Origin of the sequence: Sphingomonas pokkalii (assembly GCF_003096275.1) — a bacterium.
In the GTDB taxonomy this organism is placed as follows: domain Bacteria; phylum Pseudomonadota; class Alphaproteobacteria; order Sphingomonadales; family Sphingomonadaceae; genus Sphingomonas; species Sphingomonas pokkalii.
The window spans coordinates 2,893,107-2,948,778 of the sequence record NZ_QENQ01000001.1 but is presented as its reverse complement, the minus strand read 5'-3'; the positions used below and the strand labels follow the sequence as shown (position 1 = coordinate 2,948,778).

Sequence of the window (55,672 nt, the reverse complement as noted above, 5' to 3'; positions counted from 1 at the left end):
TGCAACGTTTCTCAAGAGAAAGTTAGACAAACAATAAATCCTGGACAGGCCTCGCATAGAAGATATTCACGTCCGCCGCCTTGAGAGAACGCGACACGTACACGCTTTCAATCGTATTATCATCGCGCCCACTCAAGGTTGCCTGCGAGGATCGACCGGCATAGACCGAAAGATGATCCGCCATCACACTAGAAGGAAGTGGATCACCATAGGTCTTCTCACCATGCTGCCCATCATAAGAAAGTACATAGGGAACATTGCGAGTATCGAAATCATGGAGACCATCAATCAGCGCCGCGCGATCCAACCCTGACGCATAGCGCTTATCACGGCCATAAGTTGTACCCTGATAGGGAGGGTCCATATAAATCAAATCAGATGCCTTCGCATCTGCACAGCAATCATGAAAATCGCCCCTGAACAGCGTGACCCTCCCTTTCAATAGGCGACTTACGGCGTGAACAGTACGGGTCACACGATCTGGCCTCATGCCAGTGCGCCGCTTGTCAACCGACTGCGTGAAGTTTCCAGCCCTATTGAATCGAACCGCATTTTTGACGCAGCGAGCCACCAAGTACAGCAACAATACCGGGTCTTTACTTTCGTTGAATTCGGCGCGAACGATATTATAATGCTCAATGCCTATATCAAACTGAGCTTTCCACACCTCAGCATAGCTGCCCGAAAGCATCCCCGGATCGTTAATGATTAAATCCCAAAGATCGATCAGCGGGACATAAATATCCCCGATAACGAAACGATCAGCCAAATTGTGCGTGGCTGCATACAGCGTGATAGCTGCAGACCCAGCAAAGGGCTCATAAAGCGTATCCACCGCCCGAGGAAAAAGGCTGCATATCCTCGGAGCAAGCGACCGCTTGCTGCCTTGATAGGGGATTGGCTGAATAGGAAGTGGGGTAAGCTGCATGGCAGCAGCGTGCTACTTCAAGTCATCAATCAACGTCAATTCAAACCTCTCCATCCCTCTTTGGCCGGGAACGGGGCCGTGCATCAAGTCCCGGCGGACAGGTGGCGGATGCGGGGCGGGCTTCCTATCTCCCCCTCTGGAAAATCCTTCAGAACAAAGCTAGAACCCTCCCCCATGGCACTCACTACGATCTCCGTCCGCGGCGCGCGCGAGCACAACCTCAAGGGCGTCGACATCGACATTCCCCGCGACACGCTGACGGTGATCACCGGGCTGTCGGGCTCGGGCAAGTCGAGCCTCGCCTTCGACACCATCTATGCCGAGGGGCAGCGCCGCTATGTCGAGTCGCTCTCGGCCTATGCGCGCCAGTTCCTCGAGATGATGCAGAAGCCCAATGTCGAGCATATCGAGGGCCTCTCCCCCGCCATCTCGATCGAGCAGAAGACCACCAGCCGCAACCCGCGCTCGACGGTGGCGACGGTCACCGAGATCTATGATTACATGCGCCTGCTCTGGGCGCGGGTGGGCGTGCCCTACTCCCCCGCCACCGGCCTGCCGATCAGCGCGCAGACGGTGAGCCAGATGGTCGATCGCGTGCTGGCGCTGCCCGAGGGCACCCGCCTGCTGCTGCTCGCCCCCGTGGTGCGCGGCCGCAAGGGCGAGTATCGCAAGGAACTCGCCGAGTGGCAGAAGGCCGGCTTCAGCCGCGTCCGCATCGACGGCGAGATGTATCTGATCGAGGACGCGCCGGCGCTCGACAAGAAGTTCAAGCACGACATCGAAGTGGTGGTCGATCGCCTGGTGGTGCGCGACGATATCGGCACGCGCCTGGCCGAGAGCTTCGAGACCGCGCTCAAGCTGGCCGAGGGGCTGGCGTACGTGGACCTGGTGGATACCACGGTAAGCGCCCTCTCCCCTCCAGGGGAGAGGGGCGGGGAGAGGGGCAGTGTCCACGAAGCCCCGCAGCAGTTCACGCCCGAGTCCCCCTCTCCCGACCCTCTCCCCGGCGGGGAGAGGGCCAAGAAGGGGATGAAGAACACCGGCATCCCCGACAACCGCATCGTCTTCTCCGAGAAGTTCGCCTGCCCGGTCTCGGGCTTCACCATCCCCGAGATCGAACCGCGGCTGTTCTCGTTCAACGCCCCCCAGGGCGCCTGCCCGGCGTGCGACGGCCTCGGCGAGAAGCTCGAGTTCGACGCGGATCTCGTCGTCCCCAACCATGATCTCAGCATCAAGAAGGGCGCGGTGGTGCCCTGGGCCAAGTCCAACCCGCCCTCGCCCTATTACATGCAGGTGCTGGGCAGCCTCGCCCGCGAATTCGGCTTCAGCCTCGATACGCCGTGGAAGGACCTGCCCGGCGAGGTGCAGCTGATCATCCTCCACGGCACCGGCGGCAAGCCGGTCACCCTCACCTTCATCGACGGCCGCAAGAGCTACGACGTCAAGAAGCCGTTCGAGGGCGTGATCGGCAACCTCAACCGCCGCATGCTGCAGACCGAAAGCGCCTGGATGCGCGAGGAGCTGGGCAAGTACCAGGCCAGCCACCCCTGCGAGGTGTGCGGCGGCGCCCGCCTCAAGCCCGAGGCGCTGGCGGTGAAGGTCGCGGGGCAGGACATCGCCCATGCCACCCGCCTCTCGGTGGTCGACGCGCTCGCCTTCTTCCAGACGCTGCCCGAAACCTTCACGCCCCAGCAGCGCGAGATCGCCCGCGCGATCCTCAAGGAAATCGACGAGCGGCTCGGCTTCCTCAACAATGTCGGGCTCGACTATCTCAACCTCGATCGCACCTCGGGCACCTTGTCCGGCGGCGAGAGCCAGCGCATCCGTCTCGCCAGCCAGATCGGCAGCGGGCTGTCGGGCGTGCTCTACGTGCTCGACGAGCCCTCGATCGGCCTGCACCAGCGCGACAACGACATGCTGCTCGCCACCCTCAAGCGCCTGCGCGACCTCGGCAACACCGTGCTCGTCGTCGAGCATGACGAGGATGCGATCCGCACCGCCGACTATGTGATCGACATGGGCCCGGGCGCCGGCGTCCATGGCGGCGAGGTCGTCGCCCAGGGCACGCTCGACGAAGTGCTGGCCACCAAGGGCAGCGTCACCGCCGACTATCTCAACGGCACCCGCGAGGTCGCCGTGCCGGCCAAGCGCCGCAAGGGGTCGGCCAAGAAGATCACGGTGCACAACGCCACGGCGAACAACCTCAAGGGCGTCACCGCGAGCATCCCGCTCGGCACCTTCACCTGCATCACCGGCGTCTCCGGCTCGGGCAAGTCCAGCTTCACGCTCGACACGCTCTATGCCTCGGCCGCGCGCCAGCTCAACGGCGCGCGCGTGCTCGCCGGCAAGCACGACAAGATCACCGGGCTCGAGCATTGCGACAAGGTGATCGACATCGACCAGTCGCCGATCGGCCGCACCCCGCGCTCGAACCCGGCGACCTATACCGGCGCCTTCACCAACATCCGCGACTGGTTCGCCGGCCTCCCCGAGGCGCAGGCGCGCGGCTACAAGCCCGGCCGGTTCAGCTTCAACGTCAAGGGCGGCCGGTGCGAGGCGTGCCAGGGCGACGGCGTGCTCAAGATCGAGATGCACTTCCTCCCCGACGTCTATGTCACCTGCGACGTGTGCCACGGCGCACGCTACAATCGCGAGACGCTGGAGGTGAAGTTCAAGGGCAAGTCGATCGCCGACGTGCTCGACATGACGGTGGAAGACGCGGTCGAGTTCTTCAAGGCCGTGCCGCCGATCCGCGACCGCATGGCGATGCTCGCCGAAGTGGGCCTCGGCTATGTCAAGGTCGGCCAGCAGGCGACGACGCTGTCGGGCGGCGAGGCGCAGCGGGTGAAGCTCGCCAAGGAACTGGCGCGCCGCGCCACCGGGCAGACGCTGTACATCCTCGACGAACCCACCACGGGCCTGCACTTCGAGGATGTGCGCAAGCTCCTGGAAGTGCTCCACGCGCTGGTGGAACAGGGCAACACGGTGGTGGTGATCGAGCACAATCTCGACGTCATCAAGACCGCCGACTGGATCCTCGACCTGGGCCCCGAAGGCGGCGTGAAGGGCGGCGAGATCGTCGCCGAAGGCACGCCGGAGCAGGTGGCGAAGGTGGCGGGGAGTTATACGGGTAAGTATCTGGCGCCGTTGCTCAAGCCAAGGGGCAAGGCGGCGAAGGTGGCGGCGGAGTGACCATCTCCCTCTCCCCTCCGGGGAGAGGGCCGGGGAGAGGGGCATGACGGCCAGCGACGAACCACCCATCTATCGCCCGGAATTCATCGCCGCCCTCCGCCTGTTCGCGCGGGTCAGCGAAGCGATGCACCAGCGCGGTCTCCCCCGCCCCGTGCTCGTGGGCGGGGCGGCGGCGGAATTCTGGTCCGCCAGCGCAGTCAGCACGGGCGATTTCGATCTCTGCACCCCAGCCCAATCCGAGATGGAGACGGAGATGCAGCTGCTCGGCTTCGTCCGCCCCAGCGGCGCCGGCCGCTTCCTCAAAGGCTGGATACACCCCGAACTGAAGCTCGGCTTCGAGATCGTCGCCGACGTACCGCTGGACGGCAATGTCGACACCGCGCATATCCGGCTGGTCCAGCCGATCGGCGAAACGGCGCTGTTCCGGGTGATTTCGGTCGAGGACCTGATCGCCGACCGCATGGGCCAATTTGCCTCCGGCACCGCGCCCGACCGGCTGGAGCAGGCCAGAATCCTGCTGGAGCTTCACCCGGACGCCGATCTCGCCTATCTTGAGAGACGGATCAGAGAGGAAAGCAGCGGTGACTTCGGCGTCCACGACATCCCTTCCGGCGAATGAGCCCACTGCGCCGGTGATCGACATGGCCGAACTCGGCGCCCGCCTCGCCGCGCGGCGCGCCGCGCTGCACCTGCCGGAAATGCCGCGCAACGCCGGCGCGAACCGCACCGACGCCAAGTGCGCCTTGCTGAAGGCGATCGAGACCGCCGGGGGGAAGTGGTAAGCGCACCTGCGGCGTGAAGGGCGGCGAGATCGTCGCCGAAGGCACGCCGGAGCAGGTGGCGAAGGTGGCGGGGAGTTACACCGGGCGGTATCTGGCGCCGTTGCTCAAGCCGCGGAAGGCGAAGACGGGGACGGTGGCGGCGGAGTAGGAGGGCGCCAAGTACTGGCGACAACGATGCATGTAGCTAGGATTTCCGAATCTTCCTGCTATCCTGACTACATGCCGTTGATCGAGCTCTACAAGTCGTCCAAGCGGATTGCACTATTCCCAGGCTGGTCCGCGGCAGAGGGCGAAACGGGTTACTCTCGGTTCGCATGCCCACTTGAAATAAATGGCGTCATCGAAGCTGATTTCATGCTTCATGGAGGAGCATACAAATATCATCCAGACAGGCACGTCACATTTGAACTCCGCATCGGCAAACCCGGCATAAAGCGGAAGGTGCCAATAGCTCGAATAGATTGGCGGTCGCTTACAGGTGGGCACTCCAATAAGCGCGGGCCGAACGTGCCTTGGGCCGGAAAGCGCGTAGGCGACAGCCACGTGCACGGATTTGAAATAAATTGGGTTGAAGCTGAAGATAGAATGCGGACGGATTTATCGCAGGCAGAGCCCATGCCACCGGAAGTTCAATCTTTCGAAGCCCTTAGAACGTTTGCAGGGAATCTGTTTAGAATCAGCAACATAGATATTGTTGAACAACCTGACTGGGAGTATACATTGCTCTGATATGGCCATGATCGCGCCCGCCTATCCTCACCTTAATGATGCGGTTGAACGAGCCGTAGGGGAGATGCTGCGCGTGCAGCATTGGGGTACGCAAACCTTCGTGTCGACGCCGATTTTTTACCCTAGCGGATCACCCGTTACGGTGAGGGTCAGTCCGGCTGAAGGGGGGTTCCGGATCGATGATGGAGGCTTTGCATATCGTGAACTTGAGAGCGTTGGCTTCGAGAGGTCATTCGCTAGCGCGGCCGATAAAGCTCGTCAGAGCGAGTCACTTGACCGTGATCGTCGCTGCCTCTTCACCTACGCTGACGCGGAGCAGCTGTCTCGGGCGATAAGTGACGTTGCGCTGGCATCTTGGAACGTTGCAGACCGCGTTTTCAAGCGCATCGCTGATCAAGAAGAGCGTGACATCGAAGAATACCTGCGCGGCCGTCTTGTGTCCATTTTTGGCGCCTCGAACCTCGAAGATCGCCAAACCATATCTGGGTCCTCGACTAATCCTTGGGATGTATCCGCAATTATTCAGATAGACGGCCATGAAGTAGTTTTTCAGGCTGTTAGCGATCATGCAAATTCTGTTTATCGTACAAGTACAGCATTCCACGATCTTGCCGCGCTTCCTCACGCCCCTAAGCTTATTTCTGTAGTAAAAGATAAGGCCTCAATGGGCAGAAAACTTATTATGCTGAGCCAAGCTGGCCGCGTCATACAGAGCGATCAGGCCGATGTAGATTACCTAAAGGCTGCAGCATAGTTTTAGATTGCTCCAGAAACTTTGTAGACGGCAGGAGCGAGATGAGAACCAGATTGATGGCCTTGCCGCTGCCCTTGACGTTAGGGGTAAGACACCGCATTCACATCAAGTGACCCCGCGCATCACCATCGACCCACACGTCTGCGGCGGCCGGCCGATCGTTGCCGGTACCCGGATGCGCGTCAGTGACGTGCTGGATGCGCTGGCCGAGGGCGTCAGCGTCGAGGAACTGCTCGCGGACTTTCCCTACCTCGTCCGCGAAGACGTCCATGCCTGCCTCGCCTATGCCGCGCGTGCCGTTGATCACACGGTGGTGCGCGCCGCTTGATGCGGCTGCTGTGGCGAAGAGCTTCACCTCCCAACTACCGTCATCCCGGCGAAAGCCGGGATCCAGTCGCCTCTCGGGTGTAGCAGGAGCCGCGACGGAGCCCCCAATGGATCCCGACTTTCGTCGGGATGGCGGCAAGTGGCACGCGCCTCGACGAAGGCGAGCGGGTGATCGACGTACACTGATCCCTTCATCGAGCCCCCCCCCGTGCTCCTGCGAAAGCAGGAGCCCAGAGTCACAAGGGCTGTCCTACGCAACCCTGGGCTCCTGCTTTCGCAGGAGCACGGTGTAAGGCGATCAAAGCCGACGCTTCTTCGCGCCTCCCCTTCTTCGCGCCTCCGCGCCTCTGCGCGCAAAACCATTCTTCCTTCTCCCCGTTCGCGATATCCTCCCGCCATGCCCGAGGACGACTCCGACTTCCCGGATTCCGACTACGCACCGCCGGGGCCGATCCCTTCGCCGGAAGCCTATGACGCATGGTTCCGCGCCAAGATCGAGAAGGCGCTCGCCGACCCCCGGCCCAGCATCCCGCACGAGGTCGTCATGGCGCGGGTGCAGGCGATCCTCGACCAGCGCGAAAAGCCGCAGGACTGACGTCCCCATGCCCCACCTCCCCACCAACCCCGCCCATCTCGGCCGCGCCGCCAGCGCCAGCGTCGAGCCCGACTTCACCGGCCCTGACTGGTTCGAGGCCTATGCCGCCCGCCATGAAGCGGACGGGCAGGACGGCCGGCTGGTCTCGCAGTTCGCCTTTTCGGAAAGCTGGGACTCGTGGGAGATGCACCCGCACGGCGCGGAACTCGTGATCTGCACCCAGGGCGCCTGCACGCTCCACCAGGAACATGCCGACGGCAGTACCGAGACCGTGACGCTCGCCCCGGGCGATTACGTCATCAACGCGTCTTCCGGGGTCCCCGCAACGTAGCAATTTGCGGGGTGGGGGCACCTGGCACACCGCCGATGTCGCGCCGGGCGCAACCTGCACCGCGATCTTCCTCACCCCCGGCCTCGGCACCACCCACCGGCCGCGGTGACGCCTTCACCGATCCTCCCCCGCCAGGGGGAGGTGGCAGGCCGCAGGCCTGACGGAGGGGGAGGACACACGACGGTCCGAGAGGGTCTGGAATCCTCCCCCTCCGTCGCCTTCGGCGCCACCTCCCCCTGGCGGGGGAGGATTGGAGCCCACTGCCCCACAGAACAAACCGGCAACAAAACGCTTTCCTACAGCACCCGATCCGGCATATCTGGAGAGTCGCCTGCAACCAGGAGACGTCCGATGATCCCGCATCCCGACGAACTTTCCGTCCATCCCGACGGCGACGACCTGTTCTGCCTCGACACGATGATCGCGCCGCGCACCGATTTCGGCGGCGGCCTGCCTGCCCGGCGCGAGCGGCATGACGGCTGGACGCCGGCCAAGCAGCGCCAGTTCCTCCAGATGCTGGCGGAAGGGCACACCATCACCAACAGCTGCGCCGCGCTCGGCATGTCGACCAGTTCGGCCTATGCGCTGCGCCGCTCGGCGGCGGGGGCCGCGTTCGCGCTCGGCTGGCAGGCGGCGCTGCTGCTCGCGCGCGAGCATCTGGCGGACCGGCTGCTCGAACGCGCGATGCACGGCTCGGTCGACACGATCACCCGGCCCGACGGCACCACCGTCACCCGCCAGCGCCACGACAATAGGCTGGCGATGCACATGCTCAGCCGGCTCGACCGGCTGGCGGAGGAAGGCTGCGGCCCCGCCGACCATGCCGCCGCGCGGCTCGTCGCGGGCGAGTTCGAGCAGTTCCTGGCGCTGGTCGCGGGCGATGGCGGGGCGGCGCGCGCCGGGCTGTTCCTCGCGCGGCGGGCGGGCGGCGCGGGCGGCATGGGCACGGAAGCGGCGGACGAGCTGGCGGCGGTGCGCGCGCTGGCCCGCGCCGATGCCTGGCTGCGCACCGGCGCCGATGCATGCGAAGGGGTGGCGGTGGGCGATCTCGATCCGGCGCAGCGGGCGGGCTGGAGCGCCGAGCAATGGGCGCGCGCCGAGGCGGCCGGGCTGCTCGTCCTCGCGCCGCCGCCGAAGGAAAACGCGCAGGGGCGTGAACTTTGGCAACTTGGCAGGCGCGACAACCCGAACGGGGATCCGGTGTGGTGCGACAGCGACGTCGGCGAATGGCGCACCAGCTTCCCGCCGCCCGACGATTTCTACGGCGAGGAGTTCGGGGAATATGGCGAGCCGGACTATGCGCGCGAATTGTCGCCCGAGGAGCTGGAGGTGCTGGAGGCCCCGCTGCGCGCGGCGCGCGAGGCCCGGCGGGTCGCGGCGGCGCAGGAACGCGATGCGTTCTTCGCGGACGGGGTCGACGTGATCGAGGTCGACGCGCATGGCGTGCCGCTCTGGGGGGCGGTGGCGACGTCGGTGGAGCAGCTAGCGCCTATCGAGGCGGCGTCGTCAGAAGAGACGCGGTCCGAAGTGTCGGAAGCCCTATCCCCACCCCGATCGTCATCCCCGCGGAGGCGGGGATCCATTGGCGCAGGTGCTGAGGCTCGAGCGGAGACGGCAGGGAGAATGGATTCCCGCCTGCGCGGGAATGACGAAGGGGGTTTGGCACGCGCCGCGCCGCGCCCGGACTCCCCGCCCCCACCCGCTTCGTCGCATCCCGGGACGGTTGCGGTGGCCCCCGGCTTGACACCTCCGGCCGACGCGCCCATCTCGCCCCCGGCACGCACCAGGGGTGCGTCCAAACGCCAACGGATCCGAGAAGGAACCATGCCCAGTAACGATCAAAGTAGCCAGACCGCGCCTGCCAGGGCCGCCGCACGGATCTGATCGTTACCGGTCACTTCCTGCGCGCCGGCCCGGGCGGGCCGGTCGGCAGTGAGGTGTACCCATGAATGCAGCCATTCGTTTCCTGAACGACCTGCGCCGGATCGGCGGCGGCGGGGCGCGGGACCTCAACACGGTGTTCGAAGAACGCCTGACCTTCGGCGAGCGGCTCGCCGATCGGGTCGCGGCGGTCGGCGGCTCCTGGGGGTTCATCATCGGCTTCGGCCTGTTCCTCGCCGCCTGGGCGGTGCTGAACACGGTCGTGCTGGCCGCGCACGCCTTCGATCCGTTCCCGTTCATCTTCTTGAACTTGATGCTGTCGATGCTCGCGGCGCTCCAGGCCCCGATCATCATGATGAGCCAGAACCGGCAGGCGGCGAAGGACCGGCTCGAGGCGCGGCTCGACTATGAGACCAATCTGCGCGCCGAGGCGCAGATCGAGGAATTGCACGCGAAGATCGATTCGCTGCACGCGGATATCGCCCGGCTGGTCGAGGTCCGGGCGCCGCGCTGATCAGAAGGCGACGGCGGAGCGCGCTTCCTTCTCGGCCTCGTTGAGCGCCCGCTGGTTGGCGACGCGCTCGGCGCGGACGGCCATCGCTTCCCAGGCAGCCTGGGCCCGGAGGTGCCGTTCGCGGACATTGTCGAGATCGCAGCTGGCGGCGGCATTGCCGGCTTCGTCGGCGCGGGCGCGGAACAGTTCGATTTCGGTCATCGGCGGGGGGTCCTCGCTGGGGAAAGAGGGAGGGACATGCGAAAACGGCGGCCCCTAATGGAGCCGCCGTCTTGGGGTTCAGGTCAGTCGGCCGCCTGGAGGTTGACCGCCGCCATCTTGCCGCGGCGATCCTGCTCCAGTTCGTAGGTCACGCGCTGGTTCTGCTGCAGCGTGACCATGCCGGCGCGCTCCACGGCGGTGATGTGGACGAAAGCGTCGTTGCCGCCGGTATCCGGGGCGATGAAGCCATAGCCCTTGTCGGCGTTGAAGAACTTGACGGTGCCAGAAATGCTCATGGTGTTTTCCTTACATTGTCGGCGCGCCCCGTGTGGGCGGACCTCGCGCTTCAGGGGCAGGGATGGAAGGAAAACGGAGCCGCAAAGCACCAGAGACCAACGATTTGCGACTTCAGCTCACGCTATGTGGGCGCTTCAGGAGGGGAATGCAATGGCGGGGCGCAACACTGCGACGGGATGCCGGTCCGGCAAGGCGAGGCCCCGCCCCTGGTCGGAGCGGAGCCGGTGCCGGTCAGTCGGGCTTCTTGGCGACGGCAACGAGCGCCGGGCGCAGCAGCCGATCCTTGATCATGTAGCCGGACTGGATTTCCTGCACCACCGTGCCGGGTTCCTTGTCGGCCACGGGCATTTCCATCATCGCCTGGTGCTTGTTGGGGTCGAGCATCTCGCCCAGCGCCACCACCTTGGAAATGCCGTTGCGGCCGAACACCGCCTCCAGCTCGCGGCCGGTGGCCTCGAGGCCGGTGACAAGGCCCTTCAGCTTCTCGTCCTCGCGCAGCTCGGCGGGGATGGCCTGCAGCGCCCGGCCGAGATTGTCCGCAACGGACAGGATGTCGCGGGCGAAGCTGGTCGCGGCATAGGCACGCGCGTCCGCCACTTCCTTCTCGGTGCGGCGACGCAGATTCTGCATGTCGGCTTGGACGTAGAGATGCGCCTGCTTGGCCTCGGCCAGTTGCGCCTCCAGCTCGGCGACGCGATCCTGCTCGGCTACCTCCGGGGCAACCTGGGCAGGGTCTTCCCGCAGCGTTTCGCCCTGGGTCGGTTCGGTATTTTCGGTGTTCTCAGACATGGTTCCCTGTTTTCTTCAGGCCAGCAAACGGGCCAGTGTGGCCGCCGTAAAATCCACCATGGGCACGACGCGGGCATAGTTCAACCGCGTCGGCCCGATCACGCCGACGACGCCGACGACGCGGCCGTCCAGCGCCCGCACCGGCTTGGCGATCACCGACGAGCCGGAAAGCGCGAACAGCTTGTTCTCGGATCCGATGAAGATTCGCGCCGCCTCGCCTTCCCGGGCGCTGTCGAGCAGGCGGGCAATCTCCTCCTTGCCCTCCAGTTCGTCGAGCAGCTGGCGGACACGGTCGAGATCCTCGGCAGCGCCCGTATCGAGAAGCCGTGCCTGGCCGCGCACGATCAGCACCGGACGACGGCCACTGTCTTCGCTCCAGACCGCCAGGCCGCGCTCCACCAGGTCGGCGGCGGCAGCATCCAGCGCCGCCTGCTGGGTCCGCAGTTCGCGCTCGATTCGCACCCGCGCCTCGGCCAGCGTCAGCCCGGCAAGCGTGGCGCTCATATAATTGGCGGCGCGCTGCAGCGACATCGGGTCGACGCCGCCGGGCAGCTCGACCACCCGGTTTTCCACCGATCCGTCCTCGCCCACCAGCACAGCCAGCGCCCGGTCCTGGCTCAGCGGCACGAAGCCGAACTGGCGCAGCACCGTTTCCGCCTTGGGCACCAGCACCAGCCCGGCACAGGCCGAAAGCCCGGACAACGCCGCCGTGGTGCCGGCGATCGCATCCTCCACCGGGCCGCCCAGCCCCGCCCGCGATTCGATCGCTGCACGTTCCTCGGCGGAGGGTTCGCTCGCCTGCATCATGCCGTCGACGAACAGCCGCAGGCCGCTTTCGGTGGGCATCCGGCCGGCGCTGGTATGTGGCGCGGCGAGCAACCCCAGCTCTTCCAGGTCCTGCATCACGTTGCGGATCGAGGCGGGCGACAAATTGAGCGCGGAGATGCGCGAAATGGTGCGCGATCCCACCGGCGCACCGCTGTCGAGATAGGACTCGACCACGATGCGGAACACATCCCGGGCCCGGTCGGTCAGTTCGTGGATGGGCGGGGTGATCATGGCAGCTGCTATTTAGGCCGGGCCGGGCACCTGCTTCAAGGCCGCGCGCCGATCATGCTGGCAATCGGCAACAGGTCGGGCGCGGAACCCAGCGCATCGGCCATCGCCCGGTTCCGCGCGCGGTCGCAGCCGAAATAGAAGGAAAGCCCGCGATGCCCCGCCTTTCCGTCCCATTGCACCTCCACGCTCGGCATGTCGGTTGCCGCCTGGCCGCACCCTGGTTCGCCGGGGGCGTAGCGCAGCGTGCCGCTGCGCGGCCGATAGGGCGCCAGCCGGCGAAGGAATGCCTCATATTGCGCCGGAGTCACCCGAAAGTCGCGAACGCCGCTGAAGGCCGTAAAGCGCTGTCCCTCGAAGGTGGCGCTCCCATCGGGCCGCACGGTCACGGTATAGACCGGGCAGGCGCCGAAACACGGGCTGGTCGTATACCGGATCATCTCGCCCCGCACGATCGGCGCATCCGGCGGCGGCGGCACATTGCCGGAAGCGGGCACCGGCGCAGCGGGCGCCGGGCGCACGGGCGCGTGCGGCACCGGCCGTTGCGGCGCATCGGGCCCGGCGACCTGCGGAATGCATCCGCCGAGCGCAACCGCGCCCATCAATCCTGCAACCACCACGCGCATTCGTGTCTTTCTCCCAGGCATGTGCGACACTGGCGAAACGCGCCTGCCCGGTCTAGGTGCCCGTTTCGACCTTTCAGGAGAATGAAGCAGATGCGCCCATCCGGCCGCGCTCCCGACGAAATGCGGGAAATCACCATCACCCCGAACTTTACCCGCCACGCCGAAGGATCGGTGCTGATCGGCTTCGGCGACACCCGCGTGCTCGTTACCGCCAGCGTAGAAGAGCGCGTGCCGCCGTTCCTGCGCGGCAAGGGCGAAGGCTGGGTGACGGCCGAGTACGGCATGCTCCCCCGCGCCACCCATACCCGCGGCCAGCGCGAAGCGGCCAAGGGCAAGCAATCGGGCCGCACCCAGGAAATCCAGCGGCTGATCGGCCGTTCGCTCCGCGCCGTGACCGACATGAAGCTGCTCGGCGAGCGCCAGATCACGCTCGATTGCGACGTGCTCCAGGCCGATGGCGGCACCCGCACCGCCGCGATCTCCGGCGCCTGGGTGGCGCTGCGCCTCGCGGTCAACAAGCTGATGGCGGAGGGCGCGATCACCGTCGATCCGATCACCACCCAGGTCGCGGCGGTGAGCTGTGGCATCTACCAGGGCACGCCGGTGCTCGACCTCGACTATCCTGAGGATTCGTCGGCGGACGCGGACGCGAACTTCGTGCTGCTCGCCAACGGCAACATCGCCGAGGCACAGGCCACCGCCGAGGGCGCGACCTATGACGAGGAAGGCCTGCTCCGCCTGCTCCGTCTCGCCCGCATCGGCTGCGGTCGCATCTTCGACGCGCAGCTGAAGGCCGTCGCATGAGCGGCGAAGGGGATAGCCCCCAGGCGATCCGCAAGCTCACGCCGGGCAGGCTGGTGATCGCCAGCCACAATGCAGGCAAGGTGCGCGAGATCCGCGAACTGCTCGGTCCCTACGGGATCGAGCCGGTCTCGGCGGCTGAACTGGACCTGCCGGAGCCGGAAGAGACCGGCACCAGCTTCGTCGCCAATGCCGAACTGAAGGCGCTGCAGGCGGCGGACCTGTCCGGCCTGCCCGCGCTCGCCGACGATTCGGGGCTGTGCGTCGAGGCGCTGGGCCTCGCGCCCGGCATCTATTCGGCACGTTGGGGCGCGGCGGCGCCTGGCATGGACGGGCTCGAACCGGTCGCCCCGTTCGAAGGTCGCGATTTCGGCCTGGCGATGCAGCGCGTCGAGGACAAGCTGGCGGCGCTGCCGCCGGAGACCAGCCGGGCGGCCCATTTCGTGTGTGCGCTGGCGCTCGCCTGGCCGGACGGGCATGTCGAATGGTTCGAAGGGCGAGTCCATGGCGCGCTCACATGGCCACCGCGCGGAGACAAGGGATTCGGCTATGACCCGATGTTCGTGCCGGAAGGCCGCGACGAAACCTTCGGTGAAATGGATCCCGTCGAAAAACATGCGATGAGCCACCGCGCCGACGCATTCCGGCAATTGGTCGCCGCGGTCTTCTAACGATGCCATCACGTTGGACGATCCGCATATTCGCCGGCGCTAAGGTTTAAGCTATCGTAAGGACGACCATATGTTGATCCGGTAACGTTAGCTGCCTAAGCCACCGCGACGATGGAGGACAAATTGGGGGTGCATCGCACCACATTATTCGACGAAGTCGAAGCGCGGCTGACCGATATCAAGCGGCTATTCACGCAGCTTGCACAGCAAGCCGCGCCCGAACGCCCCGGCGCGGTTCTTCCGAAGCCCGATCGAATCGAAATGGCGCGGATGATGCTCTACAGCCGTGCGCTGCTCGAACAGGAAGTCGCCGCCGATCTGTTCGCCGATCCCGCGCTGAACATCCTGATGACGCTCTACGTCGCCGGGGGCGAGGGGCAGCCGGTGTCGACCTCCGCCGCCTGCTCGGCGGCGGCGGTGCCGACCACCACTGCGCTGCGCTGGATAAACGCGCTGGCGGCGCGCAGGATGATCGACAAGCGCAGCCTGCCGAGCGACCGGCGCTTCACCTATCTGGAACTGACGCCCCAGACCCAGGCGGCGCTGGATCGCTATTTCGATCTCATCCTGGATCGTGCGAGCAAGTCACCACAGACGTGAAGCCATATTTCTGGCGGAGCCGTTCCAGGGTCAGCGAAAGATGCGCGGCCTCGGCCTCTTCTCCCGCCAGGTCCAGCAACGCGATCGCGTCCACAAGGTGCCTGCACACCGTCTCGATCCCGCTGCCCCGTTCATTCATTGTTCAATCACTCGCGTACCCTTATGTCCACATTGGATTATTTGCAGGCGCGCGGACAAGTCAGGAATAATCCCGACACGGGACAGGGCTAAAACGTGTCGCAAGAATGAGACACGTTTGGCAATTGCATCAATAAGTTCAATTTGGATATGACGCCGGCTCGCTTTTCAAGGATTCTCCGGTGACACCGCTCTCTACGCTCATCGAGCGCGCTGAAGCGATTTACCTGACCCATGGTTCGGGCAGTGCCGCCTATTTGCTCGATCAGATCGAAGCGGCGATCCGCGATGGCACGCCGGCGCTGCGCATCCGCGAACTCGATCACATCCTGCAGCTGATCGAGTATCGCCAACGCACGCTCGCGCTCTACGGGCGGAGCTGACCCGGCGCCGGGGCAACCGCCTCGGGCCATCCTGTTCGGCGATCCTGGGAAGGTATCGCTCGCAGCGGCGGTGGTGGATAGGGATGGATTCGAACCACCGTAGGGCGAAGCCCGGCAGATTTACAGTCTGCTGCCTTTAACCACTCGGCCACCTATCCATGGAGACCGCCGCTTGCGAGCGAGGGCGGCCCAATGCCGCAGCAACGCGCCCCTGTCAACGCCTTGCGCAGCACGATTTGCGTGCATAGCGTCCTGCGCTGCATTTTCAGGGGGATTCATGCGCCGTTCTGCCATCACCATTGCCGCTGCGCTGCTCGCGTCCGCCCCGATTGCGGCGCAGACGGTGCCGCCCGCGGCGCCGGTCGATCGCATCATCGATCAGGGCACCAACCATTCGGAGGTAATGCGAATCGCGCAATATCTCACCGATGTGATCGGCGCGCGGCTCACCAATTCGCCCGGCATCCGCAAGGCCGAGGATTGGACCCAGGCGAAGTTCCGCGAATGGGGCCTCGCCAATGTTCACAAGGAAGGGTTCGAATTCGGCCGCGGCTGGTGGAACGAGCGGCTGTCGGTGCGGATGGTCACCCCCCGCCCGCTCCAGCTCGTCGCCGCGCCGCTCGCCTGGACGCCGGGCACCGACGGCCCGGTCCGCGGCGAAGTCGTGCTGGCGCCGATGAAGGACGCCGCCGCCTTCGATGCGCTGAAGGGCAAGCTGCGCGGCAAGATCGCGCTGATCACCGATCCCAAGCCGATCCAGGATCCCGTCGATCCCGCGTTCAAGCGGTGGAGCGACGAGGAACTCGTCAAGCGCAACTATTACGACCTCCCCAACGCCGAGGACGAGGACAATGCCGGCTATGCCGCCCGCATCGCCTTCGCGGCCAGGCGCGATGCGTTCCTGAAGCAGGAAGGCGCGCTCGGCTATGCCACCATGTCCAGCCGCAACAACAAGCTGGTGCATGGCCAGAATAGCCAGTTCCAGCTCGGCAAGTCAGGCACCGTGCCGGCCATCGAACTCGCCGCCGAGGATTATCGCCGCCTCGCCCGCCTCGCGAAGATGGGCGCCAAGCCGGTGCTGGAGATCGATTCGGTCAGCCATTTCGACGATTCGGACAGCAAGGCCTACAATATCCTCGCCGACATCCCCGGCACCGATGCCAAGGCAGGCTATGTCATGGCCGGCGCGCATCTCGACAGCTGGGCCATGGGCGACGGCGCGGCGGATAACGGCGCCGGCACCGCGATGGTGATGGAGGCAGCCCGCATCCTCAAGGCATCGGGCATCCGCACCAGACGCACGATCCGCTTCGCGCTGTGGGCGGGCGAGGAACAGGGCCTGCTCGGCTCGATGGCCTATGTGGAGAACCATGTCGCTCGCCGCCCGGTCGATCCCGGCGCGACAGGCATCGTCCGCTACCTGACGTGGAGCGATGCCTTCCCGATCACCCCCGGCCCCGATCACGCGAAGCTCGCCGCCTATTTCAATCTCGACAACGGCTCGGGCCGGATCCGCGGCATCTATGCGCAGGGCAACACGGCGGTGATGCCGATCTTCGAGCAATGGTTCGCCCCCTTCCGCGCGATGGGCGCCACCAGCGTCTCGGCGCGGCGCACCGACAGCACCGACCATGTGTTTTTCGACGCGGTCGGCATTCCGGCGTTCCAGTTCATCCAGGATCCGCTCGACTATGGCGCGCTGGTGCACCATACGAACGTCGACACGTTCGATCATCTGAAGGCCGACGATCTGCGCCAGGGCGCGATCATCCTCGCCGCGTTCCTGGTCAACGCCGCCAACAGCGATCAGCCGCTGCCGCGCGCGCCGCTTGCGACCGCGCCGACGGCGGCCGATCGATTCTATCCTTTTACCGGCTCGGAGGCCGCTCACTGATGAAACGTCGCGGACATCGCCCCAGCCAGGCACCGGCATCCCGGCCCCGCTTCTATGGCCGCCATGCGGTGCTGGCCGCCCTCGCCAACCCGGAACGCACCGTCCGCAAGATCTGGGGCACGCGCGAGGCGCTGTCGGCGCTCGATCTGCCGCCGGTGATCCCGATCACCTATGCCGATGCAGCCGATCTCGGCCGCCTCGTGCCCGCCGATGCACCGCACCAGGGCCTCGTCGCCGAAGTCGAGCCGCTCGAGGAAATCTGGCTGGGCGACCTGCTGGAACAGGGCGCCGAGGATCAGCGCCCGCTGCTCGTGCTCGATCAGGTGACCGATCCGCACAATGTCGGCGCGATCCTGCGCTCGGCGGCGGCGTTCGACGCACTCGGCATCGTGACGCAGGATCGCCACGCCCCCCCGGAGACCGGCACCCTCGCCCGCTCGGCGGCGGGCACGCTCGAAGTGGTGCCCTGGGTCCGCGTGGTGAACCTGTCGCGCGCGCTCGACGAGATTGCCGAAGCCGGCTTCTGGCGCGTCGGCCTGACCGGCCATGCCAAGGGCACGCTGAAGGATGTGGCGAACCAGGGCCGCATCGCGCTGGTGCTCGGCTCCGAAGGCGAAGGGATGCGCCAGAACACCGAAGCGCATTGCGACGAACTCGCCCGCCTGCCCATCTCGGCCAAGGTGGAAAGCCTCAACGTGTCCAACGCCGCAGCAGTGGCGCTCTACGCTGTCACGACGCGGGGCTAGCCCCAAGGGCCCCCTACACGCTTCCGAGGTAGCCGCCCCCCCTTCCCGCTCGCGGGGAGGGGGAGGGATACGGTCCGGTACAAAGGATCGCTGGCAATCGCGATATATATCCGCTATTCCGGATATATGGAAGAATCAGCTGCAATCGCGGCACTTGGTGCGCTCGCCCAGAGCACCCGCATCCATGTGTTCCGCCTCCTGGTGCGGCACGAACCGCATGGCATGGCCGCCGGCGAGATCGCCCGGCAGCTCGACGTGCCGCAAAACACCATGTCGGCGCACCTCGGCATCCTCGCCCGCGCCGGCCTTGTCCGCTCCGAACGCAAGAGCCGTTCGATCCTCTACCGCGCCGATCTGGAAGGCCTGCGCGCGCTGACGCTGTTCCTCGTCAAGGATTGCTGTGCGGGCAGCGCCGAATTGTGTGCGCCGCTCGTCGCGGAACTCACCCCCTGCTGCTGAAAGGGCACACCATGGCTGTCGATATCATCCTGTATCACAATCCCGAATGCGGCACGTCGCGCAATGCGCTCGCCATGATCCGCAACGCCGGCATCGAACCCCACATCGTCGAATATCTGAAGACCCCACCTTCGCGCGCGATGCTGGTAGCGCTGATCGGCCGTGCCGGCATCACCCCGCGCGAGCTGCTGCGCGAGAAGGGCACGCCCTATGCGGCGCTGGGCCTGGACGATATGGCGCTGTCGGATGACGCGCTGATCGACGCGATGATGGCGCACCCGATCCTCATCAACCGCCCCCTCGTCGTCTCACCGCTGGGGGTAAAGCTCTGCCGCCCCTCCGAAGCGGTGCTCGATCTGCTACCAGCCGGCCAGCGCGGCGCCTTCGCCAAGGAAGACGGCGAACAGGTGGTCGATGCAGCAGGCGAGCGGGTGCGCTGAAGCCGTGGCCAGCGTTGCATCCAAAATCGAATCCGCACCCGCGCGTCCCGGCATCGGCACCTTCGAACGCTATCTGACGCTGTGGGTCGCGCTTTGCATCGTCGCGGGCATCGGGCTCGGCCATCTGCTGCCCGGGATCTTCGCAACGATCGCCAAGGCAGAAGTCGCCCGCGTCAACCTGGTCGTCGCCGTGCTGATCTGGCTGATGATCATCCCCATGCTGCTCAAGATCGACTTCGGCGCACTCGGATCGGTCCGCGGGCACTGGAAAGGGGTTTGCGTCACCCTGTTCATCAATTGGGGGGTGAAGCCATTCTCGATGGCGGCGCTGGGTACGTTGTTCATCGGCTGGCTGTTCGCGCCGCTCCTGCCGGCCGGGGAAGGCCCTTCCTACATTGCCGGCCTGATCCTGCTCGCCGCCGCCCCCTGCACCGCCATGGTGTTCGTCTGGTCGAACCTGTGCGAGGGGGATCCCGGCTACACCCTGTCGCAGGTCGCCCTGAACGACGTGCTCATGGTGTTCCTCTTTGCGCCACTGGTCGGCCTACTGCTCGGCGTCGCTTCCATCACGGTGCCGTGGGATACGCTGCTGGCCTCGGTGCTGCTATACATCGTCGTGCCGGTGATCGCGGCGCAGCTCGTCCGTCGTGCCATGCTGATGGCCGGAGCGCAGGCCGCGCTCGATCGGCTGCAGGCGCGCCTCGGCCCGATCTCGCTCGTCTCGCTGCTGGCGACCCTGGTTCTGCTGTTCGGATTCCAGGGAGAAGCGATCCTCGCGCAGCCGCTGGTCATCGCGTTGCTGGCCGTGCCGATTCTCATCCAGGTCTATCTGAATGCCGGCCTGGCCTATTGGCTTTCGCGCCGCTTTGGCGTTGCCTGGTGCGTCGCGGCGCCCGCAGCACTGATCGGCGCCTCCAATTTCTTCGAGCTGGCGGTCGCTGCAGCGATCTCCCTGTTCGGGCTCACCTCCGGCGCGGCATTGGCAACGGTGGTGGGCGTACTGGTGGAAGTGCCGGTGATGCTCTCGGTCGTCGCGATCGTGAAAAAGTCGCGGGGCTGGTACGAACGCGGCGTCACGGCCTGATCCGGCGCGACCGCCGCCCAGTTTCGGTGCGCCATCGCCGGGCCGCCCCTTTCCTACGCACTTTTTGTTTCCTATATGTTCCGCACAACGCCGGAGGTATGATTGTAATTAATTTACATCATCACAAGACACGTCAAAATCAGTCACACACCTACACCCGATCGCAACGCCGCTTGAACTAGCGCACTCGCGGCAACTTCATAAACTTAACACACAAGGAATCGCTAAACAGTCAAGGAATTCACAATGCCCCAGCCGCTTGGTTTCGAGGATCTGGTCCCCGCCCCCGCCGGGCGGTTCGACGGCATCCAGCGCCCCTACACCGCCGCCGACGTCGCCAGGCTGCGCGGCTCGCTGCCGGTGGAGCATACGCTGGCCCGCCGCGGCGCGCTCAAGCTGTGGGAGCTGCTGCGCACCGAGGACTATGTCCATGCGCTGGGCGCGCTGTCGGGCAACCAGGCGATGCAGATGGTCCGCGCGGGTCTGAAGGCGATCTATCTGTCGGGCTGGCAGGTCGCGGCAGATGCCAACACCGCCGGGCAAATGTATCCCGATCAGTCGCTCTACCCGGCCAATGCCGGGCCGGAGCTGGCGCGGCGGATCAACGCGACGCTCCAGCGCGCCGATCAGATCGAGCATATGGAAGGCGGCGCGACGCGCGACTGGTTCGCCCCGATCGTGGCGGATGCCGAGGCCGGGTTCGGCGGGCCGCTCAACTGCTTCGAGATCATGAAGTCGTACATCGCGGCGGGGGCGGCGGGCGTGCATTACGAGGACCAGCTCGCCAGCGAGAAGAAGTGCGGCCATCTCGGCGGCAAGGTGCTGATCCCCACCCAGGCACATATCCGCAACTTGGATGCGGCGCGGCTGGCGGCGGATGTGTGCGGCGTACCCACGGTGATCTGCGCGCGCACCGATGCGGAATCGGCCAAGCTGATCACCTCGGACGTCGATGAACGCGACCACCAGTTCCTCACCGGCGAGCGGACGCCCGAGGGCTTCTTCCGCCTGAAGGAGGGGACGGGCGTCGACCATTGCATCCAGCGCGGCCTGGCCTTCGCGCCGCATGCCGACCTGCTGTGGTGGGAGACGTCGAAGCCCAATCTCGACGACGCCCGCCGCTTCGCCGAGGCGATCAAGAAGGCGCATCCGAACAAGATGTTGGCCTATAATTGCTCGCCCAGCTTCAACTGGGAGAAGAACCTGGACAAGGACGACATCGCCCGCTTCCAGCGCGAGATCGGGGCGATGGGGTACAAGTTCCAGTTCGTCACCCTCGCCGGCTTTCACAGCCTCAACTATGGCATGTACGCGCTGGCGCGCGGCTATCGGGATCGGGGCATGGCAGCCTATTCGGAGCTGCAGCAGGCCGAATTCGCGGCGGAGGCCGAGGGCTACACCGCGACGCGCCACCAGCGCGAGGTCGGCACCGGCTATTTCGACGCCATTGCCCAGACGGTGGCGGGGGGCGCCAGCTCCACCACCGCGCTCGCCGAGAGCACCGAAGCCGCCCAGTTCACCAGCGAAGCAGCGTAACAGGAGAGTATGTGATGTCGAACGAACCGCAGCGCAGCCGCGCCGTCTTTTCCACCGAGGATTTCCGCCTGCTCCGCGAGGCCGTCGGCGCCCATCTGCAGGCGGTGAAGGACAAGCCGGAATCGGTGAAATTCTCCAACCTCTACCACCGTTTGGGCCGCGTGGCCTGACGTCTTTCCTGGAGAGGAAAGGATGCCCGCCGGGTCGCGTGCCCGGCGGGCATTTCCCGTGTTCAGATCGCCTTGCTGCGCAGCCAGGCCGCGAAGGCGTCCTCTTCCAACTGGCCGGCGGCGAGGGCGAGCATGGTCTGGATGGCATCCATCTTGTCGAAGGCGATCTCGATGCGGTTCAGCTTCAGGAACAAGCGGGTCATCACCCAGGCGGTCCGCTTGTTGCCGTCCGCGAACGGATGATTGCGTGCGACGCCGAAGCCATAGGCCGCCGCCAGGGCAAATGGATCCTGCTCGCCATAGGCCGCCTTGTTCATCGGCCGCGCCATCGCCGATTCGAGCAACCCGGCATCTTTCACGCCGGAAAGGCCGCCATGTTCCGCCAACTGCCGCTCATGCACCGCAAGGGCGATGTCGGCGGTCAGGAAGCGGAACTGCGCCTCGCTCACCGGGCGAGGACCGCGAGAATATCGCGATCCTCACGCATGATCTCTTCCGCCGCCTGCATCGCCTCGGCGAAATCGACGTCCGCGGCGCGAAGCGTGACGCTGCCCTGCCCCTCCGTCAGGAAGAGGTCGTCCCCCAGCTCCACCCGAAGCCGGGCAAGGATTTCCTTGGGCAGGATGACACCGGCGGAGTTGCCGATCTTGATGATCTTGAGCGGCTTGGTCATACCGCCGTTATAACATCAGTTCGCACCGCCTTCAACGCCGCGCAGCTGCGCCAGCCGGGCAGCGTGCTCCGCCTTGCCGAAGGGGAAGCGGCGGTAGAAGAACGCCGCGATACCGCCGAGCAGGAGGTAGACGGCGCAGAAGATCAGCGTGAATCGGTCGATCACGCCCTCGGGCACCGTCCCCGGCTTGGCGCCGTCCGGAAAGCCGGAGAGGCTGAGGATCAGGCCGGTCGCGAAGATGCCGAGCCCACTCGAGCATTTCTGGACGAAGAAGAAGCCAGCAAAGAACACGCCCTCGGAACGCCGGCCGGTCTCGACTTCGCTGTGCTCGACCACATCGGCCAGCATCGAGGCACCGAGCATGGTCGAGGACACCGCGAAGGTCGCGTTGATGGTGAAGATGGTGAACAGCACCGGCAGCAGCAGCGGATCGCCGGGCACCGGGAACAGGCCGACCAGGCGGAGGACATAGGGCGCGACGAGCAGCAGCACCGCGCCGACCAGCGCGATGGTCGCAGCGGTCGGCTTGCCCAGCCAGCGGGCCATGCGCGGCGCAATCAGGAAGGCGAGGACGACGCCCAGGAACAGCGTTGCGCCGAGCAGCTGGAAAGCGAGGTTTCCGAAATGCCAGACATGGGCATAGAGATAGTTGGACATCGAGAAGCTGGTGCCCTGCGCGACGAAATAGGCGAGCGCCGCGGTCATCAGCACCAGAAAGGCCGGGTTGCGCAGCGTGGCGAACAGCTCGGCGATGCTCTGGCGGAGCGGCTGGGGTTCGATCTCCACCGGCGGCAGGTTCTTGATCTCGCGGTGGGTGCCCAAAGCCGAGCCGAGGATCGCCACCACCATCAGCGCCGCCCCGCCGATCGCGAAGCCAGGGTACCCCGCACGGTCGAACTGGCCGTGCGGCTGGCCGGCCCGCTCGGCAAGGAACCAGCCATAGGAGAGCATCAGCATCGCCATGCCCCCGCCCCAGCCGAACAGGAAGCGATAGGCCATGATCCGCGTCCGCTCCTCATAGTCGGAGGAGAGCTCGGGACTCAGCGCCTGCGACGGCACCTCGAAGGCGGAAACGGCGGTGCGCACCACCACGGCGGAGACGAACAGCCAGCCGAGCAGCGCATTCTGGCTCCATGTCGGCGGGTTCCACAGGAACAGCCAGCCCACCGCGATCGGCAGCCAAGCCGCGTACATCCAGGGATGGCGGCGACCCCATCGGCTCCGCGTCCGGTCCGAAAGCATGCCGATCGCCGGATCGACGAACGCGTCGAACAGCAACGCGCACATGATCACGAAACCGACCTGCGCGGCGGGCAGCCCTACCACCTGGTTGTAGAAGAGCAGCAGGAAGGTGACGAAGCAGAAGTCCTTCACGCCGTACGCCGCGGCGCCGAAGCCATAAGCGAGCATCGTCGGCGTCGCCACGCGCCGGCTCGGCGGCACGGGTGGGGTGTCGGCGGTGCGACCGGCCATCAATTCATTCTCCACTACGTCCCCCGCCCTCCCCGATACAGAGACGGGGACGCCCCGGCAAACGAAACACTTTGGAAGATCGGGTACGGCTTGCAGGCCGCCGTCCACACGCTATACCTGCCGGCAATTAGAACCGAGAGGATGGCCATGGCCCTCGAACCCGAGCTGTTCGACGCGCTGATCGACACGGTCCACCGCTTCGTCGCCGAGCGGCTCCGCCCGCTGGAGGCGGAGGTGGAAGCCGCCGATGCCATCCCCGACGCGATCGTCGAAGAGATGAAGGCGCTCGGGCTGTTCGGTTTGTCGATCGCCGAGGAGCATGGCGGACTGGGGCTCACCATGGCCGAGGAGGCCCGGGTGGCGATCGAGCTGGGGCGCACCACCCCGGCCTTTCGCTCGGCGTTCGGCACCAATGTCGGCATCGGCAGCCAGGGGCTGGTGATCGCCGGCACGCCCGAGCAGAAGGCCCATTGGCTGCCCAGGATCGCCCGGGGCGACATCATCACCAGCTTCGCGCTCACTGAGCCTGACGTCGGCTCGGACTCCGGATCGGTGAAGACACGGGCGGTGCGCGACGGCGACGTGTACCGCCTCAGCGGCACCAAGCGCTACATCACCAATGCCGACAAGGCGCAGCTGTTCACGGTGATGGCGCGCACCGGCGAGGAAGCCGGCGGCCGCGGCGTCTCCGCTTTCCTCGTACCGCGCGACCTGCCGGGCGTGTCGATCGGCGAGCCGGAGAAGAAGATGGGGCAGAAAGGGGCGCGGGTCGCCGATGTGATCTTCGACGACGTGCCGGTGCCGGTGGCGAACCGGCTGGGCGAAGAGGGCGAAGGCTTCCGTATCGCAATGCAGGTATTGGATCGCGGCAGGCTGCACATCGCTGCCGTCTGCGTCGGCATGGCGGAGCGGCTGATCGCCGATTGCGTCGCTTATGCCAGCGCCCGCAAGCAGTTCGGCAAGCCGATCGCCGAGCACCAGCTGATCCAGGCGATGCTGGCGGATTCGAAGACCGAGGCCCTCGCCGCCCGCGCGTTGGTGCTGGAGACGGCCGCCGCCAAGGATGCGGGCAGCAACACCACGATGGAAGCCGCGGCGGCGAAGTATTTCGCCAGCGAGATGGTCGGCCGGGTCGCCGACCGTGCGGTGCAGATCTTCGGCGGTGCCGGCTACATCGCCGATTACGGGATCGAACGGCTGTACCGGGACGTGCGGCTGTTCCGCATCTACGAAGGCACCAGCCAGATCCAGCAGCTGATCATCGCCCGCGAGACGCTGAAGCGCGGCGGATAACAAGGGCCGCTTCCACTGTGGAGGGCCGGGAGAGGGAGTTTGGCATGGACGTATCTTCGCTGTTTCGCCTGGATGGCCGCGTGGCGCTGGTTACCGGGGGCTCGCGCGGGATCGGACGGATGATTGCCGAGGGGTTCGTCGCCTCGGGCGCGAAGGTCTATGTGTCGTCGCGGCGGGCCGACGCCTGCGAGGCCACCGCCGCCGCGCTGGGGCCGAACGCCATGCCGCTGCCGCATGACGTCTCTACCGTCGAAGGCTGTCATGCGCTCGCCGCCGATCTGGCCGCACGCGAGCCCCGCCTCGATATCCTCGTCAACAATGCCGGCGCTGCCTGGGGTGAGCCGTTCGAGCGCTTCCCCGAAAAGGGCTGGGACAAGGTGATGGACCTGAACGTCAAGTCGCCCTTCTTCCTGACCCAGGCGCTGCACGGCCTGCTGAAGGCCGCCGCCTCGGCCGAGCAGCCGGCCAAGGTGATCAACATCACCTCGATCGACGGCCAGCGGCTCAATACGTGGGAGACCTACAGCTATCAGGCTTCCAAGGCGGCACTGATCCACCTCACCCGGCGGATGGCGGCACGGCTGGTGGGCGACCGGATTCATGTCACCTCGATCGCGCCCGGCGCCTTTCCCAGCGACATGAACAAGGCCGCGCGCGACCATGGCGGCACGGTGGCGCAGGCAATCCCCGCCAGACGCATCGGCGGCGCCGAGGACATGGCGGGCGCGGCGATCTTCCTCGCCAGCCGCGCCGGGGATTATCTGGTGGGAGAAACCGTCACAGTCGACGGGGGGCTCGTCAACGCATCGCTGGGCGCGAGCATCGACGGCTGACCCGTCGATGCTCGCTTGACCTCACCGGGCGATATCGCCCGCCGCCAGCACCGCCAGCGTTACCAGCTCGCTGGCGGTGGACGTCATCGGCGCGATCTGCACCGACTTCTCCATGCCGATCAGCATCGGGCCGATGGTGGAATCGCCACCCAGTTCGCGCAGCAGCTTGGCCGAGATGTTGGCCGATTGCAGACCGGGCATGATCAGGATGTTGGCCGGACCGGAGAGCCGCGCAAACGGATAATTGGCAAGCAGCTTCGGGTTCAGCGCCACGTCCGGGGCCATGTCGCCTTCATATTCGAAGGCCACGCCGCGCGCGTCGAGCACCTTCACGGCATCGCGGATATTGTCGATCCATTTGCCCTCGGGGTTGCCGAAGGTCGAGTAGCTCAGCAGTGCGACGCGCGGCTCATGGCCCATGCGGCGAGCGACCTGCACGGTGCGCTCGGCGATGTCGGCAAGTTCCTCGGCATTCGGCCGCTCGCTTACCGTCGTGTCGGCGATGAACACGGTGTGCGACTGGCCGACCAGTACATGGATGCCGAACGGGGTGCGGCCGTCGACCGGATCGATCACGCGCCGCACCTGGCGCATCGTCTCGGCATAGGTGCGGGTGACGCCGGTGATCATCGCATCGGCATGGCCCATACGCAGCAGCAGCGAACCGAAGATGTTGCGATCGCGATTGACCATGCGCTCGCAGTCACGGCGCAGATAGCCGCGGCGCTGGAGGCGCTTGTACAGCGTCTCCACCATCTCCTCGACGAGCGGCGAGTTGACGCTGTTGTGCAGTTCGAAATGGTCCGGATTGGCACCGAGCGCGCGGAGGCGATCATGTACCGATTCCCGGCCGACCAGCACCGGCGTGCCATAGCCGCCTTCCTGGAAGGCGATGGCTGCGCGCAGCACCACTTCTTCCTCGCCCTCGGCGAAGATGACGCGCTTCGGCTTGGTGCGGGCGCCTTCATAGGCCATGCTGAGCACCGACGTGGTCGGGTTCATGCGCGCGCGAAGCTGTTGGCGATAGGCCGTCATGTCGATGATCGGCCGGGTAGCCACACCCGAATCCATTGCCGCCTGCGCGACGGCCGCCGGGATGATCTCGATCAGCCGCGGGTCGAACGGGGTCGGGATAATATAGTCCGGGCCGAAGCTGTGCGACGTGCCATAGGCCGTCGCGACTTCTTCCGGCACCTGCTGCCGGGCGAGTTCGGCAAGGGCGCGGGCGGCGGCGACCTTCATCGCGTCGTTGATCGTCGTGGCGCGCACGTCGAGGGCGCCGCGGAAGATGAACGGGAAGCAGAGCACGTTGTTCACCTGGTTCGGATAGTCCGAACGGCCGGTGGCGATGATCACGTCCGGGCGGACGCGCTTGGCCTCGGGCGGCGTAATCTCGGGATCGGGGTTGGCCATCGCGAAGATGATCGGCTTGGGCGCCATCTTCGCGAGCAGTTCGGCCGGCAACGCGTTGGCGGCGGAGAGGCCCAGGAACACGTCCGCGCCCTCCAGCGCCTCGGCCAGCGTGCGCCGGTCCGTCTTGGCGGCATGGGCTGACTGCCACTGATTCACGCCTTCACGACCTTGGTAGATCACCCCCGTGCGGTCGCACATCAGCAGATTGTCCTGCGGCAGCCCCATCGCCTTGATCAGCTCGGTGCAGGCGATCGCGGCAGCGCCGGCCCCGTTGACGACGATCTTGGTCGTTTTGATGTCGCGGCCCGTGAGGTACAGCGCGTTGATCAGGCCGGCGGCGGCAATGATGGCGGTGCCGTGCTGGTCGTCATGGAACACCGGGATGTTCATGCGCTCGCGCAGCGTCTGCTCGATCACGAAACATTCGGGCGCCTTGATGTCCTCGAGGTTGATGCCACCGAAGCTCGGCTCCATCAGTTCGACCGCGTCGATGAAGCGATCGACATCCTCGGTCTTCAACTCGAGATCGATCGAATCGACGTCTGCAAAGCGCTTGAACAGCACCGCCTTGCCTTCCATCACCGGCTTGGAGGCCAGCGCGCCGAGATTTCCAAGCCCGAGGATCGCCGTGCCGTTGGAGATCACCGCAACCAGATTGCCCTTGGCGGTGTAATCATAGGCCGTAGCGGGGTTCTCGGCGATCGCCAGCACCGGCACCGCGACGCCCGGCGAATAGGCAAGCGCCAGGTCGCGCTGGGTGGCCATCGGCTTCGAAGCGATGATCTCGATCTTACCCGGGCGGCCTTCGGCGTGGTAGCGCAGCGCCTCCCGATCGGAAAACTGGACGTTGCTCTCTTCGGCCATCCGCTCGGCTCCTAATGATGAATGTTTGCGCTCCCTAAAGCAGTCCGGGAAGGCGATTGCAAACGACAGAAGCCGAATTGCGGGCTTTCCCCTACGTCTTTCGGTTCAGGGCGACCGCGTAGAGTACGCTGCCCCCGGATCGCCAGATCGGCACCAAGCGCGGTTCGGGTGGATCACGGAGCCGCTCGGTTCCGACGAGCCACACATAGTCGACCTGATCCAGCGGCAGCCGCGAAAGGCTTTCCGCCGCGCTATGGCGCGTGCGCTGGTCGAACGGAATGGCGGGATCGATGCACCGGGACGCGACGACCAGATGGGAGGGATCATGGGCATAGCCCGGCGGCCGATAGGTCACTTGCAGCAATTGCAGCGCGTCGTTCGTCCAATGCGCATTTACCCAGGCCTGACGAAATGGTGTGGCGAGATTGGCAAGATGCTCTGTCCGGGCGCGGCGCCACATATCCCCCCGGCAGGGAATCTGGCTGAGATTGAGGATACGCGAACCAGGCACGACATGATCGAGCGCGGCAAGCTCGCGGCGATAGCTTTCGGCATAGTCGGCGAAGCTCGCGGTCGTCACGCCGAACCGAACCAGCAGCAACGCCCAGCCGGCGATCGCCACCCAGCGGCGGCGCGATGGCGCAACAGCACGCCAATCCTGCAGGACGAAAGCGAGCATCGGTACGAACGGCAGCAACCGCCCGTCGATCCGGGTGGCGCCGCTGAGAACAGCCGGCGCAGCAAGGAACAGGACCAGCGTTGCCGCTACCACCGCCAGATTGGCCCCGCGCAGCCTGGCGCCCCAGACACGGCCGATCGCGAACACGATCAGCGCAGCCGCCACCGATCCCAGATCCAGCAACCGGTTCTGATCCTGCAACACGGTGGCGATCGCATCGAGCTTGTCGAGCACGTCCCAGCGGGTCACGCCGCCGCCGCCCGGCGCCAGGGCCAATGGCACCAATCCGCCAACCAGCGGCCAAAGGGAAAGCAGCGCACGCCATGACGGACAGGCTTTCCCGCTTTCGGCAAAGGTGACGCTTGCGATCCACACCACCATCAGCGACGCGCCGACAGCATGGCCAAGGAACATCGCCGGGGTGAGCGGCACGAACAACATTGCCCGCCAGCCGCGACGATCCGCCATCGCCGTCCAGCCGACCAGCGCCCAGAGCGCGACCGCCGCCACCAGAAAGAAATTGAGAAAGCCGTAGAAGAGCCAGAGGTTGTACACAAACAGCAACGCCCAGGGCAGCGTGCTGGCGCCCTGGCGGTTGCGTTGCCGGGCCAGCATCAGCAGCCCGCCGACGATGAGCACAGGAACGATCGCGCACAACAGCCAAACCGCCGGCACCAACCCCATCAGCGGCGCCAGCGGTATAACCAGCAGGTCCGCCGCCAGATTCGGCGCCGGCACCCAATGAAACGCGAAATAGCGCAGCATCGGACTGCCTGACGGCGCCAGTTCGACGGCATATCGTCCGATATGCCCGGGCACGTCGGTGAGCGGCGGGATGCGGACGAACAAGAACGGCAGCACGGAAACCAGGGCCAGCGCGGCGATCCATCGCCTGCGCAACACCGAAACCTCCCACCCATGCGCCGGAACAATCCTCATGGTCCGCGCCCTTATCCCCAGTTTCCCCAGCCGTCACCCCGCGCCGCCGGGTTGTGTGCCCCCCCGCCGATCCGGTAGCGGGGGGCATGTCTCCCGCTCCCACCCCGATGATGGCCCAGTATCTCGCGCTCAAGGAAGAGGCGGGGGATTGCCTGCTGTTCTACCGTATGGGCGACTTCTTCGAGCTGTTCTTCGAAGATGCCAAGATCGCGAGCAGCGTGCTCGACATCGCACTCACCGCGCGCGGCGAACATGATGGCGAGAAGATCCCGATGTGCGGCGTGCCGGTACATGCGATGGAAGCCTATCTCGCACGCCTGATCAAGGCGGGCCACCGCGTCGCGATCGCCAACCAGATCGAGACGCCGGAAGAAGCGAAAAAGCGCGCCGGCTCAAAGGCACTGGTTGCGCGCGCGATCGTCCGCGTCGTCACTGCCGGTACGCTGACCGAAGAGGCCCTGCTCGACAGCCGTGCCGCCAATTGGTGCGTGGCGATAGGCGAGGCCTCCGGGGGCGTGGCCATAGCCTGTGCCGATATATCGACCGGCCGGTTCGAGGTGATCGAAACGGATCCTGCACGCCTGGGTGCCGAACTCGCGCGGCTCAATCCCGCCGAGACGATTGCCTGCGAAGCAACGGATTTCGCCGAGTTCGCCACTACGCTCCGGCCCAGAATCGATTTCGACAGTAGCGGTGGCGAAGCGCGGCTGAAGCGGCTGTTCGGCGTCGTTACCCTAGATGGCTTTGGCCAATTCTCGCGCGCCGGTCTTGCGGCGGCGGGGGGGCTGGTTGCGTATCTCGAACATACCGCCAAAGGCGCGCTACCATTTCTCCGGCCGCCGCGCGTCAGTCGCGCCGAAGCAGCCATGGCGATCGATGCGGCAACGCGCGACAGCCTGGAACTCACCATCAGCAGCGCCGGCACGCGCAAGGGCAGCCTGCTGGACGCCGTGGACCGGACGGTCACGGGGGCGGGCGCACGGCTGCTGGGCGCCGATATCGCCGCACCGCTGATGGATCGCGGCGCGATCGAGGCGCGGCTCGATCTCGTCCAGCATTTTCATGACGACTCCGGCCTGCGTGACGGCGTGCGCGCCACGCTGCGGGCCTTGCCCGACATCGGACGCGCACTGGGCCGCCTTGCCGCCGGCCGCGGATCCCCGCGCGACCTGGGTCAGCTCCGCGATGGGCTGGACGGCGCATGGCGGCTGGGCGAAAGGCTCGGCCGCATTGCGGAGGCGCCCGCCCTGCTGCGCGACCTCGCCCCGCAGTTGCGTGGCCATGGCGCGCTGATCGACCTGCTCACTCGGGCACTGGTGCCGGAACCGCCAGTCGACGCAAGCCACGGCGGCTATGTGGCGGAAGGCTACGACGCCGCGCTGGACGATCTTCGCGATGCCGGCGCGGGCGGACGTCGCGCAATCGCGGCACTGGAAGGCGCGTTCCGCGCGAAAACCGGAATCAGCGCGCTCAAGATCCGGCATAACGGCGTGCTGGGCTATCACATCGAGGTGCCGGCGCGGGCGGCCGATGCACTGATGCAGCCGGACAGCGGCTTCACACACCGCCAGACGCTTGCGGGAGTCGTCCGCTTCAACGCCCCCGAACTGCATGAGGTCGCGGTCAAGGTCACCCAGGCGGGTGCCCATGCACTCGCCGCCGAAGCCGCGCATCTCGAAGATCTGTCAGGGCAGGCGCTAACCCATCGCGAAGCCATTGCCGCCACCGCGGATGCCCTGGCGCGGATCGACGTTGCCGCCGGTTTGGCGGAACGTGCTGCGGAAGGCGGCTGGGCGCGGCCCATGCTGGTCGATCACAGTTGCTTTGAGGTCGAAGGCGGGCGCCACCCTGTCGTGGAAGCGGCGGTGGCCCGTGCGGGTGGGCGGTTCGTCGCCAATGATTGCCGCCTGTCCGAAAGCTCGCGGCTCTGGCTCGTCACCGGCCCGAACATGGGCGGCAAATCCACCTTCCTGCGCCAGAACGCGCTGATCGCGGTACTGGCCCAGGCCGGCAGCTACGTTCCGGCAGGAAATGCGACGTTGGGGCTGGTCGATCGCCTGTTCAGCCGTGTCGGCGCATCCGACAATCTTGCGCGCGGCCGCTCCACCTTCATGGTCGAGATGGTCGAAACCGCCGCGATCCTCGCCCAGGCGACGCCGCGCAGCTTCGTCATTCTCGACGAGGTCGGTCGCGGCACGTCGACCTATGACGGCCTCGCCATCGCCTGGGCGGTCGTGGAAGCGATTCATGAGGAAAATCGCTGCCGCTGCCTGTTCGCGACCCATTATCACGAACTGACACGACTGGCGGAACGGTGCGATGCGCTGAGCCTCCACCATGTCCGCGCCCGCGAATGGAAAGGCGATCTCGTCCTGCTGCACGAAGTGGCAGAGGGTCCCGCCGATCGCAGCTATGGCATTGCCGTCGCCCGGCTGGCAGGCATGTCCCCTGCGACGGTGAAACGTGCCAAGGCGGTGCTCGACAAGCTCGAAGCCGGTCGCGCAAAGACGGGCGGCCTGGCGGCGGGCCTGGATGACCTGCCATTGTTCGCGGCCGCGGCCATTCATGCCGAGGAAGCGGCAGTCGACATCGTGCGCCAGGAACTCGATATGCTGGACGTCGACGCGCTCAGCCCGCGCGAAGCACTCGACATTCTCTATCGACTGAAGGGATTGGCGAAGGACGGATAGGCTGGCTTATGCCGCTTCGCGCACGGCATGGGATTTGAGGAAGGCAGCAGCGTCGTCGGCCGGCAGCGGGCGCGAGAACAGATAGCCTTGGAATTCGTTGCACCCGAAGGTGCTTAGAAACAGCTTCTGCGTTTCGTCCTCCACGCCCTCAGCAGTAACGCCGATCCCGAGCGACTGGCCGATACCCAACACCGCTTGAATGATCGCCCGCGCATCCTGTGATCTGCCAAGATCGTGCACGAAGCTCTGATCGATCTTCACCCGATCGATCGCCAGCTTGTGGAGGTGGGACAGGCTGGAATAGCCGGTACCGAAATCGTCTAGCACCAGCTGAACACCGTCGCTCCGCAATCGGGCAAGCGCGGCTTCCACGCTCGAATCCATCGCCAGCACCGCGCTTTCCGTGACTTCGAGCTGAAGTTGCCGGGGATCCATGCCGTGTCGCGCCAGAATCGCCAGAATGCGCCCCGCTATTTCCGGGCTACGGAGTTGGATGGGGGAAAGGTTCACCGCCAACGAAATATGCGGGAACCGCATCATCATCGCCGCCGCACGATCGAGAACCCATTCTCCCAGCGGCACGATCAGGCCGCATGCCTCGGCAATCGGAATGAAATCCGCCGGCGGGATCATGCCTTGCTTCGGATGATGCCAGCGAACCAGCGCTTCGACGCCGACAACCCTGTAGCCATCCGAATCGAGCACCGGCTGATAATGCAGGTCCAACTGATCTTCTGCGGCAAGCGCTTGGCGAAGATCGGCCTCCAGCAAGCGGCGGGCCTGGACCTTGGCAGCAAGTGCCGCGTCAAACAGGCGGCACTCGTTCACCGGTTGTCGCTTCGCTTCATAGAGTGCGAATTCGGCTTGCCGATGCAACTCGTCGGCGCCAATGCCGGGCTGCGCCCAGGCAGCACCGATCGAAATGCCTAACGTAACGTCCCCCGCCGGTCCGGTCAGCGGGATATGGGCCAGGGCAAGCAACCGGCGGCATTCCGCTTCCGCGCTCTCTGCATCGGGACAATGTTCGACAAGAACAGCAAAACTGTCGCCGCCGGTGCGCGCCACACGGTCCGACCCGCGGGCCGCGCCCGCGAGCCGGTAGGCAAAAGCTTGTAGCAAGGCATCACCGACGGCATCGCCAAACGCGTCGTTGATATCCTTGAACTGATACAGATCGATCACGAACAATCCGGGTTGCGCAGGGCCACCCTCGGCAAGCGCCGCGGCAAGCTGCTCATTCAACGCAGCCCGGTTCCACAGACCGGTCAGCGAATCGTGATAGGCGAGATGCCGAACCCGCGATTCCGCCTCGCGCAATGCAGTGATGTCGGTCAGTATCGTGAGAACCAGCGGTTCACCGTCGAATACGATCCGGCGACGACGGGTGACAACCTGACGGACTGTCCCATCATGTCCGTCGATCACTTCTTCCGTCTCGAGATCCTCACCCGTCGCGAACACCTGTGCGTGCTCGCGCGTAAAACGGACCAATTGATCGGGGGAAAGATAGGCGCCGATCGGCGTGGAAAGCCAATAGTCGCGGTCCTGCCCGGCCAGCCTACAGAAGGCCTCGTTGACTTCCACGATGCGATCCGCACGATCGATCAGCAACACCGGCGATGGCAGCGCTTCCAGCATCGCGCGCAGGCAGGTGCCGCGCGCTACGTTCGCGTCTCCCTGATCCGCCCGCCGCATAGGGTGCTCCGCTGAAAAACCCCTGGAGCAACGTACCTGCCCTTTCGGCTCGGGACAGCCAAGTTGGGACATGTCCATATTGGGGTCGCAAGGTTTCAATAACCCTCTGCGAAGGAACCCGCCCGCCTATGCCAAAAATGAAAGAGGCCGCCGGGCCCCTATCCAGGGTACCCGGCGACCCCCGACATGGTCAGCGGCCGGAGAGCTCCAGCCCGGGAGACCATGCGGACCGCTTCAACTGCAGCTGCCGGCGTTGATTGGAGGAGAATACCTCCCGCACGGCACCACGGACGGAGGGCTTCCGTCCGCGCAGCAGGCTCAGCGGCGCGTCTCCCGAACGAACTGAACCGACCTCACTGCTGAACCATGAGACATCGGATCACCTCCTTTCGCTTGTTGAAGAGCCTGTGCCTCTCGACACACTTGACATGTAGGATGACCCTGAGTCGCAGAACAAGTCTTGTAAAAGAATTTTATCGGTGCGATTCTGGAAGTCTGGCGCTTGCTGCGTCGCACCGCGATCAGGCCCGGCAATCCTCCACGACGCGCAGTATCTCCGGCCAGGCCGGGATCACCAGCACCGGCAAGCCCCCGCCCTCCACCACAAACCGCCCGCGGCTGAAGCCCAGCGCGTCGAGAAAGCTGTCGTTCGCGGCGAACGACATGGCGAGCATTCCCGTGCCGTCCGGCGCAGCAGGCAGCGCCCGAACCACGCTGGTGGTGCGCAGCGTGAGCGTCGCGGGCGCCGTACCGGCCCGCAGCAGCGTCACCTGCCGCGCAACGCGATCACAACGCAGCACGGCGACCGGCGGAGCGCCAGCGGTGCCATATCGCGCCGAGCCGCCATTGGGTGCGCTGCGATACTGCCAGTCCCCGGGCGTCAGCGGCCAGTCGCGCCAGTCCGCGCTCGGCGCCGGGGCGGGGGGCGGCGCGGGCGGCGGCGGCGCGACGACCGGACGGGGTGCGGGGGCGCGCGGCGCAGTGGTCGGAGCGGGCACACAGCCGGCGAGCAGGGCAAGGCCGGCACCGGCGAACAGGGAAAGCGAACGCATCGCGCGCTTATGGGCGAGTGCGAGGGGCGGCTCAACCAGCCGTTTGGCGGTTCGCGACGGAGCGGAAGCTAGCGGCGGCGCGCGGGGTCTTCAGGCGGCACGAGGGACGATCCGATCGAGCGCACCGTTCATCGCGTGCCTTGCTTCTTCGAGATCGAAGTCCATCTGAAGCCCGAGGAAAAAACCTTCCGACATGCGCAGGTAGCGCGTCAGGCGCAGATCCGCATCGGCATCGACAGGCGCTTCCCCCGCGACGACCGCAGCCAGTTTCATCGGATCGAGACCGGTACCGGCTGCCACCTCTTCCAGCGGGAGTTCGGCGCCGACGAGGAACTCCTCACGCAGGATCTCGCCGGGGTGGACATTGTCCAGCCGGTCCTTATCCGCGATGGTAATCCTCGATTCGGACATCGTCCGCGCCTCCGTCCACCCAGCGGAAGGTGATCCGCCACTGGTCGTTGATCCGGATACTATATGTCCCTTTGCGGTCGCCCTTCAACTCCTCCAGCCGATTCCCCGGCGGCACGCGCAGTTCCAGTGGGCTCATCACGCGGTTGAGGATGCGGAGCTTGCGGCGTGCGGTTTGCTGGATGTCGGAAGGCAGCTTGCGACTGCGCTCTCCAGAGAAAACCAGCTGTGTCTCGGCATCTTGGAAGCATCTGATCATGCCCTTTTCCTTTCAGGACATGATCTGCTCTAGCACAAATTTCGCGGTTACCGCCGTCAGCGCCCCTACCCCCGCCGTGGCCCGCCAAACTTGGTCTTGGTCTGCTTCCCGTACCGCGTCTTGCGCGTACCCGGCTTGCCCTCGTTGCTGCGCCCCATCACCGGCGCCTTTCGCTCGCTTTCGGGCAGCCCGAGTTCCTCTGCCTCCAGCGCGCGGATCTCGTCGCGCAGGCGGCCGGCTTCCTCGAACTCCAGGTTCGCGGCGGCGTCGCGCATCTTCTTTTCGAGTTCCTCGATATAGCCGCGCAGATTGTGGCCGACCATGTGCGGGCGATCGGCGTCGATCTCCACCGTCACCCCGTCCTTCGAGGCGACATGGGCGATGATGTCGCCGATATTCTTCTTCACCGTCGCGGGCGTGATGCCGTGTTCGAGATTATACGCCATCTGCTTCTCGCGACGACGGCCGGTCTCGGCCAGCGCGCGTTCCATGCTGCCGGTCATGCGATCGGCATAGAGGATCACCCGCCCCTCGACGTTGCGCGCGGCGCGGCCGATCGTCTGGATCAGCGAAGTCTCGGAGCGCAGAAAGCCCTCCTTGTCGGCATCGAGAATCGCGACCAGCCCGCATTCGGGAATGTCGAGCCCCTCGCGCAGGAGGTTGATGCCGATAAGCACATCGTACACACCCATGCGCAGGTCGCGGATCAGCTCGATGCGCTCCAGCGTCTCGGTATCCGAGTGCATGTAGCGGACCTTCACGCCCGCCTCGTGCATATATTCGGTGAGGTCCTCGGCCATGCGCTTGGTAAGCGTCGTCACCAGCGTGCGATAGCCCTTGGCGGCGGTCGCCTTGCACTCCTGGATCAGGTCCTGCACCTGCTCCTCGACCGGCCGGATTTCCACCGGCGGATCGATCAGCCCGGTGGGGCGGATCACCTGCTCGACGAACACGCCGCCGGTCCGCTCCATCTCCCAGTCGCCGGGCGTTGCCGAGACATAGGTGGTCTGCGGCCGCATCGCGTCCCATTCGTTGAAGCGCAGCGGCCGGTTGTCGATCGCGCTCGGCAAGCGGAAGCCGTACTCGGCGAGGGTCAATTTCCGCTTATGGTCGCCGCGCGACATGCCGTTGATCTGGCCGATCGTCTGATGGCTCTCGTCGACGAAGAGCAGCGCATTCTCGGGTAGATATTCGAACAGCGTGGGCGGCGGTTCGCCGGGCAGGCGGCCGGTGAGGAAGCGGCTGTAATTCTCGATGCCCGCGCAGGAGCCGGTCGCCGCGATCATCTCCAGGTCGAAATTGGTGCGCTGTTCCAGCCGCTGGAGTTCGAGCAGCTTGCCCTCCGCCTCCAGTTCCTTCAGCCGCTCGGTCAGCTCGTGGCGGATCGCCTCCATCGCCTGCTTCAGCGTCGGCCCCGGCGTCACATAGTGGCTGTTGGCATAGACGCGGACATAATCGAGGCTCGCCACCTTCTTGCCGGTGAGCGGATCGAACTCGACGATCTCCTCGATCTCGTCGCCGAAGAAGCTGATCCGCCAGGCGGTATCCTCATAGTGCGAGGGGAACAGCTCGAGATTGTCGCCACGCACGCGGAAGGCGCCGCGCCCGAAGGCGGCGTCGTTGCGCTTATACTGCAGCGCGACCAGCTTGCGGATGATCTCGCGCTGGTCGACCACCTGGCCCTTCTTGAGGTCGAAGATCATCGCCGAATAGGTCTCGACCGAGCCGATGCCGTAGAGGCACGAGACCGAGGCGACGATGATCACGTCGTCGCGCTCCAGCAGCGATCGGGTCGCGGCATGGCGCATCCGGTCGATCGCCTCGTTGATCGAGCTTTCCTTCTCGATATAGGTATCGGACCGCGGCACATAGGCCTCGGGCTGATAGTAATCGTAATAGCTGACGAAATACTCGACCGCGTTCTCGGGAAAGAAATTCTTGAACTCGCCGTAAAGCTGCGCGGCGAGGATCTTGTTCGGCGCGAGGATCAGCGCGGGGCGCTGCAGTTCCTCGATCACCTTGGCCATGGTGTAGGTCTTGCCCGAACCGGTGACGCCGAGCAGCACCTGGTCGCGCTCGCCCGCGCGTGCCTGCTCGACCAGCTCCGGAATCGCGAAGCGCTGGTCGCCCGAGGGCTGATAATCGGAGACGAGCTTGAACTTCTTGCCGCCTTCCGCCTTTTCGGGGCGCTGCGGGCGGTGGGGGATGAAGGCCTGGCCCATCTCGGGCTCGGCAAGGTTGGTCCGAATCTGGATCGCCATGCCGTTGAATATGGGGAGCAAGGCGCCGTCTGAAAAGCGGCCCGTCGGTCAGGCTTCGGGCCGATAGGCGATCCGCCACATGGCCAGCCCGATGCCGGCGGCGATCAGCCCGACGGCGAGGCTCTGCGCGCCCTTGAGCGCCAGCCCGACCAACCAGTTGCGCGTATCGATCGGGGCGATGGTGTAGAGCGCGGTGCCATAGCCCTGCGCGCCCAGATAGAGCCCGAGCCCGAGCGCCCCGGTGAGCACCGCGGCATACCGGCCCCGCCGCAGGCCCAGCGCGTGCAGCACCAGCCAGATCGGCCCGCCGACCGCCGCCAGCGCGATCCCGGCGAAGATCGCGCCGAGCAAAACCCCGGTCACCAGCGCGAGCGGCGCCCGCTGGCCGGTGCCGATCAACAGCATCAGGATCAGCAACCCGCCGAGCAGGCTGCCTGCGCCCAGCGCCTTGCCGACGCCGTCGATGCTCGTCCGATAGTCGCGCGCCGCGCCGATGCCCTTGCCCATACGCCCCTTGCCCGACGCGCCTTCTAGAGAGAGCGGGGGGAGCACTCAAGCTCAGCGGAAGCGGTCGAACCGCCCCTCGGCGCGACAGCGGGCGATGCCTTCGTCGCTGGGTGCGGGCGGCGGGGCACCGATCGCCGGCACGTCGAACGCCTGCCCGATCGGTCGATCGACAAAGCGCCGCCCATCGGTGCCGCCACAGGCCAACATCGCCGCCAGCATGTCCGGCGGGGTGCGATAGGCTTCCCAGGAGAGGCGGAAGGTGCCCCAATGGATCGGCAGCGCCCAGGGCCGGCCCAGCCCGTCCCAAACCCGGATCGCGTCGCGCGGGCCGATATGCGCGTCGGACGCCATCTGGCCGGGCTTGAAGCGGAAGGCGCCCACGGGAAGCGCCGCGAACCGCACCGGCCCCAGCGCCGCGGCCTCGGCCGGCCATTTGCCGTCGCCCCAGCCGGTGTCGCCGGCGAAGAACAGGTTGCCGCCGGGCAGCGTCACCACGAAGCTCGACCAGAGCGCACGGTTGCGATCGGCGAACCAGCGGCTGCTCCAGTGATGGTTGCGCGTGACCACCACGTCGATGCCGGGCCGGAGCGTCAGCCGCTGCCCCCAGTCGAGCCCGCGCGCCGGCACGCCCGCTTGGCCGATCACGCTGTCGTTGCCGAGCCCGGTGACGATCACCGGCCGATCGCGCTGCCAGAGGGTCTTCAGGGTCGCGAGATCGAGATGGTCATAATGGTTGTGGCTGACGACGATCAGGTCGATCCTGGGCAGGTCGGCCAGCCGCACGCCGGGCACGACGACGCGTTTCGGCCCCATGCCGAACGGCCCCGCCACGTCGCTCCACACCGGATCGGTGAGGATGTTGAGGCCCTGGGTCTGGATCAGCACACTGGCATGGCCGATCCAGGTGACCTTCATCGCCTGCCCCGCCACCCGCGCCGGAGGACGGCCCTGGGCCACGGCAACGCGGGTCGGCCATAGCGGCTGCTGCATGGCACTGGCGATCCGATGCGCGAGGAACACGAAGGCGAGCGCCGGGGCGGGCGCCGTCTCACCATCAGGATTGGCGAAGCGCTGCCCGTCGAAATGCCCGGTCTCGACGCCGCGATAATAGATGCGGTCGAGGAAGGGCGGAACGAGCGTGAGGAACAGACAGAGCGCCACCACGATCCAGAGCAGCGCTACGATCAACCAGCGCGCGAACGTCCTTGCCTTTGCCATACCGTCCCTCTCGCAATCGCGTTGCCGCAGATCAAGCCTGTCTGCCGGTGCATTGACCCGAAGATCTGTTGTGTATACACAACGAATCGAACTGCAGGGCCGATAGTTCCATGGTCATTCACAATCGCATCGCGCTGTTCCGTGCCGAAGCCGGTCTGAGCCGCCGCGCCCTTGCCGAGGCGGTGGAGGTCAACCCGCAGACGATCGGCTATCTCGAACGCGGCGACTACAAGCCCAGCCTCGAACTGGCGATGCGCATCGCCCGGGTGTTCGGCGTGCCGGTGGAACTGATATTTTCCTTCCAACCCTTCGAACCCGTGGCAGACGCGCTGCAGCGCGCCGGAGTCCACTCTCAGGAGAGAGAGGCATGACCAACCGCTTCATCGCAACGCTCGACGACCTTTCCCGCCGCACCGGCATCCCCGCGCTTGCCGAAGGCAAGCCGCGCCGCCGACTGCTGCGCTGGACGCCAGTGGTAGCGCTGGCGCTGGCGATACCCGGGCTGGGGATCGAGTTCCTTTCGACGGCACGGCCGGCATATCTCGGGCACGCCCTGCTGACATGCAGTTTCGTGATCGCCACCTTTTGCCCGCTGTTCGGCCCGCTGAAGCCTTTGGGCACCGCGGAAAACGTAGACGAGTGGGACCGCGATCTGCGCCGTCGCGCCTTTCTCGTCGGCTTCGCCGCGATGGGCTTCACAGGACTTGCGCTGTTCTGCGGCATCACCGCAGTCGCCGCGCTGGGCAACTGGTCAGCGTCGGACATGAGCTTCCGGGCGATGGGCTGCGCCTTCTTCCTGATGACCCTCTACGGCGCCGTCCCCACGCTCTACGCCAGCTGGGCAACGCGTCCGCTCGACCCGGCCGAGGAGGAGGCTTGATCGCGCGCGCGTCCTTCCCCTAGCTGCGGGCATGACCCTGCCCCTTACGCCCGAAGACGCCGCCGCCGAGCTCGAACTCCTCGCCGCCGAGATCGCGCACCATAACCGCCGCTATCACGACGAAGATGCGCCGGAGATCAGCGATGCGGACTTCGACGCGCTCGTCCGCCGCAACGCCGAACTCGAAGCCGCCTTTCCCGATCTCGTCCGCGCCGATTCGCCCTCGCGGCAGGTGGGCGCGACGCCCTCGGGCCCGCTCGCCAAGGTGGAGCACGCACGGCAGATGTTCAGCCTCGACAACGGCTTTTCGGACGAGGACATCGCCGACTTTCTCGGCCGCGTCCGCCGCTTCCTGAAGCTGCCCGACGATGCTCCCATCGAACTCACCGCCGAGCCCAAGATCGACGGTCTCTCCTGCTCGCTGCGCTATGTGAACGGCGAGCTCGTCCAGGCGCTCACCCGCGGCGATGGCCGGATCGGTGAGGACGTGACGCCGAACGTCCGCACCATCCGAGACATCCCGCACCGCATCGCGGGCGCCCCGCCGGTCTGCGAGGTGCGTGGCGAGGTCTATATGGCGAAGGCCGATTTCGCCGCGCTCAATGCCCGGCTGCTCGCCGAGGCCGAAGAGACCGGCAAGGAAGCGCGCCAGTTCGCCAATCCGCGCAACGCCGCCGCGGGGTCGCTGCGCCAGAAGGACGCCGCCGTCACCGCGACACGTCCCCTGCGCTTCCTCGCCTGGGGCTGGGGGGAACTGAGCGAACCGCTCGCCGACAAGCAATATGAAGCGATCGACCGCATCCGCGCCTGGGGCTTCCCGGTCTCCGACCTGTTCGTCCGCGCACCCACACTGGAGGACGCCCTCGCCCAGTATCGCGCGATCGAGACCCGCCGCGCCGACCTCCCTTTCGACATCGACGGCGTGGTCTACAAGGTCGACCGGCTCGATTGGCAGGAACGGCTGGGCACTGTCGGCCGCGCGCCCCGCTGGGGCCTTGCGCACAAATTCCCCGCCGAGCGCGCCCAGACCACCCTGCTGGCGATCGACATCCAGGTCGGCCGCACCGGCAAGCTCACCCCCGTCGCGCGGCTGGAGCCGGTGACGGTGGGCGGCGTCGTCGTCAGCAACGCGACGCTGCACAATGCCGACGAGATCGCGCGGCTGGGCGTGCGCCCCGGCGACCGCGTGGTGCTCCAGCGCGCCGGCGACGTGATCCCCCAGATCGTCGAGAACCTGACGCGCGACGAACCGCGCGACGACTGGCACTTCCCCACCTATTGCCCGATCTGCCAATCGGAAGCCGTAGCCGAGGAAGGCGAAGTCGATGTCCGCTGCACGGGCGGGCTGATCTGCCCGGCGCAGCGGCTGGAGCGCTTGAAGCATTTCGTCAGCCGCGGCGCGCTCGACATCGACGGGCTGGGCGAGAAGACGCTGATCGAGTTGCTCGACCTGGGCTGGATCGCCGAACCGGCCGACATCTTCCGCCTGTCGCAGCACCGCGACGCGTTGCTCGGGCGTGAGGGCTGGCAGGAAAAATCGGTCGACGGCCTGCTCGCCGCGATCGAGGCGAAGCGCACGCCCGACGCGGCGCGGCTGCTGTTCGGCCTCGGCATCCGCCACATCGGCGCGATCACCGCGCGCGACCTGCTCAAGCGCTACACCACCCTGCCCGCGCTGGAGGCGCTCGCCGACGAATTGATCGCCCTGCGCGAGGCCACCCCGCCCCAGCTCGGCGAAACCGAAGCCAAGCACCGTACGCGGCTCGACAAGGCGATCGCCGAACGGATCGGCGTGGAGAATGTCGGCGCCGCCGTCGGCCATGCGCTGGCGGACTTCTTTCATGAGCCGCATAATCGCACTGCCTGGGCAGACCTGCTCCGCGAAGTATCGCCGCCGCCGTTCGTGGTGGAATCGCGCGACTCGGAAGTAACCGGCAAGACACTGGTGTTCACCGGCACGCTGGAAACCTTGAGCCGCGACGAAGCAAAGGCGCAGGCGGAGCGGCTGGGCGCGCGGGTATCCGGCTCGGTCTCGGCCAAGACAGATCTGGTAATCGCGGGGCCGGGGGCAGGATCGAAACTAAAAAAAGCCGCAGAACTGGGAATTCGCGTGATCAGCGAAAGCGATTGGCTGGCGATCGTAAACGCTTCGGAGTGATGCCTTTTTGCAACGCACCATAGTGGAACGTAGCGTGCGTATTGACTGTCACAATTTCGCAATCAAAGCCACGCAGGGGGCAGCCAGACAGATGGCGTGAAAAGCCACGACTGGCAGCCACAGGCTCAAAAAGGGAACTCTCGATGCGAACGCACTATCTTGCAGGCGTGGCCGCTGCCGCGCTGCTTATTCCGGTTGCCGCGCACGCGCAGGAAACCACGTCGACGATTCGTGGCACCGTGACCGCCAATGGTGCGCCGGTGGCCGATGCAAACGTCGTCGTAACCAACGCCGCATCGGGCACCCGCTCGACCAGCCGCACGGATTCGACCGGCACCTTCACGCTGACCGGCCTGCGCGCCGGCGGCCCCTACACCGTCGAAGTGACCGCGGCCGGCTATCCCAATTCGTCGGTGACCGACATCTACACGGTTGCCGCCCAGTCGTTCGATCTGCCGATCGAACTGGCCCCGCAGGGCCAGGGCGCTGAAATCGTTGTCACCGCCAGCACCGTTCGCGGCGCGCGCTCGATCTCGCAGGGCCCGGCCACGGTGCTCTCGGCTGCCCAGATCGCCAACGTCGCCAGCCTCAACCGCGACATTCGCGACCTCTCGCGCCGCGATCCGTTCGCCCGCCTCGACGATACGCCGACCGGTGGCCGTGCCATCTCGTTCGCCGGCCAGAACGCGCGCTACAACCGCTTCAGCGTCGACGGCGTGCCGATCACCGACAATTTCGGTCTCAACACCGATGGCCTGCCCAGCCGCCGCTCGCCGATCCCGTTCGACGCGATCGGCCAGTTCCAGGCGAAGGTCGCGCCGTTCGACGTGCGCGAAGGCAATTTCCAGGGCGGTGCGATCAACATCATCCTGAAGTCGGGCACCAACGAGTTCCACGGCACCGGCTTCTACGCGCGCTCGGGCGACTCGTTCGTCGGCAACAAGACGAAGGACATCACGGTCAACGTGCCGAAGTTCCACGTCGACAATTACGGCGCCGAACTGAGCGGCCCGATCATCAAGGACAAGCTGTTCTTCATGGTCGCCGGTGAGCGCCTGCGCGGCGGCCGTCCGATCGTGGAAGGCCCGATCGACAACAATGGCGGCACCGTGATCCCGGGCGTTACCCAGGCGCAGGTGGATCGCATCAGCGCGATCGCCAAGAGCGTCTACGGCTACAACACCGGCGGCGTGCTGCACGACTCGGGCGACAAGGACGACCGCGTCGTCGCCCGCATCGACGCGAACATCAGCGACAAGCAGCGCCTGTCACTGACGTACACCTACGCCAACGACGCGATCAACCTGCTCAACAACACCTTCACCAACGCGCCGACAGGCCTTGGCCTCGCCTCGAACGCCTATATCCAGGGCAACCGCCTGCACACCGGCGTGGCGCAGCTGAACTCGGATTGGTCGGACGACTTCTCGACCGAAGCGCGCGTGTTCTACAAGAACTACACGCGCATCCAGGATCCGCTGTTCGGCCGCGGCTTCGCCCAGTTCCGCGTCTGCTCCAACGACACGTCGGTCGGGTCGCTGACCGCGTGCGACAACAACGCGGCGATCGTCTCGTTCGGCCCGGACAATTCGCGCCAGACCAACCAGCTGAAGACCGACACCTGGGGCGGCCTGTTCCAGGCGCGCCTGACCAAGAACGATCACGATCTGCGCATCTTCAGCGAAGTCGCGTTCGTCAACGTGTTCAACTCGTTCTTGCAGAACAGCGCCGGCAACTATTATTTCGACTCGATCGCGGACCTACAGAACAAGACCGCCAACTCGATCACCTATGCGAACGCGATCCCGTCGCTGGTGCCGAACAATGCGGCCGCGAACTTCTCGTACCAGAGCTACACCTTCGGCATCATGGACTCGTGGCGCGTCACCCCGACGCTGAACATCAGCTACGGCATGCGCTATGATCTGTACGGCATGCACGATCTGCCGCGCCGCAGCGCTGCATATGTCGCCCGCTATGCCGCAGGCGCCATTGTCAACGGCCAGCTCGAGACCATCGGTTCGAACAGCGCCAACATTTCCGGCCTGGGCCTGTTCCAGCCGCGCATCGGCTTCGACTGGAAGCCGCTTCCGCGGGTGAGCATTCGCGGCGGCGGCGGCATCTTCGGCGGCGGCACCCCCGACGTCTATGTGTCGAACAGCTTCTCGAACACCGGCGTGCTGACCAACTCGATCAACATCAACCGCACCGCCACCGGCTTCTCGGGCGCGACGACCGACGCGACGATCGGCAACGCCGCGCTGTCGGGCGTCACCGGCACGTCTATCCCCGGCCAGGTGAACACGCTGCTGACCAACGCGACGGTGGCCAGCAACGCGCCGACCAACGCGCTTGATCCGCACTTCAAGCTGCCCTCGCAGTGGCGCGCCACGCTGAGCGGCGAGTATTCGGTGAGCGGCTGGACCTTCGGCGCGGACTTCCTGTACTCGAAGGTCCGCAATCAGGTGTACTTCACCGACATCCGTTCGCAGCCGATCGCCGGTTCGCTGACGCCGGACGGTCGCCAGCGCTACCAGAACATCATCGACGGCGCGACCAGCACCAACACCAACAGCGACATCCTGCTGACCAACACGACCAAGGGTCGTGCGCTGATTGGCGTCGCCCGCGTCGACAAGACCTGGGATTTCGGCCTCAACATCAACGGCAGCTTCACCTACCAGGACGTGAAGGACCAGTCGCCAGCGACATCGTCCACCGCGGGTTCGAACTATAGCAACGGCGCGTTTATTGATCCGAACAACGTTGCCTATGGCATCTCGAACGATCAGGTGAAGTACTTCTTCAAGTACAGCCTGAATTACGAGCACGCCTTCTTCGGCGACTATAAGACCACCTTCGCGCTGTTCGGCGAATCGCGGATCGGCCACCCGTTCAGCTACACCTTCCAGGACTTCGGCAGCGGCCGTTCCTCGGTGTTCGGCACCACCGGCACGAGCTCGGGCACCGGCACCGGCGGCAACCGCTATCTGATGTACGTCCCGACGGTGAACGATCCGCTGGTTTCGTACAGCACCCCTGCGGTTCGCGATGCGGTGAATGCGTTCATCGACGCCTCGGGTCTCGGCAAGTATCGCGGCCAGGTCGCTCCGCGCAACGCGTTCCACTCGAAGTGGTTTACCCGCATCGACCTCCACGTGTCGCAGGAACTGCCGACCGGCCTGGGCAAGTCGCGCGTCACCATCTTCGGCGACATCGAGAACTTCACCAACTTCCTGAACAAGAAGTGGGGCCAGACCCGCGAATACGTGTTCCCTTACAACGTGCCGGTGGTGCGCGTGCAGTGCCTGACCACGCGTCTCGCGCCCGGCGTGGACGGTGGCGGCACGGTCGCAGCCAACGCGTCGCAGGCATGTGCGCAGTATCGCTACTCGCCGGCCGGCGGTTCGGCGAACTTCACCGCGCCGAGCGACCAGATCTACGCGAACCAGTCGCTCTACTCGATCCGCATCGGCGCCCGCTTCACCTTCTAAGCGGCACCGATCAACCTTTTACGAATGCCGGGCACCGCAAGGGCCCGGCATTTTTTTTGCTCCCTTCGCCCGCCGATGGTAGAGGCGCGCCGTGGCAAAGACTTCGCTTCCGCAGACAAGCGCCAGGAACCTGGGCATTCCCAAGCCCGAGCTGTTTTCCCGCCCCTTCTTCGAAGACAAAGGGCGGGCCTTCTGGATTCTCCAGGCAACGGGCTGGAGCGGCTATCTGCTGCTCCGCTCGGTTTCGTCGATTTCGAACGGCTTTTCGTTCGAAGGGATCATCAAGGCGATCATCGAGGCAATCGTCGGCTATTGCCTGACGCTCCTGCTATCGGCGCTTTACGGCTTCTATCGGGGCATGCCCCGCATCCCCGCGATCCTCCTCACCCTCGCGACGCTTGGCGCCGCCACGATCATCTATGCGGTGCTCGAAGCCTTCACCTATTCGTTCACCGCGGCGGAACCTGGCATCACTGTCGCGCGGGTGATCGGCTATAGTTTCCTCACCTTCACGGTGCTGGCGGGCTGGTCCGCGCTCTATTTCGGGATCAACTTCTACCTGATCGTCGAACAGCAGATCGATCAGATGCAGATCCTGGAAAGCCAGGCGTCGAGCGCGCAGCTGGCGATGCTGCGCTACCAGCTGAACCCGCATTTCCTGTTCAACACGCTCAACTCCATTTCCACCCTGGTGCTGCTCAAGCAGACCGAGCGGGCCAATGTGATGCTGTCTCGCCTTTCGTCCTTCCTGCGCTACACGCTTGCGAACGAGCCGACGGCGCATGTCACGCTGGCGCAGGAGATCGAGACGCTTAAGCTCTACCTGGAGATCGAAAAGATGCGGTTCGACGAACGGCTGCGTACGCATTTCGAACTCGATCCACGCGCGGCGAAGGCCCGTTTGCCGTCGTTGCTGCTGCAGCCGCTTGTCGAGAATGCGATCAAATATGCCGTCAGCCCGCAGGAAGAGGGCGCGGATATCACCGTTTCGGCTCGGCTCACCGGCGATAGGGTGCAGATCGCCGTGTCCGATACGGGTCCGGGATTGATCGAAGCGCGCCCGAGGCCGACGCTTTCCACTGGCGTGGGGCTCGCCAATATCCGGGAGCGGTTGGCACAGGCCTTCGGACCTGACCATCGTTTCGAGACTCGAACGAAACCCGGGGAAGGTTTCAGCGTTGAGATCGAGATACCGTTCCAGCTTGAGGAACCGAACCGAGAGGCCGCATGACCATCCGTACCATCCTCGTTGACGACGAATCCCTGGCGATCCAGGGACTCGAGCTCCGGCTCCAGGAGCATGAGGATGTCGAAATTATCGACAAATGCTCCAATGGCCGAGAGGCTATCCGATCGATCAAGACCCATAAACCGGATCTGGTGTTTCTCGACATCCAGATGCCGGGGTTCGATGGCTTCTCCGTCATCCAGGGCCTGATGGAAGTCGAACCACCGCTGTTCGTATTCGTCACCGCCTATTCCGATCACGCGATCCGGGCGTTCGAAGCCCAAGCCGTGGACTATCTGATGAAGCCGGTCGAGCCATCGCGGCTCGCCGACACGCTCGACCGCGTCCGGCAGCGCCTCACCGAAAAGCGCGGCGTGGAGGAAGTGGAGAAGCTGAAGGAAGTGCTGGCCGAAGTAGCACCCGACGCGGTGGACGAGATCGCTGCCGGCGACGGGGCGGAGCCCGCATCCAACCGCTTCGAAAAGCTCATCAACATCAAGGATCGCGGCCAGATCTTCCGCGTCGATGTCGATACCATCGAACGGATCGACGCTGCCGGCGATTACATGTGCATCTACACCGGCGACAACACGCTGATCCTGCGAGAGACGATGAAGGATCTCGAAAAGCGGCTGGACCCCCGTCGTTTCCAGCGGGTCCACCGCTCGACGATCGTCAATCTCGACCTTGTGCGCCAGGTGAAGCCGCACACCAATGGCGAATGCTTCTTGGTGCTGAATTCGGGCGCGCAGGTGAAGGTGTCGCGCTCCTATCGCGACGTAGTGGCGCGGTTCGTCCACTGACCGGACTACTCCCCTTCCCATCGCAATCGCGGTGGGAAGGGCTGCACCGTCGCTCTCGCTACACGCCGCCCGGCTCGTCAAGCGCCTTTTCCGATGCCGGCACAATGGGCCTCCTCGGCGCGTGCCAATGGCCCACCAGGAGCACCGGCTCCAGCACGGCCATGCCGATCAACACCGCGATTAGTCGTTCCAGTCCCGGCGTCGCGTCGCCGTTGGCGTAGCTGTCGGGCACCAGCATCACGAGCACCGCAAGCGTGAACTGGGTGCCGACATAGCGATAGCTGTGGGGGCCGTTCTCGATCATGCGCCCGGTGGCGACACCTAGCATCGTACCCGCAATCAGCAGCGCCGCATGACCGTGCGCGACGACCAGGCAAAGCCCCGCCAAGACCGCTCCGGTTAGACACCCCAGGAAGCGCTGCAGCAGCCGCACGCTTACCGGCGCCAGCCCACTTGCACCGATCGACTGCGCGGGCACCAGCATCACTGCCATGATTCCGATCGCGCCCTGCGCCAGCGCCGGCAACGTCAGCGCCCGCGCCACCCCGACCAGCAACGCCAGCGCGATCCCTCCCTGCACCGCGTGGCGCAGCGCCTCCGGATGGAAGCCGGCCGCAGCGCTTGGCGGCGTCCGCTCCGCCGGCCAGCGTCGCCGCACCGTCCATGTCGAGACGATACTCACCACCGCGCAGGCCAAGGTGCCCGCTACCGTTTCCAGGATTCGCGTCGCCACGAACTGGCCGAGCGCCGCTCCCGGCGCCTCGATATCATCGAGCAGCACCATCGCGAAGGTGAGGCCGAAGAACAGCCAGGCATAAGCGCGCCGGGCGGTGATCGCCTGGTAAAGGCTCAGCGTGCCGACCAGCATCAGAGTTGCGGCACTGATCACCCAGTTTCCCGCGACGAACGGCGCCGCCGCCAGCGCCAGCACCCCGCCCGCCACGGTGCCGACGATCCGCAGCATTCCACGCAGCAGCGTCTCGCTGGCATGACCGCGCATCACCATGTAGCCGGCGAACGCCGCCCAGGCGACGTTGCTACCGCCGATCAGATGCGCCACCAGGATCGCCAGCAGCACCGATACCACGCATTCGCCGGCATCGACGGCGCGCGGCGTGATCCGCCCCAGAACAGCAACCCAAAGGGCGCGCAGCCGCCTCATCTCATGCGAACAGCTCTGCGAGGAACGCGGTCATCGCCTGCCAGCTGCGCCGATCCGCCTTGGGTTCATAGGCGATCGCCGGGTTCAGGCTCTGTACGCGGCTCCGGTCGGTAAAGGCATGGCCGGCATGGCCATAGGCGTGGAGCTGCCAGTCGGCGCCGCGTTCGGTGAGCTCCTGCGCCAGCGCCGCGGTCGCCTCGGGCGGGCAGAGCGGATCGTCCCAACCATGGCAGACCAGCAGCCGGGCCGTGATCGGCGCGTCCGCGGGCAGATCGGGCCGGTCATAGACTCCGTGGAACGAGACGCCGCCGAGGATCGGCAGCCCGCCCCGGGCCATGTCGAGCACGCACTTCCCACCGAAGCAGAAGCCGACCGCGGCGATCCGCCCCGTCTCCACCATCGCCAGCCCGGCCAACGCCTGGAGCGATGCCGCCAGCCGCTCGCGGAGCAGGCCCCGGTCGGCGTTCAGTTCCTCCATATAGCGGGCATAGTCGGGATCGCCCGCCAGCGTCCGCTTGCCCTGGCCATAGACATCGGCGACCAGCGCGACATAGCCGAGGCGGGCCAGATCCTCGGCCTTCTCCACATCGGCGTCCTTCGCCCCGAACACATTGGGCAACACCAGCACCGCCGGACGGGGATGGGCGACGCCATCGTCCCAGACCGCCACACCTTCGAACGGGCCACCTGGCCCCGCATAGACCAACGTCTGTCGAACCATTGCGTCGTCTCCTGCGCTTGTCCCTGTCGCACATCCCGCTAAGGACGGCGGCAAACCGATGCAAGGAGATCGCCTATGCCCACGCTCGTCCTGATCCGCCACGGCCAGTCGGCCTGGAACCTGGAAAACCGCTTCACCGGCTGGTGGGATGTCGACCTGACCGAGCAGGGCGTCCGCGAAGCCACCGCCGCCGGCACGCTGATGAAGGAAAAGGGCCTGGATTTCGACCTGTGCTTCACCAGCTTCCAGAGCCGCGCCATCAAGACGCTGCACCTGGCGCTGGAAGCGATGGGCCGACTATGGCTGCCGGAAGAGAAGGACTGGCGCCTCAACGAGCGGCATTATGGCGGGCTGACCGGCCTCGACAAGGCCGAGACCGCGGCCAAGCACGGCGACGAGCAGGTGAAGATCTGGCGCCGCAGCTTCGACGTGCCGCCGCCGCTCCCCGAGGCGGGCTCGCCGTGGGACCTGACCCAGGACCCGCGCTATGCCGGCATCCCGATCCCGCAGACCGAGAGCCTGAAGGACACGATCGCCCGCGTACTACCCTATTGGGAGCGGCGGATCGCCCCCGAGCTGAAGGCCGGCAAGCGGGTGCTGATCGCCGCCCATGGCAATTCGCTCCGTGCCCTGGTCAAGCACCTGTCCGGCATCGCCGATGACGAGATCGTCAGCCTGGAGATCCCGACCGGCCAGCCGATCGTCTACCAGCTCGACGACGACCTCAAGGAAATCGAGCGCTACTACCTCAACGAACGCTGACCCGACCGCACCCGGCGTCCATCGCGGCGCCGGGTGCCTTGGCCATTGCCCTCCGGCGATCCCGCCACTAACAAGCCGCCTTCCCTTCCCAAGAGCGGCAGGCAATGGCGGACGCACCACTTATCGGCATCATCATGGGCAGCACCTCCGACTGGGAGACGATGCGCCACGCAGCCGAGATCCTGGCCGAACTCGGCGTGCCGCACGAGACCAAGGTGGTCTCCGCCCACCGCACCCCGCAGCGGCTGTATGACTATGCCACCACCGCCGCCGAGCGCGGGCTGAAGGTGATCGTCGCCGGAGCCGGCGGCGCGGCGCATCTGCCCGGCATGGCGGCAGCGATGACGCACCTCCCGGTGCTGGGCGTGCCGGTGGAATCCAAGACGATGAAAGGCCTCGATAGCCTCTATTCGATCGTCCAGATGCCCGGTGGCATCCCGGTCGGCACGCTGGCGATCGGCAAGGCTGGCGCCAAGAATGCCGGCCTGCTCGCCGCCGCCATCCTCGCGACGGCGGACGATGCGCTGGCCGAACGGCTCAAGGCCTGGCGCGCGGCCCAGACCGAGAGCGTCGCGGTGGACCCGGCATGAGCGACATCCTCCCCCCCGGCTCCACCATCGGCATCCTCGGCGGCGGCCAGCTCGGCCGGATGATCGCGGTCGCCGCGGCCCAGCTCGGCTACCGCACCCATGTCCTCGCCCCCGACGAGGAAAGCGTCGCCGCGCAGACCGCCTCCAGCTTCACCCGCGCCGATTATCACAGCCATATCGTGCTCGACGAACTGGCGAGCCACGCCGACGTGATCACCTATGAGTTCGAGAATGTCGCGCTCGCGCCCGTCACGCATCTCGCCGCCAAGGTGCCGGTGCGCCCCGGCGCCAAGAGCCTCGAGATCGCGCAGGACCGCGCCAACGAAAAGTCGTTCGTCGCCGAGCTCGGCGGCCGCACCGCGCCCTGGGCGCTGGTCACCACCCGCGACGAGCTGCACGAAGCGATCGCCAGGATCGGGGCGCCGTCGATCCTGAAGACGCTGCGGCTCGGCTATGACGGCAAGGGCCAGGTGCGGCTGCACGAGGCGTCCGAGGCGGAAGCCGCTTGGGCGGCGATCGGCGAGCGCCCGGCGATCCTCGAGGGCTTCGTCACCTTCAGCCACGAATTCTCGATCATCACCGTGCGCGGGCTGGACGGCACGCTGGCCAGCTATCCGCCGCCCTGGAACGAGCACAAGGACGGCATCCTCGCCCGCTCCACCCTGCCCGCCCCCGCCGAGATCGCCCGCCACTGGACCGAGGCGGCGGCGCTCTCCGGCCGCGTCGCCGAGGCGCTGGGCCATATCGGCGTGCTGACCTGCGAGTTCTTCGCGACCGAAGACGGCCCGGTGTTCAACGAAATGGCGCCGCGCGTCCACAATAGCGGGCACTGGACGATCGAGGGCGCCGAGACCTCGCAGTTCGAAAACCATGTCCGCGCGATCTGCGGCCTGCCGCTCGGCTCGACCGCGCTGACCGGCACCCATGTCGAGATGGAAAACCTGATCGGCGACGAGGCCGATCGCTGGCCCGAGCTTCTCGTCGAGCCGGGCACCCACCTCCACCTCTACGGCAAGGGCCAGGCCCGGCCGGGGCGCAAGATGGGGCATGTGACGCGGGTGAAGCGGGGCTAGCCCGTCGTCACCCGGGTGCGGGGTGGCTCAATTACCCTCGGAGTCCACGACAAACACCTCGGGCTTGCCGCGCGACAGGGGATCCCAGCCGGCGGACAATGCGGAGCGGACGCAGCGCGCGATCGTCGCGTCGTCGAGCTGGAGACGGCCGCGCGGCAGCCCCTTGAGCAGCCGCTTGGGCGCCGGAAACTCCAGCCACGCCTCGCGCTTGGCATCGCGCTGGGCGACCGCAATGGTCATCCCCTTCCAGCCCTCGTCGTCCGAAAGATGCGGCTCGCGCTGCAGACGCCAATCATAGGTCACGCCATCCAGATCGATGGCACCGCTGGTGCTCAGGGATTTCGACATGCGGGGGCCTTACACGCTAGCCGAGCAAAGGCACAGGGGCGGGAGCAGCACGCCCTGCAGGATAGCTGCTCGGATTGCGAAGTTTAGGAAGTTTAGGCTCGTGCGGGCAGGAGTCAGCAGTCGCCCCAGTTGGCGAACTGCTTCAGATAGTCGGCGAACGGCTCAAGCCCCATCTCCGCGCGCAACTCCGGCAGCCTGGCTTCCTCTTCGAGCGGCTGGGCGACGCGCCTGCCATCCTTGCACGTCACTTGCGTTGCATAACGCTGTTTCCCGGTGATCTTGAGCATGATGCGGTCATAGAGGTATGCGTAGCTACGCTTGTTCACCTCGCCCGAAGCGACGAGCGGCGTCATTAGGCGCAGTGCGCGTAGCTGGAACGCCGGGTCTGCATCCGCATGTTGGACGAGAAGCCACGCTGCATGGGATCCAGCGCTGCCGGCCTGGGCAATGGTCGGCCAGCCGCCTCGATCGACCTGTGCCTTCAGCCATCCCGTATTGGCGCGATCGCGTTCGAAAACAGCGACCATGAGATAAGCGTCGAGCACCGACCGGGCACCGCTGGAAAGAGGTGGCGCATCCGCCAATTCGCCTTGCCCCCATGTTGTGGCATTTCGCAGCACCTGTTCCCCGACCACGAGCACGAGGAGCTGCTCTTCCAGTGTCGCGTCACGCCGGAGCCAGGTGCCGCGCTCCGCGAGCCGCAAGGCAAGCAGGAAGCTGGAAGCGACCGGCCGAGCCTCCTGCAGGTCGCGTTGGAAGTCGGACCATGTCGCGGCGGGGCGCGTCTGCAGCTAGCGTCCACGGTCGTGGTGTAATTTCCCGGTGTAGATGACGGTGTATGCCGGGGTGGGGCCGAGGCCCCACCCCGGCGTCGGCGTCTCGGTGGCCACCGGGCACATCGGATATGGTGGAGTTTCCAGACTTCAACCTGACCCGAGGAATTCCCGATGACCGACGACAGACTACCGCTTGCCGAGCTGATGGCGAAGACCGGAGACGGCGATTTCCTGCGCAGCGTCGCTGAAAGCGTTTTGCAGATCCTCATGGAGGCCGATGTCGACGGCCTCATCGGCGCCAGCCGCCACGAGCGATCCGGCGAGCGCAGCACCTGGCGCAACGGCTACCGCGACCGCAGCCTGGATACCCGGCTGGGCACGCTCAACCTCAAGATCCCGAAGCTGCGCACCGGCGCGTACTTCCCCGGCTTCCTCGAACCCCGCAAGACGGTGGAGAAGGCGCTGGTCAGCGTCATCCAGGAGGCGTGGATCGCCGGCGTCAGCACGCGGCGGGTCGACGAGCTGGTACAAGCGATGGGCGGAGCCGCCCAAGGTTCCGGCGATGCGCAGCATCGCTGGAATGGCGGCGGAGGGATGAGCGGCATCTCGAAGTCGTCGGTGTCCAAGCTGTGCAAGGACATCGACGAGCGGGTGAACGCCTTCCTGAAGCGCCCGCTCACCGGCGAGTGGCCGTATCTCTGGCTCGACGCGACCTACCTCAAGGTGCGCGAGGGCGGCCGCATCGTCTCGGTCGCCGCCATAATCGCCGTCGCCGTCACCACCGAGGGTAAACGCGAAATCGTCGGCTTGCATATCGGCCCCAGCGAGGCCGAACCGTTCTGGTCGACCTTCCTGCGCGACCTCGTCCGTCGCGGGCTGAAGGGCGTGAAGCTGGTCATCTCGGATGCGCACGAGGGGCTGAAGGCCGCCATCACCCGCGTCGTCGGTGCAACCTGGCAGCGATGCCGCGTCCATTTCATGCGCAACGCGCTTGCCCATGTGCCCAAGGGCCAGAATACCATGGTCGCCGCCGCGATCCGGCAGGTATTCCTCCAGCCAGACCATGCCGCCGCGACGCAGACCTGGCGCCACGTCGCCGACCAGTTGCGCGCCCGCTGGCCGAAACTCGGCGCCTGCATGGACAATGCCGAGCATGACGTGCTCGCCTACATGACCTTCCCCGAGCAGCACCGCACCAAGCTGCACTCCACCAACCCGTTGGAACGATTGAACAAGGAGGTGAAGCGCCGCGCCGACGTGGTCGGTATCTTCCCCAACGAAGACAGCATCACCCGACTCATCGGCGCCGTGCTGCTCGAACAGAACGACGAGTATCAGCTCCAGAACCGCTATATGCAGATCGAGGGCATGGCCGCTCTCGTCACACCGCAGATCGAGGAGGTGCCGCCACTACAGATTACAGATGTGGACGGCCCCTCGCTTGTAGGACACTAGCAGAATTTCTGACCCGATTGTTTGCTATCAGATGTCCGGCC

At 65.8% G+C, this 55,672-nt stretch carries 58 protein-coding genes and 1 tRNA gene (1 of these 59 running past the window's edge); 36 read left to right on the top strand and 23 right to left on the bottom strand.

All coding sequences use genetic code 11. From position 1 onward, the window contains the following. Positions 1-37: the final stretch of a hypothetical protein gene (locus tag DD559_RS13505; protein ID WP_206364503.1), read on the top strand. It extends 704 nt beyond the left edge of the window; 37 of the gene's 741 nt are visible here — the last part of the coding sequence; its start codon lies off the left edge, out of view; its stop codon occupies positions 35-37. On the opposite strand, the gene DD559_RS13500 is transcribed toward DD559_RS13505, so the two are convergent. After that, positions 23-928: a DNA adenine methylase gene (locus DD559_RS13500; RefSeq protein WP_116469634.1), complete on the bottom strand. Its 906-nt coding sequence runs from the start codon at positions 926-928 to the stop codon at positions 23-25. The two genes, DD559_RS13505 and DD559_RS13500, sit on opposite strands and share 15 nt — an antisense overlap. Positions 929-1,102: 174 nt before the next feature. Between DD559_RS13500 and uvrA the strand changes: the two genes are divergently transcribed. The 11 genes from uvrA to DD559_RS13460 all read left to right on the top strand — a co-directional run bounded on the left by uvrA (position 1,103) and on the right by DD559_RS13460 (position 10,033). Next, complete coding sequence (gene uvrA, locus DD559_RS13495) at positions 1,103-4,120, top strand: excinuclease ABC subunit UvrA (RefSeq protein ID WP_116469633.1); 3,018 nt, start codon at positions 1,103-1,105, stop codon at positions 4,118-4,120. A gap of 43 nt (positions 4,121-4,163) precedes the next feature. Then, the gene (locus tag DD559_RS13490) at positions 4,164-4,739 is read left to right on the top strand and encodes a hypothetical protein (RefSeq protein WP_116469632.1); all 576 of its coding nucleotides are present in this window, start codon (positions 4,164-4,166) and stop codon (positions 4,737-4,739) included. 13 nt (positions 4,740-4,752) lie between these two features. Beyond that, entirely contained in the window at positions 4,753-4,902 is a 150-nt protein-coding gene (locus tag DD559_RS19660; protein ID WP_206364594.1) for a hypothetical protein, read from the top strand. Positions 4,903-4,915: 13 nt separating this feature from the next. Further along, positions 4,916-5,050 carry a hypothetical protein gene (locus DD559_RS20300; RefSeq protein ID WP_276308186.1) on the top strand — a complete coding sequence of 45 codons (135 nt, stop codon included), beginning with the start codon at positions 4,916-4,918 and terminating at the stop codon, positions 5,048-5,050. A gap of 77 nt (positions 5,051-5,127) precedes the next feature. Beyond that, positions 5,128-5,631: a hypothetical protein gene (locus DD559_RS19850; RefSeq protein ID WP_165831093.1), complete on the top strand. Its 504-nt coding sequence runs from the start codon at positions 5,128-5,130 to the stop codon at positions 5,629-5,631. A gap of 1 nt (position 5,632) precedes the next feature. Continuing rightward, positions 5,633-6,385: a hypothetical protein gene (locus DD559_RS19655; protein ID WP_133243824.1), complete on the top strand. Its 753-nt coding sequence runs from the start codon at positions 5,633-5,635 to the stop codon at positions 6,383-6,385. 109 nt (positions 6,386-6,494) lie between these two features. Further along, positions 6,495-6,713 carry a DUF433 domain-containing protein gene (locus DD559_RS13480; RefSeq protein WP_116469630.1) on the top strand — a complete coding sequence of 73 codons (219 nt, stop codon included), beginning with the start codon at positions 6,495-6,497 and terminating at the stop codon, positions 6,711-6,713. Between the two features lie 396 nt (positions 6,714-7,109). Then, positions 7,110-7,307, top strand: coding sequence for a type II toxin-antitoxin system RelB family antitoxin (gene relB / locus DD559_RS13475; protein ID WP_116469629.1), 198 nt, complete (start codon positions 7,110-7,112; stop codon positions 7,305-7,307). Positions 7,308-7,314: 7 nt separating this feature from the next. Then, entirely contained in the window at positions 7,315-7,638 is a 324-nt protein-coding gene (locus DD559_RS13470) for a cupin (RefSeq protein WP_368389689.1), read from the top strand. A 351-nt stretch (positions 7,639-7,989) separates the two neighbouring features. Beyond that, a complete protein-coding gene (locus DD559_RS13465) occupies positions 7,990-9,522 on the top strand; it encodes a hypothetical protein (protein ID WP_116469628.1) in 1,533 nt (510 codons plus the stop codon). A gap of 61 nt (positions 9,523-9,583) precedes the next feature. Next, complete coding sequence (locus tag DD559_RS13460) at positions 9,584-10,033, top strand: DUF1003 domain-containing protein (protein ID WP_116469627.1); 450 nt, start codon at positions 9,584-9,586, stop codon at positions 10,031-10,033. On the opposite strand, the gene DD559_RS13455 is transcribed toward DD559_RS13460, so the two are convergent. The 5 genes from DD559_RS13455 to DD559_RS13435 form a co-directional block, all read right to left on the bottom strand. After that, the gene (locus DD559_RS13455) at positions 10,034-10,234 is read right to left on the bottom strand and encodes a hypothetical protein (RefSeq protein ID WP_116469626.1); all 201 of its coding nucleotides are present in this window, start codon (positions 10,232-10,234) and stop codon (positions 10,034-10,036) included. A gap of 83 nt (positions 10,235-10,317) precedes the next feature. Then, complete coding sequence (locus DD559_RS13450; RefSeq protein ID WP_116469625.1) at positions 10,318-10,530, bottom strand: cold-shock protein; 213 nt, start codon at positions 10,528-10,530, stop codon at positions 10,318-10,320. Between the two features lie 232 nt (positions 10,531-10,762). After that, positions 10,763-11,320: a nucleotide exchange factor GrpE gene (grpE, locus tag DD559_RS13445; protein ID WP_116469624.1), complete on the bottom strand. Its 558-nt coding sequence runs from the start codon at positions 11,318-11,320 to the stop codon at positions 10,763-10,765. Positions 11,321-11,335: 15 nt separating this feature from the next. After that, the gene (gene hrcA, locus DD559_RS13440) at positions 11,336-12,379 is read right to left on the bottom strand and encodes a heat-inducible transcriptional repressor HrcA (protein ID WP_116469623.1); all 1,044 of its coding nucleotides are present in this window, start codon (positions 12,377-12,379) and stop codon (positions 11,336-11,338) included. Positions 12,380-12,414: 35 nt separating this feature from the next. Next, positions 12,415-13,002 carry a DUF6438 domain-containing protein gene (locus DD559_RS13435; protein WP_116469622.1) on the bottom strand — a complete coding sequence of 196 codons (588 nt, stop codon included), beginning with the start codon at positions 13,000-13,002 and terminating at the stop codon, positions 12,415-12,417. Between the two features lie 90 nt (positions 13,003-13,092). On the opposite strand from DD559_RS13435, the gene rph reads away from it, so the two are divergent. From rph to DD559_RS13415, 4 genes are all read left to right on the top strand, one after another. Beyond that, the gene (gene rph, locus DD559_RS13430; RefSeq protein ID WP_116470909.1) at positions 13,093-13,806 is read left to right on the top strand and encodes a ribonuclease PH; all 714 of its coding nucleotides are present in this window, start codon (positions 13,093-13,095) and stop codon (positions 13,804-13,806) included. Then, positions 13,803-14,474 carry an RdgB/HAM1 family non-canonical purine NTP pyrophosphatase gene (gene rdgB / locus DD559_RS13425; protein ID WP_116469621.1) on the top strand — a complete coding sequence of 224 codons (672 nt, stop codon included), beginning with the start codon at positions 13,803-13,805 and terminating at the stop codon, positions 14,472-14,474. Before rph ends, rdgB begins: the two co-directional genes overlap by 4 nt. A gap of 111 nt (positions 14,475-14,585) precedes the next feature. Beyond that, complete coding sequence (locus DD559_RS13420) at positions 14,586-15,074, top strand: transcriptional regulator (protein WP_116469620.1); 489 nt, start codon at positions 14,586-14,588, stop codon at positions 15,072-15,074. A gap of 320 nt (positions 15,075-15,394) precedes the next feature. After that, complete coding sequence (locus tag DD559_RS13415) at positions 15,395-15,595, top strand: hypothetical protein (protein WP_116469619.1); 201 nt, start codon at positions 15,395-15,397, stop codon at positions 15,593-15,595. A gap of 71 nt (positions 15,596-15,666) precedes the next feature. Here the strand turns inward: DD559_RS13415 and DD559_RS13410 are convergent. Next, positions 15,667-15,753, bottom strand: a tRNA-Tyr gene (locus tag DD559_RS13410). 119 nt (positions 15,754-15,872) lie between these two features. Here DD559_RS13410 and DD559_RS13405 point away from each other — a divergent pair. The 7 genes from DD559_RS13405 (at position 15,873) to DD559_RS19845 (ending at position 21,924) form a co-directional block, all read left to right on the top strand. Further along, positions 15,873-17,489: a M20/M25/M40 family metallo-hydrolase gene (locus DD559_RS13405; RefSeq protein WP_116469618.1), complete on the top strand. Its 1,617-nt coding sequence runs from the start codon at positions 15,873-15,875 to the stop codon at positions 17,487-17,489. Beyond that, positions 17,489-18,235 (top strand): 23S rRNA (guanosine(2251)-2'-O)-methyltransferase RlmB, encoded by a 747-nt coding sequence (gene rlmB / locus DD559_RS13400; protein ID WP_116469617.1) that lies wholly within the window; start codon positions 17,489-17,491, stop codon positions 18,233-18,235. Before DD559_RS13405 ends, rlmB begins: the two co-directional genes overlap by 1 nt. 126 nt (positions 18,236-18,361) lie before the next feature. Further along, positions 18,362-18,694 carry an ArsR/SmtB family transcription factor gene (locus DD559_RS13395; protein WP_116469616.1) on the top strand — a complete coding sequence of 111 codons (333 nt, stop codon included), beginning with the start codon at positions 18,362-18,364 and terminating at the stop codon, positions 18,692-18,694. 11 nt (positions 18,695-18,705) lie between these two features. After that, positions 18,706-19,134, top strand: a complete 429-nt coding sequence (arsC, locus tag DD559_RS13390; protein WP_116469615.1) for an arsenate reductase (glutaredoxin) — start codon at positions 18,706-18,708, stop codon at positions 19,132-19,134. After that, complete coding sequence (arsB, locus tag DD559_RS13385) at positions 19,109-20,218, top strand: ACR3 family arsenite efflux transporter (RefSeq protein WP_116469614.1); 1,110 nt, start codon at positions 19,109-19,111, stop codon at positions 20,216-20,218. The genes arsC and arsB overlap by 26 nt, the downstream gene beginning before the upstream one ends. Positions 20,219-20,464: 246 nt before the next feature. Next, positions 20,465-21,754, top strand: coding sequence for an isocitrate lyase (aceA, locus tag DD559_RS13380; RefSeq protein ID WP_116469613.1), 1,290 nt, complete (start codon positions 20,465-20,467; stop codon positions 21,752-21,754). 14 nt (positions 21,755-21,768) lie between these two features. Continuing rightward, on the top strand, positions 21,769-21,924 hold the full coding sequence (locus DD559_RS19845; RefSeq protein WP_019367690.1) for a hypothetical protein: 156 nt from the start codon (positions 21,769-21,771) through the stop codon (positions 21,922-21,924). A gap of 62 nt (positions 21,925-21,986) precedes the next feature. Here the strand turns inward: DD559_RS19845 and DD559_RS13375 are convergent, their stop codons facing one another. From DD559_RS13375 to DD559_RS13365, 3 genes are read right to left on the bottom strand one after another with little or no spacing between them, the layout of a single operon-like run. Further along, on the bottom strand, positions 21,987-22,373 hold the full coding sequence (locus DD559_RS13375) for a type II toxin-antitoxin system death-on-curing family toxin (RefSeq protein ID WP_116469612.1): 387 nt from the start codon (positions 22,371-22,373) through the stop codon (positions 21,987-21,989). Then, positions 22,370-22,597 carry an AbrB/MazE/SpoVT family DNA-binding domain-containing protein gene (locus DD559_RS13370; RefSeq protein WP_116469611.1) on the bottom strand — a complete coding sequence of 76 codons (228 nt, stop codon included), beginning with the start codon at positions 22,595-22,597 and terminating at the stop codon, positions 22,370-22,372. Before DD559_RS13370 ends, DD559_RS13375 begins: the two co-directional genes overlap by 4 nt. Before the next feature lie 15 nt (positions 22,598-22,612). Next, on the bottom strand, positions 22,613-24,070 hold the full coding sequence (locus tag DD559_RS13365) for an MFS transporter (protein ID WP_206364502.1): 1,458 nt from the start codon (positions 24,068-24,070) through the stop codon (positions 22,613-22,615). Positions 24,071-24,217: 147 nt separating this feature from the next. Between DD559_RS13365 and DD559_RS13360 the strand changes: the two genes are divergently transcribed. Together DD559_RS13360 and DD559_RS13355 are read left to right on the top strand one after the other, a co-directional pair. Then, positions 24,218-25,363, top strand: a complete 1,146-nt coding sequence (locus DD559_RS13360) for an acyl-CoA dehydrogenase family protein (RefSeq protein ID WP_116469610.1) — start codon at positions 24,218-24,220, stop codon at positions 25,361-25,363. Between the two features lie 44 nt (positions 25,364-25,407). After that, on the top strand, positions 25,408-26,196 hold the full coding sequence (locus DD559_RS13355) for an SDR family oxidoreductase (protein ID WP_116469609.1): 789 nt from the start codon (positions 25,408-25,410) through the stop codon (positions 26,194-26,196). Positions 26,197-26,217: 21 nt separating this feature from the next. Here DD559_RS13355 and DD559_RS13350 read toward each other — a convergent pair whose 3' ends face one another. Then, on the bottom strand, positions 26,218-28,473 hold the full coding sequence (locus DD559_RS13350; RefSeq protein WP_116469608.1) for an NADP-dependent malic enzyme: 2,256 nt from the start codon (positions 28,471-28,473) through the stop codon (positions 26,218-26,220). Between the two features lie 91 nt (positions 28,474-28,564). Further along, on the bottom strand, positions 28,565-30,091 hold the full coding sequence (locus DD559_RS13345; RefSeq protein ID WP_116469607.1) for a hypothetical protein: 1,527 nt from the start codon (positions 30,089-30,091) through the stop codon (positions 28,565-28,567). Between the two features lie 107 nt (positions 30,092-30,198). Here DD559_RS13345 and mutS point away from each other — a divergent pair, with 107 nt between their 5' ends. Continuing rightward, on the top strand, positions 30,199-32,781 hold the full coding sequence (gene mutS / locus DD559_RS13340) for a DNA mismatch repair protein MutS (RefSeq protein ID WP_116469606.1): 2,583 nt from the start codon (positions 30,199-30,201) through the stop codon (positions 32,779-32,781). Positions 32,782-32,787: 6 nt separating this feature from the next. Here the strand turns inward: mutS and DD559_RS13335 are convergent, their stop codons facing one another. From DD559_RS13335 to DD559_RS13305, 7 genes are all read right to left on the bottom strand, one after another. After that, entirely contained in the window at positions 32,788-34,476 is a 1,689-nt protein-coding gene (locus DD559_RS13335; RefSeq protein ID WP_276308197.1) for a putative bifunctional diguanylate cyclase/phosphodiesterase, read from the bottom strand. Between the two features lie 521 nt (positions 34,477-34,997). Next, entirely contained in the window at positions 34,998-35,528 is a 531-nt protein-coding gene (locus DD559_RS13330) for a hypothetical protein (protein ID WP_116469605.1), read from the bottom strand. A 90-nt stretch (positions 35,529-35,618) separates the two neighbouring features. Continuing rightward, positions 35,619-35,939 carry a HigA family addiction module antitoxin gene (locus tag DD559_RS13325; protein WP_116469604.1) on the bottom strand — a complete coding sequence of 107 codons (321 nt, stop codon included), beginning with the start codon at positions 35,937-35,939 and terminating at the stop codon, positions 35,619-35,621. After that, positions 35,908-36,195: a type II toxin-antitoxin system RelE/ParE family toxin gene (locus tag DD559_RS13320; RefSeq protein WP_116469603.1), complete on the bottom strand. Its 288-nt coding sequence runs from the start codon at positions 36,193-36,195 to the stop codon at positions 35,908-35,910. The genes DD559_RS13325 and DD559_RS13320 overlap by 32 nt, the downstream gene beginning before the upstream one ends. Positions 36,196-36,260: 65 nt before the next feature. Then, positions 36,261-38,456 carry an excinuclease ABC subunit UvrB gene (gene uvrB / locus DD559_RS13315; protein ID WP_116469602.1) on the bottom strand — a complete coding sequence of 732 codons (2,196 nt, stop codon included), beginning with the start codon at positions 38,454-38,456 and terminating at the stop codon, positions 36,261-36,263. 48 nt (positions 38,457-38,504) lie between these two features. Next, positions 38,505-38,963, bottom strand: coding sequence for a hypothetical protein (locus DD559_RS13310; RefSeq protein ID WP_116469601.1), 459 nt, complete (start codon positions 38,961-38,963; stop codon positions 38,505-38,507). A 51-nt stretch (positions 38,964-39,014) separates the two neighbouring features. Beyond that, positions 39,015-40,181 carry an MBL fold metallo-hydrolase gene (locus DD559_RS13305; protein ID WP_116469600.1) on the bottom strand — a complete coding sequence of 389 codons (1,167 nt, stop codon included), beginning with the start codon at positions 40,179-40,181 and terminating at the stop codon, positions 39,015-39,017. 110 nt (positions 40,182-40,291) lie between these two features. Here DD559_RS13305 and DD559_RS13300 point away from each other — a divergent pair, with 110 nt between their 5' ends. The 6 genes from DD559_RS13300 (at position 40,292) to DD559_RS13275 (ending at position 48,744) form a co-directional block, all read left to right on the top strand. Next, positions 40,292-40,552 carry a helix-turn-helix transcriptional regulator gene (locus DD559_RS13300; protein WP_165831092.1) on the top strand — a complete coding sequence of 87 codons (261 nt, stop codon included), beginning with the start codon at positions 40,292-40,294 and terminating at the stop codon, positions 40,550-40,552. Then, positions 40,549-41,061, top strand: coding sequence for a hypothetical protein (locus DD559_RS13295; protein WP_116469599.1), 513 nt, complete (start codon positions 40,549-40,551; stop codon positions 41,059-41,061). The genes DD559_RS13300 and DD559_RS13295 overlap by 4 nt, the downstream gene beginning before the upstream one ends. 31 nt (positions 41,062-41,092) lie before the next feature. After that, entirely contained in the window at positions 41,093-43,219 is a 2,127-nt protein-coding gene (gene ligA / locus DD559_RS13290; protein ID WP_116469598.1) for an NAD-dependent DNA ligase LigA, read from the top strand. 143 nt (positions 43,220-43,362) lie between these two features. Beyond that, positions 43,363-46,713 carry a TonB-dependent receptor gene (locus DD559_RS13285; protein WP_116469597.1) on the top strand — a complete coding sequence of 1,117 codons (3,351 nt, stop codon included), beginning with the start codon at positions 43,363-43,365 and terminating at the stop codon, positions 46,711-46,713. 91 nt (positions 46,714-46,804) lie between these two features. After that, positions 46,805-47,944, top strand: coding sequence for a sensor histidine kinase (locus DD559_RS13280; RefSeq protein WP_206364501.1), 1,140 nt, complete (start codon positions 46,805-46,807; stop codon positions 47,942-47,944). Continuing rightward, positions 47,941-48,744, top strand: a complete 804-nt coding sequence (locus tag DD559_RS13275) for a LytR/AlgR family response regulator transcription factor (protein ID WP_116469596.1) — start codon at positions 47,941-47,943, stop codon at positions 48,742-48,744. Before DD559_RS13280 ends, DD559_RS13275 begins: the two co-directional genes overlap by 4 nt. Positions 48,745-48,802: 58 nt before the next feature. On the opposite strand, the gene DD559_RS13270 is transcribed toward DD559_RS13275, so the two are convergent. Together DD559_RS13270 and DD559_RS13265 are read right to left on the bottom strand one after the other, a co-directional pair. Continuing rightward, entirely contained in the window at positions 48,803-49,906 is a 1,104-nt protein-coding gene (locus DD559_RS13270; protein WP_240610252.1) for an FUSC family protein, read from the bottom strand. A gap of 1 nt (position 49,907) precedes the next feature. Continuing rightward, complete coding sequence (locus tag DD559_RS13265) at positions 49,908-50,627, bottom strand: dienelactone hydrolase family protein (RefSeq protein WP_116469595.1); 720 nt, start codon at positions 50,625-50,627, stop codon at positions 49,908-49,910. Between the two features lie 75 nt (positions 50,628-50,702). On the opposite strand from DD559_RS13265, the gene gpmA reads away from it, so the two are divergent. From gpmA to DD559_RS13250, 3 genes are all read left to right on the top strand, one after another. Continuing rightward, complete coding sequence (gene gpmA / locus DD559_RS13260) at positions 50,703-51,389, top strand: 2,3-diphosphoglycerate-dependent phosphoglycerate mutase (RefSeq protein WP_116469594.1); 687 nt, start codon at positions 50,703-50,705, stop codon at positions 51,387-51,389. A gap of 104 nt (positions 51,390-51,493) precedes the next feature. Next, on the top strand, positions 51,494-51,979 hold the full coding sequence (gene purE, locus DD559_RS13255; RefSeq protein ID WP_116469593.1) for a 5-(carboxyamino)imidazole ribonucleotide mutase: 486 nt from the start codon (positions 51,494-51,496) through the stop codon (positions 51,977-51,979). Then, a complete protein-coding gene (locus DD559_RS13250; RefSeq protein ID WP_116469592.1) occupies positions 51,976-53,052 on the top strand; it encodes a 5-(carboxyamino)imidazole ribonucleotide synthase in 1,077 nt (358 codons plus the stop codon). Before purE ends, DD559_RS13250 begins: the two co-directional genes overlap by 4 nt. Positions 53,053-53,079: 27 nt before the next feature. Here DD559_RS13250 and DD559_RS13245 read toward each other — a convergent pair whose 3' ends face one another. Together DD559_RS13245 and DD559_RS13240 are read right to left on the bottom strand one after the other, a co-directional pair. Then, the gene (locus DD559_RS13245) at positions 53,080-53,400 is read right to left on the bottom strand and encodes a hypothetical protein (RefSeq protein WP_116469591.1); all 321 of its coding nucleotides are present in this window, start codon (positions 53,398-53,400) and stop codon (positions 53,080-53,082) included. 113 nt (positions 53,401-53,513) lie between these two features. Beyond that, positions 53,514-54,104, bottom strand: coding sequence for a DUF6624 domain-containing protein (locus tag DD559_RS13240; RefSeq protein WP_206364500.1), 591 nt, complete (start codon positions 54,102-54,104; stop codon positions 53,514-53,516). A gap of 243 nt (positions 54,105-54,347) precedes the next feature. Here DD559_RS13240 and DD559_RS13235 point away from each other — a divergent pair, with 243 nt between their 5' ends. Continuing rightward, positions 54,348-55,631: an IS256 family transposase gene (locus DD559_RS13235; RefSeq protein WP_116469590.1), complete on the top strand. Its 1,284-nt coding sequence runs from the start codon at positions 54,348-54,350 to the stop codon at positions 55,629-55,631. The last annotated feature ends 41 nt before the right edge of the window (positions 55,632-55,672 follow it).

Bases quoted from the DNA above. Each gene is read 5' to 3' on its own strand.
- DD559_RS13470 (WP_368389689.1), top strand. From the start codon at position 7,315: ATGCCCCACCTCCCCACCAACCCCGCCCATCTCGGCCGCGCCGCCAGC.
- DD559_RS13265 (WP_116469595.1), bottom strand. From the start codon at position 50,627: ATGGTTCGACAGACGTTGGTCTATGCGGGGCCAGGTGGCCCGTTCGAA.
- aceA (WP_116469613.1), top strand. From the start codon at position 20,465: ATGCCCCAGCCGCTTGGTTTCGAGGATCTGGTCCCCGCCCCCGCCGGG.
- DD559_RS13350 (WP_116469608.1), bottom strand. From the start codon at position 28,473: ATGGCCGAAGAGAGCAACGTCCAGTTTTCCGATCGGGAGGCGCTGCGC.
- DD559_RS13460 (WP_116469627.1), top strand. From the start codon at position 9,584: ATGAATGCAGCCATTCGTTTCCTGAACGACCTGCGCCGGATCGGCGGC.
- arsB (WP_116469614.1), top strand. From the start codon at position 19,109: ATGCAGCAGGCGAGCGGGTGCGCTGAAGCCGTGGCCAGCGTTGCATCC.
- uvrA (WP_116469633.1), top strand. From the start codon at position 1,103: ATGGCACTCACTACGATCTCCGTCCGCGGCGCGCGCGAGCACAACCTC.
- uvrB (WP_116469602.1), bottom strand. From the start codon at position 38,456: ATGGCGATCCAGATTCGGACCAACCTTGCCGAGCCCGAGATGGGCCAG.
- DD559_RS13435 (WP_116469622.1), bottom strand. From the start codon at position 13,002: ATGCGCGTGGTGGTTGCAGGATTGATGGGCGCGGTTGCGCTCGGCGGA.
- mutS (WP_116469606.1), top strand. From the start codon at position 30,199: ATGATGGCCCAGTATCTCGCGCTCAAGGAAGAGGCGGGGGATTGCCTG.
- DD559_RS13270 (WP_240610252.1), bottom strand. From the start codon at position 49,906: ATGAGGCGGCTGCGCGCCCTTTGGGTTGCTGTTCTGGGGCGGATCACG.
- arsC (WP_116469615.1), top strand. From the start codon at position 18,706: ATGGCTGTCGATATCATCCTGTATCACAATCCCGAATGCGGCACGTCG.
- DD559_RS19655 (WP_133243824.1), top strand. From the start codon at position 5,633: ATGGCCATGATCGCGCCCGCCTATCCTCACCTTAATGATGCGGTTGAA.
- DD559_RS13325 (WP_116469604.1), bottom strand. From the start codon at position 35,939: ATGTCCGAATCGAGGATTACCATCGCGGATAAGGACCGGCTGGACAAT.
- DD559_RS13300 (WP_165831092.1), top strand. From the start codon at position 40,292: ATGGTCATTCACAATCGCATCGCGCTGTTCCGTGCCGAAGCCGGTCTG.
- DD559_RS13500 (WP_116469634.1), bottom strand. From the start codon at position 928: ATGCAGCTTACCCCACTTCCTATTCAGCCAATCCCCTATCAAGGCAGC.
- DD559_RS13365 (WP_206364502.1), bottom strand. From the start codon at position 24,070: ATGGCCGGTCGCACCGCCGACACCCCACCCGTGCCGCCGAGCCGGCGC.
- DD559_RS13305 (WP_116469600.1), bottom strand. From the start codon at position 40,181: ATGGCAAAGGCAAGGACGTTCGCGCGCTGGTTGATCGTAGCGCTGCTC.
- DD559_RS13450 (WP_116469625.1), bottom strand. From the start codon at position 10,530: ATGAGCATTTCTGGCACCGTCAAGTTCTTCAACGCCGACAAGGGCTAT.
- DD559_RS13320 (WP_116469603.1), bottom strand. From the start codon at position 36,195: ATGATCAGATGCTTCCAAGATGCCGAGACACAGCTGGTTTTCTCTGGA.
- DD559_RS13285 (WP_116469597.1), top strand. From the start codon at position 43,363: ATGCGAACGCACTATCTTGCAGGCGTGGCCGCTGCCGCGCTGCTTATT.
- DD559_RS13420 (WP_116469620.1), top strand. From the start codon at position 14,586: ATGGAGGACAAATTGGGGGTGCATCGCACCACATTATTCGACGAAGTC.
- rdgB (WP_116469621.1), top strand. From the start codon at position 13,803: ATGAGCGGCGAAGGGGATAGCCCCCAGGCGATCCGCAAGCTCACGCCG.
- DD559_RS13275 (WP_116469596.1), top strand. From the start codon at position 47,941: ATGACCATCCGTACCATCCTCGTTGACGACGAATCCCTGGCGATCCAG.
- rph (WP_116470909.1), top strand. From the start codon at position 13,093: ATGCGCCCATCCGGCCGCGCTCCCGACGAAATGCGGGAAATCACCATC.
- DD559_RS13490 (WP_116469632.1), top strand. From the start codon at position 4,164: ATGACGGCCAGCGACGAACCACCCATCTATCGCCCGGAATTCATCGCC.
- DD559_RS13330 (WP_116469605.1), bottom strand. From the start codon at position 35,528: ATGCGTTCGCTTTCCCTGTTCGCCGGTGCCGGCCTTGCCCTGCTCGCC.
- hrcA (WP_116469623.1), bottom strand. From the start codon at position 12,379: ATGATCACCCCGCCCATCCACGAACTGACCGACCGGGCCCGGGATGTG.
- DD559_RS13245 (WP_116469591.1), bottom strand. From the start codon at position 53,400: ATGTCGAAATCCCTGAGCACCAGCGGTGCCATCGATCTGGATGGCGTG.
- DD559_RS13345 (WP_116469607.1), bottom strand. From the start codon at position 30,091: ATGAGGATTGTTCCGGCGCATGGGTGGGAGGTTTCGGTGTTGCGCAGG.
- DD559_RS13465 (WP_116469628.1), top strand. From the start codon at position 7,990: ATGATCCCGCATCCCGACGAACTTTCCGTCCATCCCGACGGCGACGAC.
- DD559_RS13370 (WP_116469611.1), bottom strand. From the start codon at position 22,597: ATGACCAAGCCGCTCAAGATCATCAAGATCGGCAACTCCGCCGGTGTC.
- DD559_RS13360 (WP_116469610.1), top strand. From the start codon at position 24,218: ATGGCCCTCGAACCCGAGCTGTTCGACGCGCTGATCGACACGGTCCAC.
- grpE (WP_116469624.1), bottom strand. From the start codon at position 11,320: ATGTCTGAGAACACCGAAAATACCGAACCGACCCAGGGCGAAACGCTG.
- relB (WP_116469629.1), top strand. From the start codon at position 7,110: ATGCCCGAGGACGACTCCGACTTCCCGGATTCCGACTACGCACCGCCG.
- ligA (WP_116469598.1), top strand. From the start codon at position 41,093: ATGACCCTGCCCCTTACGCCCGAAGACGCCGCCGCCGAGCTCGAACTC.
- DD559_RS13405 (WP_116469618.1), top strand. From the start codon at position 15,873: ATGCGCCGTTCTGCCATCACCATTGCCGCTGCGCTGCTCGCGTCCGCC.
- DD559_RS13355 (WP_116469609.1), top strand. From the start codon at position 25,408: ATGGACGTATCTTCGCTGTTTCGCCTGGATGGCCGCGTGGCGCTGGTT.
- DD559_RS13310 (WP_116469601.1), bottom strand. From the start codon at position 38,963: ATGGGCAAGGGCATCGGCGCGGCGCGCGACTATCGGACGAGCATCGAC.
- DD559_RS13455 (WP_116469626.1), bottom strand. From the start codon at position 10,234: ATGACCGAAATCGAACTGTTCCGCGCCCGCGCCGACGAAGCCGGCAAT.
- DD559_RS13250 (WP_116469592.1), top strand. From the start codon at position 51,976: ATGAGCGACATCCTCCCCCCCGGCTCCACCATCGGCATCCTCGGCGGC.
- DD559_RS13395 (WP_116469616.1), top strand. From the start codon at position 18,362: ATGGAAGAATCAGCTGCAATCGCGGCACTTGGTGCGCTCGCCCAGAGC.
- DD559_RS19845 (WP_019367690.1), top strand. From the start codon at position 21,769: ATGTCGAACGAACCGCAGCGCAGCCGCGCCGTCTTTTCCACCGAGGAT.
- DD559_RS13235 (WP_116469590.1), top strand. From the start codon at position 54,348: ATGACCGACGACAGACTACCGCTTGCCGAGCTGATGGCGAAGACCGGA.
- DD559_RS13335 (WP_276308197.1), bottom strand. From the start codon at position 34,476: ATGCGGCGGGCGGATCAGGGAGACGCGAACGTAGCGCGCGGCACCTGC.
- gpmA (WP_116469594.1), top strand. From the start codon at position 50,703: ATGCCCACGCTCGTCCTGATCCGCCACGGCCAGTCGGCCTGGAACCTG.
- purE (WP_116469593.1), top strand. From the start codon at position 51,494: ATGGCGGACGCACCACTTATCGGCATCATCATGGGCAGCACCTCCGAC.
- rlmB (WP_116469617.1), top strand. From the start codon at position 17,489: ATGAAACGTCGCGGACATCGCCCCAGCCAGGCACCGGCATCCCGGCCC.
- DD559_RS13295 (WP_116469599.1), top strand. From the start codon at position 40,549: ATGACCAACCGCTTCATCGCAACGCTCGACGACCTTTCCCGCCGCACC.